Here is a 57,671-nt window from a genome sequence, read left to right on the forward strand (position 1 = left end):
AAATCATTTTCATTTACAACCCACTGTTTTTTTTATAATCTTTTTTTATGGACTTTTTATTTCTTGCCGTTGCGTTTCTGATTCCTGTGGTGCTTGGATTTTTGATTTTTCTCTTGATGGTTCGCTATGAAAAAAAAACACGGCGCGTGCAAACCAGCTTTTCAACCTCTTCAATTGTTTTGGGCGCGGGAATCCTCTCCTCTGTTACGGCATTTTTGATTCGTGTGGCGGCAATGCAGATTCCTTTTTATCCGTCGAACAAACTTGTTTCAATTTTCGTGATTTCGATTTTTGCAAAAAGCTTGCCCGCGATTCTCGTCAAACTGATTATTTTTATGCTTGTTCCTTCCAAAAATAGAAGTTTTGGCCAGTTTTTCAACTGGATAATTCTGATAAGCCTTCCCTTCGCATCTTTTGATTTTGCCTGGTGGATTTTGCACAAGGATTTTTTTCAGGCTTTTATGACTTGCTTTATGCAAGGATTCAGCACGATTCTGACAGGATATTTTATTTGGTCTTTAAAACGTTATTCAAAGCATTTTTTTCCGCTGATTTATGCATTTATCCTGCAGGGAATTTTTTATTTTTTTATAAGTTTTGCTTTTCCGTTCAAATATATTTCGATTGCGGCGGTCCTTTTCGCAATGGTTGAGTCAAGATTATGGTTCGTCATTTTAAATGAAGAATATGAAAAAAGAATCGATAAAATTCTTTTTAATTTTTCAAATTCTAATTGACAAAAAAAATATTTCGGGGTATATTACTATCACATCACGACGCTGGGTAGAGCAGTTGGCAGCTCGTCGGGCTCATAACCCGGAGGCCGTAGGTTCGAGTCCTACCCCAGCTATAGTTAGTCCACTCAAGGCGAGTGGATTTTTTATTTTTAAAGTAAAAACTTACTTTCTAACAGCCGTTGCGGGCACTTTTCCCTTATAACTAGAAACTTTCTTCCATAAATTGAAAAACTCCTGGTTGAAAATAATTTGCTTTTTTCAAGGCGCTAAATAGTTTATATTAAAGTTGAAAAAATATTGATTCAGTCTTAAAATAAATGTTATACGATTAATAACAAAAAAATGGGGAGACATTCTATGAAAAAGACTGGATTTTTTGACAAAACTTTAACGCGGCAACTTTCTTTTTGTATTGGTGGCACTTTGTTTTGTCTCCTTTTGATATTAGGACTGTTTCTTTCTCTTCGGGTGAATAAATCTTATAATTCAATCAGCAATGATTATCTTACGCAGACCGCACGTTTTTATACATCAAGCACTGAGCAGATTCTGAACGAGGAATTTACGATTTGTGCGACTCTCGCCGACGTTTGTGACAAAATTTCGGAGATTCCTGAAGAGAATCGGCGTTCGTATTTGAACGAGATTCTTAAAGAAACTTTGCGCACTAATCCGAATTTGGTTGATGCGTGGACGGTTTGGGAGCCGAATGCCCTGGACGGGCTTGATGCTGAATATGCGAATACGGAATTCCATGACGAGACGGGACGTTTTATTCCTTACTGGACGCAGGTTGACTCAAAAATTGACTGTGTAGCTCTTACGGACTACGAGAACGGCAGCTGGTATGTTGACCCACTAAAAAGTTCAAAAGGAATTCTTATTGACCCGAACCTTTACGAGGTTGGCGGAAATATGATTTGGGTTTGTGGCGTTGCTTTCCCTGTCCGGGATAACGACGGAAATCCTGTCGGTGTTGTTGGAATTGATATGTCGCTGGAAAAACTTTCAGCGCTCTTAAAAGATGTAAAAATTTATGATTCTGGATATCTTTCGCTTATTTCGAACACAGGACTCACCGCGGTGGATGCGGACGTTTCTATAGAAGGAAAAATTTATCCGCATTTTGAGTCAGCAGAGTTCGGAACATATTTTAAAAAGTCCAGGGAAGAACGTTCTATAAACGGTTATGTGACTTCTGACAAGACTCTTCACGTTATTGTTCCTTTAAAAGTTGGCAATGCCGATGAAGTTTGGTATTTGAGTTTGAACGTTCCGACTTCAGAGGTTCAGCGGGAATCAAAAATCATTTTGGGAGTTGTTATAGCTGGTTTTGCGGTCACGCTTATTTTGCTCTGTACACTTTCATATTTGTTCATCTCGTTTGTTTCGAAGGCTCTCAAAAAAGGCGTTTCGGCTTTGGAGAACATTGCCCACGGTGACGGCGATCTTACTGTGCGAATCGATGTGGGAAAGGACAACGAGCTTGGCAAAATGTACAATTTCTTTAACGAAACGATGGAAAAACTCCAGAGTTCAATTTCGAAGGTTAAGGATGAATCCGAGCAGATGCAGCGTTCTGGAGACGTTCTTGCCGACAACATGAACGACACTGCGGCGGCTGCGAACGAAATTACAGCAAATATTGAGAGCGTTAGCCGAGAGGTTAAGCAGCAGGCTGCTAACGTGCGGAGTGCAGACAAATCTGTTCAGCAGATTGATTCGAATGTAAAGAATCTTATCAGCAGCATTGAGGCTCAAAGTTCTTGTGTTGTTGAGTCTTCTTCTGCAATTGAGCAGATGGTTGCGAACATTCGTTCTGTAACGAATATCCTAAAATCAAATACGGCGACAATCGAGGAACTCGAAAAATCTTCTGAAGACGGAAAAACGAGCATTGCGACTTCTGTTGAGGCGACCGAAAAAATCCGTGAACAGTCAAAGACGCTTTTGGAGGCTTCAAAAATCATTCAGAACATTGCTAGCCAGACGAACCTTCTTGCCATGAATGCGGCAATTGAGGCTGCCCACGCGGGCGAGGCCGGCAAGGGATTCAGCGTTGTTGCGGACGAAATTCGAAAGCTTGCCGAGGATTCAAACAAACAGGGTAAAACGATTACGTCAAATCTTGTTGGCGTTCTTGAAAGCATTGAGTCTGTCGCAAGATATTCGCTCGGCTTGCAGACAAAATTCAACGAGATTTACGGTCTTACGCAAAAAGTCTCTCAGCAGGAGCTTACGATTATGCACGCCATGCAGGAACAGTCCGAGGGCGGCGGTCAGGTTCTTGAGGCAATCAAAGAAATCAACGATATTACTGTGAGTGTTAAGAACGGCGGAAAAGAAATGGAGAATGCCGCAAACTCTGTAACGGCCGAGATGGAAACTCTCATCCGCCTTACCGACGAAATCAGTTCGAGCATGGAGGAGATGGCTCTTGGAATTGAGAGCATCAACAACAGCATCAACGAGGTTAACGATTTGACTCACAAGAATACCGACAGCATTGACAGCCTCAATGCGATTGTAAGCACGTTCAAAGTTTGAGAAATCCGGTGGTTGAGCGTGGTCGAAACCACCTTCAGCAATGACAAAATATCAACTTTCAATCGTAAAAATCTGGTGCGTTCGCTTCGGTGTTATCAATTTGCAAATGTAAAAAATTGTCTGCACTACCGTAAAAAACGTTTTTGTTCACGCGGTGCAAGGTGCAAGGAAAATTATTGACGCCGCAAAGCGGCTCACCTTGCAAACGTTCACAAAAGCCGTTTTTTTACTCTCGTTCCGACAATTTTTTGTCAACTTTCCTGTACTGAGGAATCTCTGGGGGATTGCTAATGAGCCAATATGGAATGTCTCATCTGGTGAACCGAAATCTTTTTTAGCACGGTGTTGTATGATTGTCATACAGCATAATGTATGTGGGCGAGGCTGTCTGCTGTATTGCTCCAAATGTCAGGAATTTTAGGAAAAGTCATGCTGAAATCGACTGTTTTCGTTGTGGTGGTTGAGCATAGTCGAAACCACCTTCAGCAATGACAAAATATCAACTTTCAATCGTAAAAATCTGGTGCGTTCGCTTCGCTTTTAATCAGTTTTGCATGGCAAAACTGAATGTTGGGTTCAAGTTTTTAGAGGATTCATGATACATCAATTTTTTTTAGTGCTATAATGGATTTATGAAAAAAATATTATCTACTTTGGCATTATTGCTTGTAACCGCATCGGTTTTTGCACAGAAAATCGGTGTGCTGAATGGTCCTTCTGGAATTCCTTGCGCTTATCTCATGGAAAATTCCAAGAAATACGAATTTGAAACTTTTGCTTCCGCTCAGGCTGAGCTTCCAAAACTTATAAAAGGCGAGATTGATATTGGCTTTCTTCCGCCAAATGCGGCTGCTAAGGTTTTTAACTCCAGCAAAGGCGCACTTCTTGCACTGGGAATCGCGGGAAACGGAAATCTCTTTGTAATCTCTAAAGATGAGTCTGTAAAATCTCTTTCTGATTTGGCTGGAAAGACGGTTGCCTGTGCGGGGCAGGGTGCGACTCCCGAATACATGATGAACTTTCTTTTCGCAAAAAATGGTGTGACTGGCGTGACTCTTGATTTTTCGACACCAAATCCGAATATTGCGGCTGCCGTAATCGAGGGAAAATTTGATTATGCCGTTGTGCCGGAGCCTTTTGCCACGGTTGCCGAAAAAAAATCTGCTGACGTAAAGCGTGTCCTGAACATTCAGGAAGAATTTGCAAAAATCGAGGGCGGGGACTTTCCGATGACGCTTCTCGTGGTGAACGCAAATTATGCAAAAAAGCACAAGAAACATATTAAGAATTTTTTGAAGGATTTTGAAAAGGCGAGCGAGTGGACCGTAAAAAATCCGCTTGAGGCCGGAAAGTTGGTTGAGGCTCATAATCTTGGGCTAAAAGCCCCGATTGCTTCGGCAGCAATTCCGAATGCCGCTTACACATGGAAGAACGCAAAAAATGGCAAAGCCGACATTGAAAAGCTTTTAAAAATCTTTATGGACTTTGCTCCAGAATCTGTTGGCGGTAAGCTCCCTGCTGAAGAATTCTACTGGTAGCGCATTGTACCTGCTTTCGGTAATTTTACTATTTTTGATTTGGGGCGTCTCTGCAAAAATTGTGGACGCTCCGCTCGTTCTCCCCAAAATTGGCGACGTGCTAGAAAGCCTTGTGACTTTGTTTTTGACGCTTTCTTTTTGGCAGAATGTACTTGCGACTCTTGCCCGTGTTTTTGTTGCATTTGCCTTTGTTGTTTTGGCGGGGCTTTGTCTCGGTTTTTTGTGCGGGCGATTTAAGTTTGTAAAAAAAATTCTTGCCTTTCCGATTGCTTTTTTGCGTGCGACGCCTGTCGTGGCTCTGATTCTTGTTCTGATTTTTGCATTTTCATCGTCGGCGGTGCCGGTTAGCGTGGCGATTTTAATGGCTCTTCCGGTTATGATTTCTGCTGTTTCTGAATCCTTTAATTTTACTGACGGCGAGCAAAAACTTTTTGAGATGGCTCGAATCTTTAATTTTACGCGTGGACAAAAACTGAAATATATTTTTCTTCCGAAATTTTTGCCTTTTTTAAAAAGCGGCATTTTGTCTTCGTTCGGCATGATTTGGAAGGTTGTTGCGGCGGGCGAAGTATTGAGTTTGCCTAAAAACGCGCTCGGAACTTTGCTTTCAACGGCGCAAGTTCATCTTGAAAGCGCGCAGGTGAGCGCGATAGCGATTTTTATTGTGTTTTTGAGTTTTTTGTTCGAGCTTTTGCTCCGCAAGCTGAATTTTTTATGGCTGGCAGATTTTTTAAGCCCGATTTGCGTGCTGGTAAACCATATTTTTAAGGCGGGGGAACAAGAAAAATTTGAACAAGGTGCGCAGAAAAAAAAATCAGCTCAAAATGAAGCGGAGTCCGCAGGAATTTTTATAAAAAATCTTACGCTGAGGGCAGGGGATAAAGAAATCATCAAAAATCTTTCGCTTGAAATTCCGTGTGACAAAGTTACGGCTTTAATTGCGCCCAGCGGGTTTGGAAAAACGACTTTTTTTGAATTATCTTTCGGCGAATTTTAGTGGCGTTTCGTTTGGTTTTCAGGAGCCGAGGCTTTTGGAGAATCTTTCGGCGGAAAAAAACGTTTCTTTGCCACTCGAAAATCTTTTTGACGCTGAGGAGGCTCTTCGCCGGGCGGATTATTTTTTGGATTCTCTGGGACTTTTTGAAAAACGGGCGATGAACGTTGAAAAACTGAGCGGCGGTGAAAGACAGCGTGTTGCGATTGCGAGGGCGTTTGCCTTTCCGTCAAAAATCTTGCTTTTGGACGAAAGTTTTAACGCTGTTGATTACAAGCTCAAACTTAGGATTATGGATTTTTTGCGTGGCGAGCTTGAAAAAAATCCGCGCACCGTGGTTTTTGTGACTCACGACGAACGTGACGCAAAATATTTTTGCCAGAATATTATTGAGCTTGGCGAATAAATTTTGGCGAATAAATTTTTTGTAAAGCAGTTGAATTAAAAAATCGAATTTTGATATACTCGATAAATTAAATTTTTCAAATTTTATTGATTCATGGAGAAGAAAATGGCATTTTATTTTTCAGAGCCGTCTCACACTTTTGGTGAGTATCTGTTGGTTCCTGGCTATTCGAGCGAGAATTGTATTCCTGATAACGTAAGTCTTCGTACTCCAATCGTTCGTTACAACAAAAAGGCTGGGGAAGAGTCTCCGCTTTACATGAACATTCCGATGGTTTCGGCTGTAATGCAGGCGGTTTCTGATGATAAATTGGCTATTGCCCTTGCAAAAGAAGGCGGAATTTCATTCATTTACGGAAGCCAGTCGATTGAAGATCAGGCTGCAATGGTTGCCCGCGTAAAGTCTTACAAAGCGGGATACGTTACTTCTGATTCCAACGTTCGTCCAGACCAGACTTTGGAAGAAGTTATTGAACTTAGCGAGCGCACTGGACATTCAACTTGTGCTGTTACAGAAGACGGTTCTGCTCACGGAAAACTTGTGGGAATTATTACTTCGAAGGATTTTAGAATTTCACACTGCAAGCCTAACTCAAAGGTGTCTGAATACATGACTCCTTTAAGCGCACTTGCCCTTGGACACGAGGGAATTACTCTCAGCGAGGCGAACGAGATTATTTGGGACAAAAAAGTTAATCAGCTCCCGGTTGTTGATAAAAACGGAAATTTGGTTTCTTTGATTTTTAGAAAAGACTATTCTACCCACGAGTCGAACCCAAAAGAGCTTTTGGATTCTAAAAAGAGATTCGTTGTTGGAGCCGGAATCAACACCCGCGACTACATGGAACGTGTTCCGGCCCTTCTTGAGGCTGGTGCGGATATTTTTGTTCTCGATTCTTCGGAAGGTTATTCTTACTGGCAGGCAAAAGCTCTCAAAGACATTCACGAAAAATGGCCGAACGCAAAGGTTGGTGCCGGAAACGTTGTTGATGAGGAAGGATTCAACTTCCTTGCTGACGCTGGTGCGGACTTTGTAAAAATCGGAATCGGCGGCGGTTCAATCTGTATTACACGCGAGCAGAAAGGTATTGGCCGCGGACAGGCTACTGCGACAATCGAGGTTGGCAAAGCCCGCGATGAATACTACAAGAAAACTGGAATCTACGTTCCGATTTGTTCAGACGGCGGTATCGTTCACGACTATCACGTTACGCTCGCTCTCGCAATGGGCGCAGACTTTGTAATGCTCGGACGCTACTTTGCACGATTTGAGGAATCTCCTTCTAACAAGCTCGTTGTAAACGGAAATTACGTTAAGGAATACTGGGGCGAAGGCTCTAACCGCGCTCGAAACTGGCAGCGTTACGACCTTGGCGGAAAAAAATCTATGGCTTTTGAGGAAGGCGTTGATTCTTACGTTCCTTATGCTGGCCACTTGCACGACGGTGTTGGAATGACTCTTAAAAAGGTTGTTCACACAATGTGTAACTGTGGTGCGCTGACTATTCCAGAATTGCAGGAAAAAGCAAAAATCACTTTGGTTTCGGCAACAACAATCAGCGAGGGTTCTGCTCACGACGTTGTTGTAAAGAACACTTCAGTGCAGTCATAGAAACGCTGGCAAGTTGGCTTTGCAAAACTGAAGTCAGCTTGTGTGTTTCTCGACAATTTTATTGCCCGCGTCGCAGCGGGCAATTCTTGTTTTATGGCTAGTGCATTGAATATTAACTAACTGTCATTCAATTTATAAAATCTGTCATTCCGAATTTATTTCGGAATCTCCGCTTCGACTTCGCTCAGCAACCAAGATGCTGAAACGAGTTCCGCATGACACGGCTTTTCATGTCAATTCATTTTTATTCGTAATTTTAATTTTTGGTTATGACAGCGGCATAAGTATGAGTGCTAGTAAAGTCACTGCTGAATGCAACACAGGTTATTTGACAACTTTCGTTTTCCGGAAGTTCTTCATATAAGATAGTGAAAGTTGTGCCTGTGGCCGAGTTTCCGTTGTATGACCAAATGTATTGCACCATTTCGGTGTCAGAGGCGGTAAAGATTATTCCTGTCTCTGTGTACGAATATTCTACAGAAAGTGAGTTTGTCTTTACGTCTACACTAGCTCCTGTTGGTGTCCATTGTGCGTAAAGCGTTTTTTCGCTTGTTGTTGAGAATTCTGCTCCGTCCGAATAGGAAGTGCCTGAGCCGTCGGCGGCTGTGTTCCATCCTGCAAAGATATGGCCAGATTTTGTAAAGGCGCTGTTTTCGTTTGCAAGGTCGCTTATTAGAGGCAGGTTTTGTGCTTGTCCCCAGCGGAATTCGCGTTCAATACTTTCTGAGTTTGATTGAAAATGTACCGTGAGTGGAATCCAATCCCATTGCGCTGTAAGCGTTGCGTCTTCGTTCGGGTAATTGCCTTCATCTAATGTGGCTTCGTCACCGTACCAGCATTGGCGGTTTCCGTCGGAACTTGTCCATTGCCAGCTACTGAACTGCTTTCCTTCCTCAGAAATTGTGAACGTGCATTTTGGCAGCTGGTCGCCGACGGTTACGTTTTCGAGTGCGTCCATTGTGCCGGAACCTTCGCCTGGGTCAAAAGTGATTTTGATTTTGTCTTTTAGCCACAATGCATAAAGTCGAATCGTTTCTTCGTCGGTTGTCGTCAGATTGAAAATTTCTGCTCCGTTTCGCAAATCTGGAACTGTCGAATTCGTATTTTGGTTTCTGAGCCAGCCGTTAAAAATGTAGCCGTTGCGGGTGAATGGATTTGCTTCGAGAGTGCCTGCCGTGTCGTAGGTGAAAGGGTACGGTTCCGTCTCGGGGTAATTAATATCGTCTTTTGTGAAATAGCCGCCGTTTCCGTCGAGGATAATGTAATAGGTAATCGGATTCCATTCGTTAACGTAAAAAGTTGCCGGGGCCGAGGTTACGAGAATTTTTTGAATGACGTTTGATTCATTCTCTCCGTCATCTGTGGTGTAAGAGATATTTTCTGGTAAATCCGTGCTTAGTGTGAGCGGATTGTTGTAGAAAAGCCATCCGTTGATTTTGTAGCCCTCTTTTAGCTTCGCGAATTTAGAGTTTTTTGTGGAAGGCAAAGTGTCTTTTGTGAGCGTTTCGCCAATTTCGTAGCTTTGAGAAACGCTTGCAGTCTCGCTGTTTTCATCAGGATTTTCTGCGTAAAAAGTGTATATGGTCGAAAAAACGTCTTCCAAATCGTCTTTTAAGCCGTCTCCGCACGAGGTGAGCGTTAGGGCAAAACTCGCTGCAAGCAGGGCAAGGGAGATTTTTAAGACAGTCGAGAATGTGCGAAAAGTTTTTCTTTCATTTTTCATAAAAATCCTCCTTTTAAAATCTGAATCCTGCACAAATGAATGGTTGTACGAATCCCATTTGCGAACTTCCGCCAAAAACGTGGGTAAAGTTTACGCCTGCCTCAAAAACAAGAAATTTCCACGGCGTAAAAAATACTGAACTTTCGGCGGTGACTAGCGGATAGCAATAAGTCTTGTCGTCCGGGGAAGGTCTGTCCGAAACGGAGTGATATTTCATCTGCCGCTTCATAACGTCCAAGCCAAGACCGCCTTTTGCCGCGAAGAACATTTTGCTGTACAGTTTGCGATGCCACACGAATTTTAAGTCAAACGTCGAAAAAATGAATTTTGAGCTTAGTAAGTCTGTGTCATTGTTTAGTTCCGCTCCAAAATTGCAGGCAATCTCAAGACCGTACTTGTTCGAGTCGTTTTTTATCGGCAAAAAGGCAACCTTAAAATGCGGAGAGAAGGTCGAAGTTTTGTCGAAATAGTCTTTTAGTGTTGAATCATAAAGATTATTTTCAAAAATCAGTCCCGCCTCAAAAATAACGTCCTTCCATTTGTACGGGTGAGCTTTTTTCCATTCTTCGCGCTCGCGTTTTTTTGCAGCTTTTTCTTCGGCAATGCGACGTTTTTCTTCTTCGAGACGTGCCTTTTCCGCCGCTTTCTGCTCGGCTTTTAGTCGTTCTTCTTCCGCTATTCGGGCAAGCTCCGCGTCTCGGCGTTCCTGCTCCAGGCGGGCAGCTTCCTCTTCTTTTTGAATTCGCTCGCGTTCAGCCTGGGCGGCTTCATCGCGTTCCTTTTCGATTTTGTCTGCGAGCGCGATTTTTTCCTCGTTCGCTTTTATGTATTCATCATAGGTCGCTTTTGCCTCGTTTCGACCGTTTTCTTTTTCTTCTTCGCGGATTTTTAAAACTTCTTCTTGGGTGTAAAGTTTTTTGCCTTCAATTACGATTTCGTCCGAAATGGTTGAAAGCCCGCTGGCATTCGTTATTTTGAGTCGCCATTTTCCTGGCGGAACGTCCTTAAAATCAAGATGAGTAACTGCTTGTGTTTCTGAGTCGCTTAAAGGCATTTTTATTTTGTCTTCCGAAGAAATTTTTCCTGTAAGAGAATCGCTCACAAGTTCGAATTTTGAATTCTGATTAACGTCGGTTATGTCCACGTTCAGCGAAACGGTGTTGTCTTCCGCCTGAATCTGAACGTTTTTTTCGAGTGAGTTGATTTTTGGCGTGCTGGCTTTGTAAATTTCAAATTCTGTCCACGGGCTAAGGCTCGTTTGCTTGCCCAAAAAATCGTATGCGTAAACGCGGTAGCGATATTTTCCGTGGGTGAGCGAAAGATTTTCAGAAGTCTCTTCGGTTTTTATGAACTGAAGTTTGCCTGTCGTAAGGTTTTCGATTTCAACTTTGTATTCCAGCGCATTTGCATTGCTCTTCCACTCGATTTTTTGTTCGAAGGTTTGTTCTGCCGCCGTGAGCGCAGTTTTTGTGCAGAGTGCAAAAAAAGCAAAAATGAGAAAAAATTTTGTATGGCTGGAAGAAAAATTTTTGATTTTAATTTCCATACATTATCTCCGGTTGAACGCCTTCTACGTTTGTTGGGGAATCAAAGTCGATTTTAAATACGTGCGACGAAGCTGGGCCTGACTGTTCCAAATATCCGTCTTTTGCGTAAGAGAATGGCGTTACGGTCCATTCAAATGTGCCTAGCTCAAAAATCGACAGATCTTTTATGAGCACGGAAGTTCCTTTGGTGTTTTTTACAGTGTGAACGGCTTTTCCGCGTTTGCCGGCTGTTTTCTTGTAGAGCGTAAAGTTGTATGCCGTCGCGCCGGAAACTTCCTGCCAGTTGAATTCAATTACGCGGTGACTCTTTAAATACGCACCGTCCATTATAAAATCCTGAGCCGGGGCGTCGAGGACAGGGGCGTGCAAAGCCGGAATTTCTTCGATTACGAATTTCATTGGCTTTGAGTCGATTGGTATTCCCTTTACGGAGGCAAGGACTTTCCATGTGTAAGAGCCTTTTGTGAGGCGCGAAATTGATGCTGTGTTTTTTGAGGTTTTTATAGATTTTACCACGGTTTCACTTCCGTTTTTGTTCAGTTTTGAAAGCACGAGCGTGTATGTTGAGGCTTGCTCCCGTCCTGGTGCCCACGAGAATACTGTCGGAGAGCGGAGTGCCGAAAGTCCAGGAATAGCCGCGCCGTCTGACGGGGACTGCGGAATGATAATCGAAGGCGCACGCACTGTAAAGTTGACTTGCGTTGCCGCCGAAATTCTTGTTTCGCTTGCGACAGACTGCAAAAGTCCGACATAAGAGCCTTCTTCAAGAACGACGCTCGTGTTCGTTTCTGCAATTCCTGGGAGAGTTTTTACCACTTCGCCAGAATCCTTGCAAATTTTTAGTTTGTAAGATTTTGCTTCCGAAACGCCTGCCCACGAAATCATCAGCGGTTCGCTGTTGTAGCTGACGAGTTCCTGATTTGGGCGAGGCGAAATAAAGTCCGGCGGAGCGATTTCTGCAAGAACGGTGAACATTCTGCTCTGCGAAAAGTCTGATGCCGTTCCGCTTGAATTTCTTACGCCAACTCGCCACCAATAATTTCCTGAAGAAAGGCTAAGGTTGTCGATAACAGAGGCGGAAGAATTTTTTTCGACGACGATGTTCGAGAAATTTGAATTTGAAGAAATCTGCATTACCGAAGTGGTTGAGCTTTCATCGTAGTCGTCCGAGAGTTTCCACATGAACGCAGTTGCAGGCAGTTTTGAGCCATCAACCAAAAAATCTTCCGGCGGATAAACCAGTTTGTTGTCCTGCGGAATGTATCTTGTAACCCTAAATGAGCGGATTTCTGATTCTGGAGTCAAATCTTTTGAGTCTGATGATTTTCTGCGGACTTTCCAGTAATAAGTTCCGTCACGAAGCTCATGCGGGGCAAATTCGTGTGCGTAGCGAGTGTCCGCAATTTCCTTCGAGTAGACAATGTTTGTAAAATCCATGTCGCGGGCAATAAAAAAGTCGTATTTTGCGTTTTTGAGTTCTGATTTCCAGATGAAATTCGTGTTGATATTTTCTTTGTAAACGATTTTTGCGTTTTCTGCCGGAGAAGAAAGTTCTGGTCGGTTCATTTCTTGATTTTTGAGCACTTCAAATTCATAAACGTCACTTTTTCCGGCGTAGCCTAAATTTCCCAGAGAATAATACGGAGACACTTGCCACCAGTAAGTTCCTTCTTGGAGGTTGTCCAAGCTCAAAAAAGTTCCTTTGATTTCTGAATCGTAGACGATTTCGCGCATATTTTTTGCGGTGGAAACGACGAGTCTGTAGCGTTCGGCATGTTCGTTCCCGTTCCAGCGGAAAGTGATTCTTGGAAGATCTTTCCTGTATTTAAAGACGCTTTTTTGTGCAGGGGAGATTCCTTTGGCGTTTGAAATTCCTTCGATTGTCACTTTGCCTTCAATCGGTCTGTTTTTTGAGTTTTCGGTAAAGACTCTCCAAAAGCACGTCCCGTTCGGAAAGTCCACTTCCGCGCTGGAAAGATTTTTTATTTCCTGTACCGAGTTGATTGTAGAAAAATCTCTTGTTGATGAAGTTTGAATCGTAACCGTTTCACCAGCCTTCGAATTCCAGTCAAAACGTACAGGAGTTTTTTCTTTTGTTATATTGAGAAGTTTTAGCGTTTTTGGCGGATAGAGAATTGTGAGCGAATTTCGCTGAATCTCTTTTCCTTTTGCGATGTTTGCGGACTCTCCGTTTTTAAGTTCGGCAACTTCGCCGCTTTCGGTGGTGAGCGTTGCGTTGCCTGATTTTACTTCTACGTTGTGCGTGCCCGTTGTGGCATCGTTTGTGGCCGAAAGTGAACTTCCTGCATCCACGTTGATTAGCGAACCGTCATCAAATTTTACTTCAAGGCCGGAAGTTGCGCTCGTTGAGTCAATCTGAATGTCGCCGCCTGCGATTGCGATTTGAATTCCGCCGTCGGCATTAGTTCCCATCTGAATCATTGTGCTTTCGCTCAGTTCAAGATGAACGGTTCCGTTCAAAAGTTCGAGCGATGCATGTGCCAGTTCCGCGGTTTTGATTGTATCGCCATAATAAAGTTTTGTTTCGTTGGCAATACGTTCCCAAACAACACGGTCGTCAAATTTTCTTTGGACAATGTTTTCTTTGAACGAGATTTTGCCAATTTCATTTTTGTCGGTGCGAATCGTGTAGCGGTTTAAATCCTGCCAGAAAAGATACAAAAAAAATAATGCGACAGAAAGGCAGAACGTTACGACCACAAAATCACGGATTTGCGACTTGAATTTTGTTCTCTTCTGCATCCAAATTTACCTTTTCAAAATCAGGAGTTTCGATTCCGAGCAATTCACGAAGTTCTTTTAAAGTCTTCGGACCTGCCGGACCAACTGCTTTGTCACAGTCTGGGTCTATCGTAAATTCTTCGTCTTCTGACTTGAAGAATGCCTCCACGTCGAAATTCGGCATGTTTACAACACCGTAAAAATGCTGCTTTCCTTTTCCTTTAACTTCAAATTCAACAGGAATTTTTTCGACGATGATTTCATTCAAAACGTTTTGCGGGCGGATAATAAAATTATTTTCCTTGCACCGAATGTAGTCTTTTTTGAGAATGTCGTATGTGTCTTGCGTAATCAGAATGTCCGTTCCGCACGGCTTGTTAGAGGCTTCCGCACGGCTGGCAAAATTTACGGCATCGCCAATCGACGTGAATTCCATTTTGTCGAACGAACCCATAAAGCCAACGGTCGCACGTCCGGAATTTAAGCCGGCTCCAATCCGAATGTGAGGTTTGTATTTTGCCAGCGGGTCGTTTCTGTGCGCCGCTGTGAATGCTTCTGCATCTTTGTTGTATTTCATAAGCGAGTATCTCATTGCGATGCAACAAGTTATGGCACTAAGAGCATCTTCCTTAACGTATTGTGCGTGAGCTTCTTCTTTTAGAATCTTTGTGACGGAATTCTCTTTTAACTTTTCCCAGTCCAATGTTTCGTTTCTAAGAACGCCCCAGGCCGCCATAATCGCGTCGCCTTCAAATTTGTCTACGATTCCGCCGGTTTTGTTGATGCACGTGACCATTCGGCTCATGTAATCGTTCAAAAATCCGATGATTTCTGCCGCGCTGTGCTCTCCGAAGCGTTTTTTAAATCCGTCAGAAATCGCGGTGAATCCTCGAATGTCGCTGAAGAAAATCGTAATGTCTTTTAGGTGCGGATTAAAGTCGATTTTTTTTGTGATTACGGCTTTTGTAACGCCCTTGTTTGTAAGCCTTGAGACTAGATTCAAAATATCGCGTTCATTTTTTGTGCTTCGTTCAAGGATACCGATTTCGTCCCGGCGTTTGTCTTTTAGTCTGTCAAAAAGCTTTGTGTTGAAGTTTCCCTTGTTTACCTCGTTTACGACTTCGGTGAGTTGCCCAAGCGGGAGGCTCAGGGATTTTGCGAAGAAATAAATGATAAGGATTGCAAGCGCGATTACCGCGAACATTATGTAAATGTTTCGGATTGTGATTCGTTTTATACCTTCGAGGACGATTGCAGTTTTTACCACTGTAATGACTCCGCCGTTTCCGAGACCGAGCCGCCTGAACGCGCCAATGTATTCTTCGTCGGTTTCGTCCTTGTAGTTGATTTGCCCGTTGTTTGATTTGCTTGAAAGCATTTCTTTTACGATTTTTGATTCTGACAAATCTGTTGCGGCGTTCATTTTTTCTATGTCGCTGTGAATCAAAGTGATTCCGTCGTTGTTCACGAGGAACGATTGGTTTATGCTGCCAACCGCATAGTTTTCGCTGATTCCTGCAGTTGAGTACAGGAATGCAACGAACGAGTCGTCGTTTTGGGCTGCTGAGCTTGCCGAAGTAGAAACAGAACCTGCCGGGCAAAAAATTGCGATGAGCGGAACGTTAAAGAACGGGCTTGCGTTCAGCATTTCGAACGAGCCTTTTTTTGCTTTTTCGGCGGTTTCGCTTTCTTGCGACATGTAGGCTAGCACGTTTTCTTTAGGAATTTCGTTTGCCGCAATGAAGGTTTCGTTTGCGAACATAAAAGTTTTGTCGTCTTTGGAAAAAAATATTGCAGCAATTTCTCGGTTTCGCTTAAAGAACATAGATTCGATTTTTTGGATTCCGTTTTCGTTCGAAGATTCCGTTGAAATCAGGTCAAGGAACATGTTCACTGACGAAACGGCATTGTTTATGCGGCTTTCTGTGTCTGCGGTCGTGCGTGCGTTCATTGCGAGATTGTTTTCTTCCGCGTTCGAGCGCATGTCTGAAGTTACGAAGTAAGAGACAACGTAGGTTACGCTTCCAACCGCAAGGGCGAGGAGAAAAGAAATGATGATTACAAGTTTTTCGCCAATCGGGTGCCGGATTTTTGTTTCTAGTTCAATCTGCTTTTTTTCTTTCTTTTCGAACTTTTCGTAAAGGCGTATCGCGTCTTTTTCGATTTTTAGGTTTGCTTTTTCGTCCGAAAGGAATTTTGCTATTTCGTCAGACCTTCGTGGCGCGCTTTTAGGTTCTTCAAGAACAAAATCGTTTCCGCTTAAAAGATTCGTGGATTTGTCCAAGACCGGAGCTGAATCTGTAGCTATTTTTGCAGCTGCGTCCGGGATTTTTTGAGAATGTTCGTTATTTGTGTGTTGTGCATTTTGGATTGGCTTTGTAGGACTTGCAGAAATCTTTTGTGCAGCAGTTTTTTGTTCCGTTTGAACAGGTTTTGCACTGTTTTCAGTTTTATTTTTTTGTCCTTGGAGAGAAACGTAATTTCCGTAGCCTAAGTTTTTATTTTCGTTTTCCAAATTTTCTTCCTATTCATCAATTATCTTGGTGAATCTATATTCATAACCCCTAAGTATATTGTCAATTTTAATTATATTTTCAGTTTTATCAATAAAAATACGTTCGATAATTTCCTTTTTTTTGAGGAGCTGGCGTTCCGTTTTTTGTTCTCCGGCATCTAATTCGCAAAAATCAAATCCGTATTTTGCGTAATGATTTTTTAGATTTTCTGGACTGGCAAAAGCGTTCTGCAAATCCAGAATGATGTATTCGGGTTTTAATTTTTTGGGGAAAAGCGAGCTTTGCACTTCCGCGCTAGTTCCGTCGTAATTTATTGTGCCCATTTCGATTCCAAAATTGTTCAGCAAGACTGCACTTATTTCGTTTTGATTGAGCGTAAGATAAACCGTTGCGGTGAGAGTTTTTCCGCCGTAAGTTCCCTCAAAAAGAAAATAATCATCGATTTCTTCTAAAATTGAATCCGGCGGAAGCACGTCAACTCGGCTGGTGTTCGTAACAAACACTTTGCTCAAGCTGGATTTTTTTGCCTGATTTTTTGGCGTAGAAGCGCACCCAATCAGTTGAAGAGCAAACGTGCCGATGGTAAGCAAAAAGAAAATAAAATGTCGCATAAACTGTTTTCCTCTCAAATTTTAGATGCCGAAATAAATTCGGCATGACGCATTATGGGCAAACAGACTAAAAAAATTGTCGGAACGAGAGCGAAAAAATGGCTTTTGTGAACGTTTGCAAGGTGAGCCGCTTTGCGGCGTTAATAATTTTCTTTACACCTTGCACCGCGTGAACAAAAACATTTTTTTCGTGGTAGTGCAGACAATTTTTTACACCTGTAAGTTTATAATGTGGAATCCCTGATAGATTCGGCATGATGCATTACAGCATTGTGCAAATGTACGCTGCCAGAATTCCTGAGAAAATCGAAAGCCCAAGAACGTGGACAGGAACGAAAGAACTTAAAATTATCGCGCCGAACGAAATTGCGGTCGTGAGGAACGAGAGCGTTATTGCGAATCCTTCGATTTTGTTTCCCTTGTTCTGCCGTTTGTAAATAACGTAGTCCAATCCCAGGCCGAACACGAGAATTACGCCCGTAATGCAGAAGAATTCGATTGGAAGCTCGCAATACAAGAACGTTGTTATGATTACGAGAATGCTGATTAGCGGAATCGTAATGATTTTGAACGTGTCACGACCGTTGTAGTAGAATTTTACTACGATTGTGATTATTGCAAAAGCTATGGCGAACATTATTGCGACCATTTTTGTAAGTCTGTCGAGTCCGCTCGAAACTGCTTTCGGTTTGTTTTCGTAGTGCAAGTTTTCGTCGTCAGATGCAAGGTTTATGTAAACTTCTTCGTCCTGCACAGTTGTCGGTAGAATTATTGAATAATACTTTCCGTCAACCTGACCAATCCAGAGCATTTTTAAAATTGACTGCAACGCTTTTGGAAGTTCCCCGCTTTCTGGCGTAACGAATTTTTCCTGCATCGAGTCAAAGTCTCTCTTAAAATCCTCGCTGATTTTGGAGAGTTCTTCGTTTTCTTCTTTTGAAAGCTCTGCTTCTTCGCCGTCAATGTCTTCTGGATAGAGCATTGATTTTAATTGCGAGTCTGCGAGCGGAATGAGTTCTTTTGCAGCTGCGTAAGATTCTTTTTGGCTTTTGATTGACGGAATGAATCTTGCCGTGCTTATGAACGGGTCTGGCATACGAGGAATGATTTTTTCTTCTTTTTGGAGAACTTCTTCCGCGCTGTCGCCAGAAACGATTAGCCAGCTTCGCGGATTGTATTTTATTACCTCAAAAGCCGTGAGCGAGTCTTCTTTTAGGCGGCCGGTCGGCTTGTAAAGGTTTTGAATGTCGTTCTGGACTCTGAGTTCGTCCCTAAAAATAATCATTGAGCCGATTGTAAAGGTGAATGCCGCCACAATAACGACTTTCCCCCAGAATTTTCGCTTTCGGCGGTGTTCCGGATTTTCGGGAGTGTCCACGCCGTTCTTAAAAATCTTTTCAAGAATCGGAATTTGTCTTTTTTCGTCGCAAGGAACTTTAAAAAGCGGAAAGATTCCCACGGTCGTAAGAAAAGAACTTAAAATTCCTGTGAACGAGAATACCGAAATCTGTTTTAGCATTGTGAACGGTGCGAACGTCAAAAGCAAGTAGCAGATTTCTGTGGAAATGAGCGAGAGAAAAAGTCCGTTCGTAAGGTGCTTTCGGATTTGCTCTCCAGTTTTTAGCTCGGTTGAGCCTTTCCAGTTGATAAAAAAGTGAAGGCTGTAATCAATGCAGGAACCGATTAGCGATGTTCCAAAAATGATTGCGATTAAGTGAATATTTCCGAAAAAAGTGTGCGTTACCAAAAAAGCCGCTCCGCACGAAACCAAAAGTGCGATTAACGACGCAACGAGCGGCAGCATGCTTCTAAAAACGACTAAAAGCATTACGATGATGATTGTAATTGTGACCGCAGAAATTATAGACACTTCTTTTATTGCTTTGCTTGAGCCGCTGTAGCTGTGAAAAGGCGTTCCGTAGAATGCAAAGTGCGTTCCGTCTGTTTCGAGGGCGTAGCACACGTCGTAAATTTCTGGAATCACATTTATGTCGCTTGCGAGTTTTGCGCCTTCGGCGGTAAGCTCTGCGCGAATCATAACGTACCACTTGCCATTGTATTCGCCGGCCATAACATTGTCTTTTGCCGAGAGAGCTGTGCCGGAGTCAGAAAATGCGGAGAGATAATTTTTTAGATTTTCATCATCGAGCATGAACGGGTCTTTTTCCGGGTCGTTTTCTGCAATCGAAAGTCCGTAAGCCTTCATTTTCGCGTTTTGTGCAAATTCTTTAGGATTCGAGAGAATTTTTTCGCGGGAAGCCGGGCTTAAAAGATTCGTCCGCCATTTGCCAATAAAGTCCTGAACTTCGGAAATACTTTGCGCGTCCGTGTAGAGAGTTATGCTCTTGAATTTTGGGTTGTCTTTTAAGCTGTCGTATGCGTTTATGGCAGCCTTTTCGGCTTTTTCAAAATTTTCGTTTCCCGCGAGAATAAAAATACTGTTCCCCGTGACTTTTCCGATTGAGTCTTCGGCGATTTTTACGGCTTTGCTTGAGTGAGTTGACGGCATTAAAGTCGTGTAATCGCCGTCGAAGGTAAATCCGCCGTAAAACTTTAGAGTCACGAGAAATGCGATTAAAATTGCTGCATGAAAAATAACCCAAAGAATTGTAAAAAGATTATTTCGCGAAAAGATTTTTTTCATCGATTGAGAGTTCCTGTTTGTAAGTCTGATTTGAAAGTGTGTATGTTGTGCTGGTCGTCTCGTTTTGAATCACTTCCAAAAAATCAAGACTTGTTTCTTTTGAGCTCACTTTTCCCGAAAGCGTGATTTCTTTTAAAGATTGTGCGATTGTTTTGTCTTTCGGATTCAAAATCATTTTCCAGCTCGCTGCGTCTGACGAGAACGATTTGATTGTAAAAACTTTTTCAAGGTCAGATTTGCTTCCAGAGAAAAGAGAAGAAAGCGTTGCCGATGCCGATTTGAACGTTTCGTTTGAAGAGCCGTCAATGACAGTTTTTTTGCCGTCCGGGGCAATTTGAATCATGTATTCTTTCGTGATTATTGTTGAGCTTTTAAAAGGCTTCTGGTTTTGCCAAGCAATTCCGTTTTGTGAAAAAATATATGTTCCAGATGATTTTAGTGGCCGCTTTAAATTCTTTGCCTTCTTTACCTGCACAAAAGTTCCAGTCGTTACTTTATTTGCCGTGAGTGATTTGCAAACTTCGTCTGCCGTAGTCTGTGCAAAAATAAAAGAGAATGTTGAGAGAAAAATAAATAAAATTGTAAAAAGCTTTTTCATAGAATAAAACATTACCATATACTTTTGGATTTTTCTATGAAATGTTAAGATATTGGAAGTAAAATATTTTTAAAGTTACCTCAAAAAACTGAATCTTACTGAATCTTTTTGAGGTTTCCTTATCTTATGGGTCAAGGACGCTATATTTATGGAAGAAATTAAGAATTGTGAAGGAATCCCGTTGCCTGTTTTTACGACCGGAATCGTAACTTATTCTTACGAGGCTGATGGTGCCGTGCCTTATGGCAGCGTGTGGCATTTAAAGATTTCTGTGAGCAATATAAACGGAAAGATGGCTCAGCTGCCGCTTCCGGGGCAGTTTTATCTTTTGCGTTCAGTTAAATCTGGAACTTTGCTCGGTCGCCCTATAAGCGTTTATGCGTCCGTTGAAGGTTCCGTTACGGATCCTGTGCGCGTTGAATTCTTGATTTTGAGAAAAGGAAGCGGAACCGAGGAATTGGCTCACCTTAAAAACGGGGACGAAATTCAGCTTTTAGGTCCGCTCGGAAACTGTTTTGTTCCGCCGGACGAAAATGCAAAAGTTGCGATTGTTGGCGGCGGAATTGGCGTTGCGCCTGTGGCAGGATTCGCTTCGACCCTAAAAGAAAAATCCTATGATTTTTATGCGGCTTTTAAGAGCGGAAGTTACGGCTTAAAGCACGTAAAGCCGAACAAACTCGTTGTGACTACTGACGACGGTTCAGTGGGCATAAAAGGAATGATTACTGCCGCAATCGACGAGCATTCCGTAAAAAAATATGATGTGGTTTATGCTTGCGGACCTATGCCGATGCTAGCTTACATTCAAAAAATTTGTCTTGCCGCCGGAGTTAAATGCTGGCTCAGCATGGAAAAGCGCATGGCCTGCGGTCTTGGCGCATGTCTCGGCTGCACGATAAAAACTAGCGAAGGAAACAAACGCTGCTGCAAGGACGGTCCTGTATTCGACGGAAAAATTCTTGATTTTACGCCTCCGTCTGTAATGCCGATTCGAAATGCAGGATTGGCTGACGAACCAGATTTGAGTGTGGACATAAAAGGCGTGCATTTTGAGAATCCTGTTATTGCGGCGAGCGGAACTTTTGGCTACGGAAGTGAATATTCCACTGTCTTTAACGTTAACGAGCTTGGCGGAATCTGTTCGAAAGGTCTTACCCTCGAAGTTAAGCCTGGCAATGGCGGGGTGCGCCTTGTGGAAACACCGTCTGGACTCATCAATTCAATCGGGCTTGAAAATCCTGGAATCGAACATTTTATTCGGCACGAATTGCCTTCAATGATGGCTCTTTCGCCGGTTGCAATCGCAAATCTTTCTGGAAGTTCTCTGGACGGTTACGTTAAGGGCGCGGAACTGCTCGACAAGACTGAAGTGCCGTTAATCGAACTTAATATTTCTTGCCCGAACGTTAAGGCTGGCGGAATGGCGTTCGGAATGCAGGCAGAGGCGGCTTCGACCGTTGTTAGTGCGGTTCGCGAGGCTACAAAAAAGCCTCTCATGGTAAAGCTGAGCCCGAATGCTCCAGATTTAATCGGTGTTGCAATGGCCGTTCGCGAGGCCGGTGCCGATGCGTTGAGCCTTGTGAACACTTTTCAGGCAACTTCGATAGACATTGAAACTGGACGGCCGATTTTTGACAATATTCGTGCGGGATTCTCCGGTCCGGCCGTAAAGCCGATTGCGCTTCGCATGGTTTATGACGTTGTTCAGGCGATGAACAAACTTCCTCCGTGCGACAGAATTCCTGTAGTGGGGCTTGGCGGAATTTCTTGCTGGCAGGATGCTGTCGAGTTTATTATGGCTGGAGCCGCCGCAATTGAAGTTGGAACGGCCACGTTCAGTAATCCTTTTGCAATGACCGAGATTATCGACGGGCTTAGAAAATATATGATTCGAAAAGGCTTCAAATCCCTCAATGATTTTAGGGGCTGTGCTCAATAATCAAAAATGAAGCCAAAAATCATATTTTTTCTTCTATTGAATATCTTAGCGTGTTCTCTTTTTCCTTTTTTTTCGTTTGCTGACGAATATTCAAAACCAAAAAAAATTTGGGAATATGAGAATGCGCTAAAAAAAATCGAATGGTACTCGTGGAAGCAAAAAGTCGTGGAAAAGAAAGAAGAAAAAATTCTTTACTGCGACAGGTTTGATTTTTACGGCTACGAAAAATTCGGCTTTTTCCGCTGCGAAGGCTGCCTTATTTTGTATTCCGAAAAAAATCCCCTTTCCGACAAATCTGCGGACTCGTTAATCGGAAGTTATGTTTCTGAATGCATGACAATTGATGATGTGGCCTGGAACGAGCTTAAAGGCAAGGTGAGCGGAAGGGGCGATTTTTCTGGAACGTGGCTCTGCGACCACGGCGAAGCTGTGAACGGCTTGCGTTTGATTTCGAATCATCTTTTTTATCCGTCAAGAACTCCTCCAGAAACTTGAAAAATTTGCGTGTTGTTTTTCCTTTCGCTCTATTCTAAAATGACAAAAATCGATAAAATGTCATGGAAAAATTAGGGTGGCTTTGTGCTGATGAATTTTACGCTGCCCTTGAGGTGAAAGATGAACAGGCTCATAGCTCTTTGTGCGGTTGGTGCAGAAAAGATTCTTGGAAATGAACTTAAACTTTTGGGATACAAATTGGCTGGAAATGCACCGGGAAGAGTTTTTTTTGACGGTGATGACGATTCTCTTTTTCGTGCGAATCTTTGTTTGAGAACGGCAGACCGCGTTTATTTGGAAATGGCTCGCTATCATGCGGAAGATTTTGATCAGCTTTTTGATGGCGTTTATTCTGTAAATTGGCAAGATTTCTTAAAAAAGGATTCTAGGGTTGTCGTAGACAAGGTGCGCACTTACAAATCTGTTTTGAATTCGGAGCACGCGATTCAGGGAATCATCTTAAAGGCGATTTACAAAAAACTCGGTGATGTTTGGAACATGCTCACTTTGCCGGAAAGTGGCGAAGAAAGTGATGTGCGGGTGTTTATCAGCGAGGATGAAGTGCAGGTTTGTCTGGATTTGAGCGGACTTCCTCTCCACAAGCGCGGCTATCGCACCAACGGCGGAGTCGCACCTTTGCGCGAGACAACGGCTTCCGTAATGTTGCAGCTCATGCTCTGGCGACGAAAAACGCCGCTTCACGACCCGTTCTGCGGTTCGGGCACTTTGCCAATCGAAGCATGCCTTTACGCGCACAATGTTGCGCCGGGGTTTGGTCGTCGATTCGCTTTGGAAAATCTTCCGATTTTTAACGCGGACAGGGCCAGGGAAATCCGCTTTGCAGAGGCAGAGAAAATCAGGACGGACGTTGAATGCCGAATCACGGGCACGGACATTGACCCAGGCGCAATCGAGCGTGCAAGAATGAATGCGGAGCACGCCTGCGTAATGGCTGGTCGCGCTCTTCAAATGATTGGAAGCGATGCACGAATTCCTCGCCCAGAATTTGACGTTGCGGATTTTAAGGATTTGCACGCACCGTTTGAAAGAGGTCTTTTAATCTGCAATCCTCCGTATGGTGAGAGACTTGGCGAAGAGGCTGACGCTCAGGCTTTGTACCGGGACATGCAGTGTTTCTTTGAGGACTTTAAAGGCTGGGAACTTGGCGTAATCACGGCGAACAAAAAATTTCAGGAGTGCATAAAACACTACGCAACGACTTTAAAAGACTTAAAAGCTGGAAATTTGGACACGACGTTCTACATGTACAACGGAACCGAAAAAGAAAAGAATTTTTCTAACGCCAAAAAGCCTTACGAAAAGCGTTACTGGGGAAGCAAGAGCGAAAGAAGACGCAACGAGAGTCGTGAGAAAAATTCCCGCGGTGGTTATGGAAAATCGGAGAGATTCTAATGGCAATAATCGTTGAGCACGACAAGCGAAAGCAAGAAATCCTCGAAAAATCTCTGGATTTGTTTTGCCGCGAAGGATACGACGATGTTACGTTCCAGAAGATTGCCGATGCATGCGGCGTTACGCGCACCACGTTGTATATTTACTTTAAGAACAAGCGTGAAGTCTTCGTTTGGAGCATCAAGCTTTTGACGCAAAGAATCGAAAAAAAACTGATTGAAATAATCAAAGACACTTCGATAAATCCCGTTGACTGTCTAAAAACCGTTCTTTGCTGGATTGTTGATGCTTGTGGCGAACATCGTCAGCTTTTTAACGTTCTTTTGCCTTATCTTATTTCGCTTCAAAAAAGCGGAATTGATTCTGGAGTGCGCGTGCGAAGGCGAGTAATCAGAATAAAGCATCTTTTGAGCACGATGATTATTCAGGGGCAGGAGGCGAACCTCATAAAGAGGATTCCTGTAAAAGACATTAATGACCTTTTGTACGGTCTTATTGAGACTGCGATTTTTAGGATTGCGGTTTTGAATCAGTCCGACGTTTCCGACGTAAAAAAATTAATGTGCATGACAGTGGATAGTCTTCTGATTCAGAAGTAGGAAAGTTCACAGGCGGCGTTTGCCGCCGTTGTGGGCTAGTCCTGCACAACCTCGGTAACTTCCGGGCAAGCGTCTTTTAAGTATCGTTCAACACCCATCTTTAAAGTCATAAGCGCCATCGGGCAACTTCCGCAAGCTCCAACAAGTCGCAAGTGAACGCGGTTCTGCTCGTCAATCGAAATGAATTCCATATCCCCGCCATCAGCCTGCAACTGCGGTCGGAACATATCCAAAGCTGCCTTTACCTTAGTTTCAAAAGTTTCATCTGCCATAATTTAACTCCTTTTTTTAACCTTACTCTACTTTTATATAATAGCAGGTAAACAAAGAAAATTTAAGATTAAGTAAAAAGCTGCTCATGCGGTTTGCTCATACGATTTTTGTCTCTGCAAGTCTCCTGAAGTGACTTTTCAGTTTTGCTTGCAAAACTGATAGGAACGACAAAAACGGATTGTGGTACTACGCAAGCAAAATTCTGTCGTTCCATATTCTATACTACATTCCGCAATCTGTTGTAGAATAATTTTATGGCTAATGACTTTGTACCTGTCTGCAAACAGGATTTAATTGACCGCGGAATTGATGAAGTTGATTTTGTTTTTGTGAGCGGTGATGCTTATGTTGACCACGCTTCGTTTGGAGCTGCTCTTTTGTGCCGCCTTTTGGAGGCAAACGGATATACAGTTGCACTTCTTCCGCAACCAGATTGGAAGAATATAGAAGTTTTTAAAACCTTCGGTCGGCCAAAACTTGGCTTTTTGGTGAGCGGCGGGGCGATGGACTCGATGGTTAGTAACTACACTGCCAACAACAAGCCGCGTTCTGAGGACGTTTATGCCCACGGCGGAGTTGCTGGGCACCGGCCAGACCGGGCCGTAATGACCTACTGCGCTGCGATTCGGCAGGCTTATAAGGGCGTTAACATTATGATTGGCGGAATCGAGGCGAGCCTTAGACGCACTTCCCACTACGATTATTGGTCGAACACCGTGCGACGCTCGATTCTTTTGGACTCAAAAGCTGACATTTTGATGTACGGAATGGGCGAACATTCGATTCTTGAGATTGCAAAGCAATTAAAACTCGGAATTCCTGCAAAGCAGATTCGTGGTGTGCGCGGAACCGTTTGGTACACGAGCCATGAAGATGAATTGCCAGAAAATTCAATTAGACTTCCGTCTTTTGCCGAAATCTCAAAAAACACTCCGGAAAGCAAAGCTCTTTTTGCAAAATCATATTTGATTCAGGAGCAGAATACCGACGCCCTTAACGGAAAAATCCTTGTGGAACCAGTGGACTCAAGATTCATCGTTCAGGAGCCTGCGGCTTTGCCTTTAACGACTGCGGAATTTGATGCGGTTTACGAGCTTGGTTTTAAACGAAGATGGCACCCGATGTACGACAAGCCTGCCGAGAACGGAAAAACTGGCGTTCCTGCAATCAGCGAGGTTCAGTTCAGTCTTACTAGCTGCCGTGGATGTTTTGGAGCTTGCTCATTCTGCGCCATAACTTTTCACGAAGGAAGGCGAATTCAGGCGCGAAGCCACGAGAGCCTTATCCGCGAGGCAGAGCAGATTATAAAAGACCCGAATTTTAAGGGCTACATCCACGACGTTGGCGGACCGAGCGCGAATTTTAGGCACGATGCCTGCATCTATCAGGAAAAACGCGGGGCCTGCCAGAACAAGGATTGCATGGGAACGAATCCGTGCAAGAACGTGCGGGTTGACCATTCGGAATACGTGGAACTTTTACGAAAACTACGGAGTCTTCCGGGCGTAAAAAAAGTTTTTATCCGTTCTGGAATCCGTTTTGATTATTTGATGATGGACAAGGATAAGACTTTCTTTAAGGAATTGATTGAGCATCACATTTCGGGGCAGTTAAAAGTGGCTCCTGAGCACGTGAACAACAATGTTCTTCGCCTTATGCGAAAATCAACGCACGAAGTTTACGAAAAATTTGCCGCTGAATACGCTCGGCTCAACAAGGAAGCCGGAAAGAAACAGTATCTTGTGCCGTATTACATTTGCGCTCATCCGGGGGCTGGCTTAAAAGAGGCGATTGAAGTTGCGCTGTATCTCAAAAAAACAGGATTTGTGCCGGATCAGGTTCAGGATTTTTATCCGACTCCGGGAAGTCTTTCTACCTGCATGTATTACACAGGCTTAAATCCGCACAAAACGAACGAAGACGGTTCTTACGAGGAAGTGTACGTTGCCCGCGGTGCGCATGAGCGACGTTTGCAGCGCGCGTTGTTGCAGTTTAACCGACGCGAGAACCGTGCCCTGGTAAAAGAAGCCCTTCAAAAAGCTGGCAGAGCAGACTTGATAAAAGTGCTGTGCTAGTTCAGAATCTGTGGACTTGGCAGGGCTGACTAAAAACTGTTGCTATGCTGAATTTATTTCAGCATTTGGATTCGAGATTCCGAAAACTGTTCGGAATGATACTTTTGAAACAGATTCGAAAATCTGCGAGGTATAATGTCTTTAAATTTTAACGAAATTGATTGCGTACTTAATGAGCTGAATCTTCCCGGAATGTTTGTGCAGGAAATTGTGCAGCCGGGCTACGATTCTATTGCGATTTACACATACAGACCGGGCGAGCCAAAAACGGTTTACATTTCGCTTGCCGCCGGTGCGTGCCGAATTAACGAGACTCGGCGTAAAGTTACCAAAAACGAAAAACCGCTCCGCTTTAACGAGCTTCTCCGTTCAAAAATCAAAGGCGCGAGAATCCTTTCCTGCGAGCAGATTCGAAACGAGCGAATCATAAAAATCACTCTGGAAAAGGCCGGTGCGATTTACGTTATGCCGAAGGCCCAGGAGCATTTTGCAAAAAAATCAAAGCAAGATGATGAATCTGCGGAAGACGAAATTTTTAATCTTTATATCCGCCTGTGGTCGAACGCTGGAAATATCTTCCTTTGCGACAAAGACGACGTGATTCTTGATTCATTCTACCGACGACCCGCCAAAAACGAGATGAAAGGCGAAAAATTCGTTTTGCCGGAGCCAAAAGAATCTTCCCAGACCCGCGAGTTTCCTGTGCGTGAATTTTTGGAAGTTCAGGAATCTCATCCCGACAAAAAACTTAGCTTTAACGAAAAAGTCGATTTGTTCTATTCAGAAAATGCGGAATCTTCCTCGCTTGAATCTCTTTTGGAGCAGGCCGAAAAATGGTACAACTCGCACCGAAGCCGTCAGGCTCTCGCTTTGGAAAAACTCAAAGAAAAAAAGACAGCTTTTTTGAATGCAGGAAGCTTAAAGCATCTTGGAGATTTGATTTTGGCTTACGGTTACGCAATTACGAGCGAGGCGAATTTTATTGAGGCCGAGGATTGGGAAAACAACAACGAGATTGTAAAAATCAAAGTTGACCCAAAAAAATCAGCCCAGGAAAATGCTTCAGATTATTACGAGAAATACAAAAAGTCAGTGAGCGGGCTTGAAAATCTTGACCACGACATTGAGATGGCCGAAGAGTCAATAAAAAAACTTGATGATGAATATGCGAAAATGATTTCGGAGAAAAATCCGATAAAATTGGAACAGGTTCTCCGAAAGACTCAAAAGCCTAAGCAGCAGGAAAAAAAGTCTCATCCGGGGCTTGATTATTTGGTTTCTGGCTGGCAGATTATCGTTGGCCGTGACGCGGACGAGAACGACGACCTTTTGCGCCATTACGTTAAGGGGGCGGACATGTGGCTCCACGTGCGCGACTTTCACGGCGGTTACGTGTTCATAAAAAATCGTCCGGGAAAGACTGTTCCGCTTGAAATCCTTTTGTACGCCGGAAATCTTGCCGTTTATTATTCAAAGGCACGCAAAAACGGCAAAGCGGATTTGTATTACACGCAGGTAAAACACCTTCGCCGCGCCAAAAACGGTCCGAAAGGTTTGGTTCTCCCGACGAACGAAAAGAACCTTTTTATAAAACTCGACGAACAGAAACTCAGGGAACTGGAAAGGTTTCAGAATAATTCTTAGCGAGGAGTTGAAAATACGCTTCGGCTCCGCTCACCAACCACGGCTGCTGAGCGTTTGTTACTTTATTTTTCGCAGGTCTCATTTTATACTAAACTGCTGGGGACTTTTACGAGGAGGTGATTTATGTATGAAGTTGCTGAACGAACGCAGGTTATGGAACTTATTCAGACATTGCCAGATGAGCAAATCCATTATGTGCTGAACATAATACAGGCATTGCCAAAAAACGAAGTGGAAAAGCCTCGTTGCACATTGCGTGGACGTTTTTCCAAATATGCAAATCCTGCACTTCGCGAAAAAGAAAATGAAGCATGGGGGCTTGCAGTTGAGGAAAAATATGGTTTATGCTGACGCAAATATCATTGTGCGCTATGTGATTGGTGATGATGCAGTTATGGCAGAAAAAGCTGAAAAGGCTGTTAATTCATACAATCTTTTTGTTTTGCCTGAAGTTTTTGCGGAAGTTGTTTATGTGCTTACAAAAGTTTACGCCATCGATCGTGGTGATGTTGCTGTAGCCATGCAGGAACTGCTTCAATTTGTTTCTACAACAGTGCCAGCCGTTATGAAAAAAGCTTTCGAATATTATGTTGAAACTAAACTCGATTTTGTGGATTGTATTCTTGCCTCGTATCGCTTTGTAGAAGATAAAGAGATATTTTCATTTGATAAAAAATTGAATAATTTTATCGCCCGCAAAAAAATCGGTGATTGAGCTTGCGCTTCGGCTCCGCTTACCGACCACGGCTGCTGAGCGAAGTCGAAGTGACAATCACACTATGTGCAGTACTTTCGGCTCCGCTCAACCACCGCGCTTTTTTGCGCTGAAAGTTGATACACTGTATTCTAAAACAAAAATTTATCTTTTCATCTTGTTATTTGTTCTCTTTAGACTTTAAGGGTGGTTTTAGATTTTTTTTAAATCGGGTAAGATACGAAATGGAGAACAAAAATGAAAATAGCAGAAAAATTGAAGAACAAAAAGGTTACGCTTTCGTTGGAAATCTTTCCGCCGAAAAAACAGGATGCTTTTGAGTCGGTAAAAAATACGGCGATTGAGCTTACTTCCCTAAAGCCTGATTTTATTTCGATAACTTACGGTGCGGGCGGTTCAACTCAGTCGAACACTTCTGACCTCGCGCAAATAATCGAAAATTCTGGCACTACAGCTCTGGCTCATTTAACGTGCGTTCGGGCGAATTTGGAGCAGCTAAAGTCTGCAATAAAATCTTTCAAAGACAAAGGCATCCAGAATATCCTTGCATTGCGGGGCGATTTTCCTAAAGACGCTAAAGAGGGCGAAAATATTTTTCCGAGCGGCATGAACCACGCAGATGCCCTTGTGCGAATTTTGAAGGACGAAGGATTTTGCGTTGGCGGAGCCTGCTACCCAGAAAGTCACCCGGAAAGCGTTAACCGCGACAACGACATTGAGCTTTTAAAACGAAAAGTTGACGCTGGCGTTGATTTTTTGACGACGCAGATGTTCTTCGACAACGACATGCTTTATTCATTTTTGTATCGCTGCCAGTCGGCCGGAATCCACGTGCCAGTGCTTGCGGGAATCATGCCTATTACCAACGCGAATCAGGTTGCCCGCATGGTCGATTTGTCGAATGCCTACATTCCGCGAAAGTTGCTCGCAATCTGCGACAGATTCAAAACGTCTCCAGAAGCCATGTATCAGGCTGGAATAGCTTATGCGACCGACCAGATTATCGATTTGATTTCGAACGGTATCCGCGGAATCCACATTTACACGATGAACAAGCCAGAAATCGCAAAGGCAATAATTCGGAATGTTGATTCAATTATCGCTGCGACGAACGGCGAGTAGGCTTGCGGTTCGACTCCGCTCCCTGAATGCGGTTACAGAGCGAAGTCGAAGCAAAAAAAAGGATTCATTATGCAAAAAAAATTATTTAAAGATTTTCTAAAAGAGCGTGTTCAGGACGAAAAACCGATTTTTTTTGACGGCGGAATGGGCACGATGATTCAGGCGACTGGAATCGAGGATTATGACATTCCGGAAGACTTGTCCATCACTCACCCTGAGATAATAAAATCTATCCACCGGCAGTATCTCGATGCCGGCGCGAATGTTATTACTGCGAACACTTTCGGAATAAATCCGCTAAAACTCGAAAATGCCAAATATTCTATGGAAGAATATATCAAGGCAGAAATGAAGATTCTCCTTGAATCAATCGAAGAGTGCGAGGCGGACGGAAACACTGAGCCTCATTATGCGGCGTGGGATTCTGGTCAAATCGGGCGGCTTTTGGAACCGATGGGCGACCTTTCGTTTGACGAGGCTTACGACGCTTACAAACTTGCGGCGACTACGGCTGAAAAATACGGAGCGGAGCTTGCAATCCTGGAAACGATGAGCGACCTGCACGAAATGAAGGCGGCGATTCTTGCGGTAAAAGAAAATACTTCGCTTGCGATTGTTGCCACACCGACTTTTCAGGAAAACCTTCGAACGCTCACCGGTGCGGATGTTCTTACCTGCGTAACGTATCTTGAGGCGTTGCGCGTTGACGTTCTTGGATTCAATTGCGGCGGTAGCCTTAAAGATGACGCGGAGCTTGCCCGCCAGTTCTGTGCTTATTCTCACACGCCAGTTCTCGTGCAGCCGAATGCAGGAATTCCGACGGTTATTAATGGCAAGGCGGTGTTTTTGGTTGGTGCGGAAAAATTCGCCGAAGCGCAAAAACAAAACTGGCTTGAAGGCGTAAGTCTTCTTGGCGGCTGCTGCGGAACGACTCCTGAGCACATCGGAGCGATGAAGAATCTCGTTCTTGCTTCTTCCAGAGATGAATCGGTTGGGAATGCAGAATTTGATTCGGCATCCGTTAAAAATATCAAAAAGCAATTTTTTAATTCAACTTTTGTCTGCTCTTACAACTCCACCGTGCAGATTGGCGGCAAGGCTGGCCCGCAGATTGTTGGCGAGAGAATCAACCCGACCGGCAAAAAAAAGGTCAAGGCGGCTTTGCAGGCACACGACATGAATTTTGTGCTCGAAGAGGCCGAAAGCCAGATTAATGCGGGCGCGCAGATTCTTGACGTGAATGTGGGACTTCCTGGAATTGACGAGGCTCAGACGATGGTTGACGCGCTCACTACGATTCAGTCGGCCTTCAACGTGCCGTTGCAGCTTGATTCGAGCGAGGCTCCCGTACTTGAAAAAGGGCTTCGCTATTACAACGGAAAGGCTCTCATCAACTCGGTGAACGGACGACAGGATGTTATGGACAAAGTTCTTCCGCTCGTAAAGCATTATGGCGGTTCTGTGGTGGCTCTCTGCATTGATGAGAATGGTATTGCCCCGACTGCCGAGGGACGATGCGAGGTTGCGAGAAAGATTATTCGCGAAGCTGCAAAATACGATATTCCTGTGCGCGATATTGTAATCGACACGCTCACGCTCACGGTTTCTTCTCAGCAAAAAGAAGCTCTTGAAACTTGCCGTGCGATTTCTATTCTTAAAGATGAATACGGAAAGGACGGCCTTCAGTTCATACTTGGCGTTTCAAACATAAGTTTTGGCCTTCCCCGACGAGATATTGTGAACTCGCGCTTTTTTGCGATGGCTTTGTATTCTGGCTTGTCTGCCTGCATCATAAATCCGCTCAGCGAGCCGATGATGGAAACTTACTACGGCTATCGCGCGCTTGCCGGCTACGACGAAAACTGCCTTTCGTATATCGAAAAATACAACGGAACGTCTGCCCCGGTTTACGGAGTGTCTGCCGAGGCGGCAAAGTCGGCTTTGCAGTCGGCTCCAAAAAAAGAAGCTGTAACTCTGTCGAACACGGTAAAAACTCTTCCAGAAGATTTGACCGATGAAGAACACAATTTGATAGAAACAATTTGCAAAGGATTCAAAGATTCTTCGCCTGCCGATACAAAAAAACTTTTGGACGCAGGAAAGCAGCCCGTGGATATTATTGACCGATGCATTGTTCCTGCTTTGGATTTGGTGGGCAAGGATTTTGAGGTCGGAAAAAAATTCTTGCCGCAGCTTTTGCTCAGTGCGGACACGGTTTCGGCTTCTTTTGCGGTAATCAAGGCGCACATGGAAGTGACTGGCGTTAAGCAGGAAGAGAAGGGCAAAATCGTAATTGCCACCGTTTTTGGAGATATTCACGACATTGGAAAGAACATTGTAAAGGCAATGCTTGAAAATTACGGTTACACTGTCCTTGACCTTGGAAAGAACGTTCCTTACGAAACCGTGGTGAACACCGTTCTTGAAAACGACATTCAGCTTGTCGGGCTTTCGGCTCTTATGACGACTACCGTTGGCAACATGGAAACGACTATAAAAATGCTTCGGGAAGCTCTTTCTAAAGCCGGAAAGTCCACAAAAATCATGGCGGGTGGTGCCGTGCTCACTGCGGATTACGCCACACAAATTGGCGCGGACTACTACGCAAAAGATGCCATGAGCAGCGTTGCAATCGCCAAAGAAGTTTTTGGAAACTAGATTTTTCTGACACAGATGCACACGGATTCACACAGATAGGACACAGATTTTTTGTTTTATCTGTGTCTCATCGCTGTGTCGTCTGTGCCTACTTTGCGTCTTCAACGTAAGAGGTGCTTTCGTCTTGGTTTGCATTTTTCTCTCGAAGTTCTTTTTGGTAGTCAACTTTTTCGGCGTAGCGGATTTCTGATTTTATTTGGTCGAGCGAATAGAATGCCCGTGAGTCACCGGTTTTGTTCACGAGTTGCTGCATCAATGCCTGTGCATCGTATAATTTGTTCTGCACAAAAAGCATCTGAGCTTCGTTGTACCCCGCTTCGAATAATCCTGTAGTGTCGTAAATTTCTTTATAAATGGCGTATGCGTCATCAAACTCACCGACTTTTGCAAATTGGTTTGCCATTTCCATTTGGTCGTTGTTTTTTGCTTTTAAGAGTTTGAATTGTTTTGTTACGGTGTAAGGCTTTAATTCCCGCATGATTTGTAAAATCAGACTGTCCAAATCTGACTTGATTAATTCAAACTCGTTCGGAAGGTCTTTTCGCCTGCTTTTTGAGCTGGAAATCCTATGGATTTGTTTTGAGCGCGTTGCGATTATGCTGTTATCGCTTGCGGAAATGACTGAGTAAGAAATCGTGGCATCGACTTTTTTGGTGTAGCTCCATTTTATTTCCGTAGTGATTTTTCCAGCGGAGTCTTTTTTCTGAATTTTTGTTTTTTCTTCATCAATTTTGACTTTTAAGCTTTCGATTCTTCCTGAAAGATACACGTCCGTTGGAATTTTGTTACCGTTGTTGATTGCCGCCAAAATCGCATCTGCATGGATTAGCGTAAAATAATTTGATTCCGAGAGTTTGCTTGTGAGTTGCCTCGTAAGATATGAAGAGATTTCGTTCTGAACTTCTTCGATTGGCGACGGTCTGAACAAGTCGGTTATAAAAACAGCGATTGTTTCAATCCTGCCACCGTGGCTTATGTGATAGTCTCTGTAAGAAACTTTGTCCGAAGTCTGGAACTGAAGTACGGCGATTTTGTTAGCTCCACGTAAGTCTAGCTCCGCAGGTCTCTCGAACGTTGCGGTGATTTTTGTTGCGCAGCCTGCCAAAATGAAAAGTGAAAAAATGATTGAAAAAATGACTTTTTTGTTTGACTTATTTTTATGCTTCATAGAAATAATTATAAATGCACATTGCGAAAATTCAATGTGACAAATCATATTCCTGTACTTAGTTATGGAATTCGCAAATGTATTGTCGTGCTGAAGTTTTCAGCATCTAGATTCGGAGATTCCGAAACAAGTTCGGAATGACACTGTGCAATGAACTTTTTGGAGTGCACCGGAAACTAACCTCGCATATCGTGGCCCTGCTTGCCGCCACGATATGCGAAGCACTTATATAACGGGGACCGCAAAACCCAAACTTCTATCTCAAATCTAAACTGTGTGCGGTCCCTTTCATTGTTCGTAGCAACGTATGCACGGAGACTGGCTTCATTACGTAATCGTTTATGATGTGACTTTGCCTTGCTTCGGCAAGTTCGCGGTCAATCATGTCGGCCATGATGATTTTTATGGTTGGTTCATGCTGATGAATCGACATACAGAAATCAATGGCACTGTCTCCGTTTATGTAGGCTTCAAGGGCTATAACGTCAAATCTTTTTGTTGAAAGTTCCTTTCGTGCAGCTTCAAAATTTGTTGCGCATGTTAAGGCGACTGGTAATTTTTTAAAATTCTTTTCGAGCTGATTCAAAACTTTTCTGTTGTCATCAACAATAAGAAGAGAAATCTTTTTTTCCTGCTCTTTTAGCGAAGTCGAAAAATCATTTGAAATGTTCTGATGATTTTCGTCACTTACAATCGGAAAATACAAATGGAAGACAGTTCCGCTTCCCAAGACACTGTGCGCGTAGATGTATCCGCGGTGTGCCGTTACAATCTGCTCGGTTACGGAAAGGCCAAGCCCGGTTCCTTGACCGCTTTTTTTGGTCGTAAAAAACGGTTCGAACATCTGCTTCATAACGGCTTTGCTCATTCCGCAACCGTCATCGATTATGTCGATTCGAAGATAATAGTTCCAGCTTTCTTCGTTCCGCTCCATGTCCGAAATTTCAAGAAGCTCCGTTTTTCCGACCTTTGCGGCAACGACTTGCAAGTGTCCGTTTGCATGCCCGATTGCGTGGACGGCATTCATGCAGATGTTAAGGATTGCCTGATTGAGCTGCGTCGTGTTTCCGAGAATGCACTCGTCATCAAGATTTACCGAGTCTATGAGCTGAATGTTTTCCGGGCAGATTGTCTTTACCATTTTGAGCGCTTTTAAAATCAAATCCTTTGCATTGAGTGTTTTGAACGCGCTTTCGATGTTCTTTCGGCTCATGCCCGCGAGCTGCTGGATTATGTCTTTTGCCTTCAGGGATGCGTCGTAAATCTCGTTCGCGCTGGAATATGCGTCGCTGTCTTCAGAAAGTTCGAGCATCAAAAGCTCGGCGTAGCCCATAATCGGCGTTAAAAGATTGTTGAATTCGTGGGCGATTCCTCCGGTCATCGTTCCGATAATCTGGAGCCTTTGCTGGTGCGCTATGTTCTCTTCGCTTCGGTGCATTTGTTCCAGAACGTCGTTCATCTTCGCAAAATATGCGGCGGTTTCGCTGTGCTTGCGGTTTTGCGCATAGAGATACATCATGTAGCTAATCATGCTGATTACGCCAAAAGTGAACGTTCCAAAAAGCAGGAACATATTCGAAAGACTTTTCGTGATTGTTTCGTCAATCTCGTCTGCCTTGATTACCGCACTTACAACAAGAAAGTCTTCTCCGAGTGGCACTGGGGCATACGCGCTGATTTTTTTTGAGCGGGGAGAGCCTTCTTGCGTCCACCAATAAGATGTGTAAGTTTCAATGCCGGTTTTGCCTTCAAGCTGATTGTCAATCATTTTTTTTAGGCTCCGCATGTCTTTTCCGGGGTAAAGCTCGTTGCGTCCTTCAATTACCTGAATTCCCCACTGTCGTTCTTCCGGGTGCAGCAGGATTATTCCTTTTGAATCCTTGATTACAAAATATCCTTCGTCGCCAAAGTGGAATTTTGCGAGTCGGCCTTCGTAAAAATGTTTTAAATTGATGATTATTGAGGCCGAAAGTCCGTTTTCACGCTGATGGCTCAGCAAAAGCCCCATCCAGTTGCTTTCGAAACGCACGAGATGCAGGACGGTTTTTCCGTCCATTTTGCTGCTTGAGTAAATTCTTGAAATCTTTCCGTTCCAGTTTTCGTTTTCGCCGTAAATAATCGGCTCGCCGTGGGTTTCAATGTAAATTCCCGCCACGAGCGGCTTGTGGGAATCAACGTAGGATTCGCAGATTTCGCGGGTAATTTCGTTTCCTGAGTCGATGATTTGGCAATAGGCTTTTAAATCCGAATTATATTCGAGAAATAGCGCTTCAAGGCTGTCTGCCATGCTTTGCACGGTTTGGAGCATGGCCCCGCTCTGATTGTCAGTTAGCGCGCTTCTGTATCTTTTTGCGATTACAAGTCCAAAATAAACGACCGCGACCATAAAAATTATCATTGCGGTGATTGCGGCAACGAGCGCTCGGTTGAACGGTTTTGCCAGCGGCAGAAATATTTGTTTTAATTTCATATTCAGTTTCATAAACACTTTTGGCTCACTTTCTAAGAAAAAATTTCGGGGCGCGGCAAAGTTTACTCAAAAGTTTTAAGTTTGCTCAGTGCCCAAGTGAAGCGCGAGATTTTCGAAAGAAAACTCGCGGGGCGCGGCGAGCTTCACTCAAAACTTTTAAGTTTGCGTAATGTCCAAGTGAAGCGCGAGATTTTCGAAAGAAAACTCGCGGGGCGCGGCGAACTTCAGTCAAAAGTTTTAAGTTTGCTCAGTGCCCAAGTGAAGCACGAGATTTTCGAAAGAAAAACTCGCGGGGCGCGGCGAACTTCACTCAAAACTTTTAAGTTTGCGCAGTACCCAAGTGAAGCGCGAGATTTTCGAAAGAAAAACTCGCGGGGCGCGGCAAAATTCACCCAAAATTTTTAAGTTGACTCTTGCCGCGCCCTTACATTGACGATTGATTTTAGTGCAATTATAATTGTAGCGATTCCTTTTTACAATGAATATGAGGTTCTGAATGGCTGATAAAGTTCTGATTGTTGATGACGATGATTCAATACGAAAATTATTGCAGAAAGTGATGGACATCAACGGATTGGAATCTGAATGTGTTTCAAGCGGCTCTCAGGCTCTCGAAAAACTAAAAAACAACGCTTACGACATAATTTTGATGGATGTTATGCTCGGCGACATGGAAGGTTTTGAGGTTATAAAGCAGATTCGGGAAGATGGAATCAAAACGCCTGTGATGATTATAAGTGGGCGCAACGAGGATTACGATTCGCTTTACGGACTTTCGATTGGTGCGGATGATTATGTTACAAAGCCTTTCAGACCTGTCGTTCTCGGCGCCAAAGTAAAAGCCCTCTTGCGACGCTGCCATGATTCAGTTGCGGAGCCGCAGACAGATGGCATTCAGCTCGGTCCATTTTCTTATAATCCTGATTCAATGAAATTTTTTAAGAACGGGCAGGAACTCCTTCTTTCGGCGAAGGAATCTGCCTTGTTGCTTCTTTTCTTGCATTGCCCGAACAAAGTCATTTCAAAGGAAGAAATTCACGCTCATGTTTGGGGTGAGTCTTTCGTAATTGACGACAATGCGATTATGGTCTACATAAATCGTTTGCGTGGCAAAATCGAAGAAGACCCAAAAAATCCAGTCTACATCGTTACAGTAAAAGGCTCTGGTTACCGATTCGTGGTGTAAAAAGCCAAACTGCCGTGTTTTGTGAACCTATGCAAGTGTCCCCACCGAAGTGCGAGTTTTTTCCGTAAGGAAAAAATCGCAGGAGACGCACAAAGCGAACTTAAACTCTAAAAGTCAATTTGCAGCGTCTCGCTTTCCTCTTCCCTTGCCAGCATCCTTTCTCCCAAAATTGCTCGCGGCGCGCGAGTAATACAACTGCCCTCACAAAACACGGCCCTCCTTGCCGCTGTGTTTTGTGAACCCGTGCAAGAAATCTCACCAAAGCGCGAGGTTTTTCCGTAAGGAAAAAATCGCGGGAAACGCACGAGTGAATCTAAGTTCTAAAAGTTAACTTATAGCGTTTCCGTAAACGCACGAGTGAATTTTAAGTCTAAAAGTCAACTTATAGCGTTTCCCTTAACAAATTGTAAGGTCGCTCTTACAAAAGAGTAATTTGCCGTTAATTTCCTTTTGAATTGTTCGCTCTTAGAATTAAACACTGTAAGAGAGATTGGCTGGCGCGGGTGTTTTCTGTGAATTTTGTCCGTGCTAGTTGAATAAACAAAAGGAGTTTTTATGACACCAACTTTGCTCGCCTTGCTTGGTTTTGCTACCATTGTAGGCATTATCGTTGTTCTTTTGAAGAACTGGACAGGTCCAATGATTGCATTTATTGCAGTGCCATGTATTACCGCAATCATTTTGCTTTTGACAGGAACAGCCTCTTTGGCTGATATTGGCGCATTCGTTAAGAAAGGTGTTTCGAGCGTACACGGTACAGCAGTTCTGTTTATCTTCTCGGTCACGTTCTTTGGTATTATGACTGACGTTGGAATGTTCGATGTTATCATTAACGCACTTGTTAAACGAGTTGGAAATAATGTTGTAGGCGTTACATTGATGACTTGTATCATCGCTATGATTGGTCACTTGGATGGTGGCGGAGCTTCTACATTCCTCATCACAATCCCGGCTATGTACCCAATCTACAAACGCTTGAGAATCAGACCGCAGACTTTGATGCTTATCTGTGTAACAGCGATGGGTGTTATGAATCTCCTTCCTTGGGGCGGACCTACAATGCGTACTGCTTCAATCCTCAAAATCGATTCAAATGAATTGTGGAAGCAGATTCTTCCTATGCAGTTTGTTGGTATTATCATCGCTTTGTTCACAGCAGTATTCTGGGGAATCGTTGAGAAAAAACGTGGTGCCGGAGAAGGCTCTACACTTCCTTGGGAAGTAGATGATGAAGAAGAAGAGAATGAGACAGCAGCTCAGAAGAACGAACTTGCTCGTCCAAAGCTCTTCTGGTTCAACGTAATTCTTACACTCGCAATCATCCTTGGTTTGGTATTCTTGCCATTGCAGTCATACCACACATTCATGATTGGTTGTGTAATCGCACTTCTCGTAAACTACCCTGGAACAAAAATGCAGAAAAAAATCATCAAATTGCACTGCGACAGCGCATTGATGATGGCTACAACAATCCTTTCTGCAGGTGTATTCTTGGGAATCCTTGAGGGAACTGTAAAAGCTGAGGACAGCGTTCTTCACACAAGTATTATGACACACATGGCTAACCTTGTTACAGCCGGAATTCCAGAATCAATGGGAAGATTCCTTCCACTTATCATTGGTATTCTTTCTGTACCGTTGGCTCTGTTCTTCTCAACAGACTCATACTTCTACGGATTGCTCCCAGTTCTTATTCCAATCGGACAGGCATTCGGCGTAAATCCACTTCACATCGGTATTGCAATGGTTGTTTGCCGAAACTGTGCTACGTTCATCAGCCCTTGTGTTCCTGCAACGTTCCTCGGAACTGGTCTTGCGCACATAGACATCAAGACACACATCAAGCACAGCTTCCTTTGGGTTTGGGGCGTAAGTTTCGTATGTCTCGTAACAGGAATTATTTTGGGAATCGTTAAGTTCTAATTGGGCGAAACGCTAAAAGGGGGCTCGTACCCCTTTTTCTGCTTTATGTCTTTTAGGTACGAAATATATTGAAAATAGATATTGGACCAAGCGTGTTTGCGCGCCTGGTTCATTGAGCGTATTCAGCACACGCTGAGAATAAGGAGTTAGCATGGAGATTAAGAAACCGGCTGTTGCAGGCACACTGGAATCCAGCGACTGTATGGTTACATTGGAACCGGGCGACGGAAAAATTGATTTTTCTTTGGACAGCGTTGTAATCCGCCAGTTCGGAAACAAAATTCGTGAGGTTACCTTTGAGACGCTAAAACGCCTTCATATCGATAACGTAAAAATTGCAGTTGTGGACAAAGGTGCGCTTGACTGCACTATTAAAGCCCGCATTGAGGCAGCCGCATTCCGTTCTGTCGGACAGCTTGATAACCTGCCATGGGGAGGAGAAATCAGATGAGCACACAGAAGAAACCGATTGATAACCCAAATAAAAAACGTCTTCGCCGAACAATGATGTTCTTGAACGCGCAGAAGCCAGGCCTCGTAAAAGACCCGTTCATCTACAAGCCGGACTCAATCATGCTCGACTTGGAAGACGCAGTTGCAGAAAATCAGAAGGACGCTGCAAGATTCTCGCTTTATCACGCTTTAAAGACAATCGACTATCATGGATGCGAGACTGTAGTTCGAATCAACGGGCTCGACAGCCCTTACTGGAAGGAAGATATTCGCTGTGCCGTTGCAGGTGGATGTGATTCAATCCGAATCCCAAAAACTGAAAGCGCGGAGGACGTAAAACTCGTTGAGGCAGAAATCATTCGTGCTGAGCGCGAATTCAACCGCAAAGAGGGAAGCGTTCTTATTATGGCTGCCCTTGAGTCTGCTCTCGGAATCATGCGTGCCCTTGACATTTGCCAGGCATCTGACCGCCTTTTTGGAATCGCTCTTTCTGGCGGAGACTACACGAAGGACTTGCAGACACACATTACAGGTACCGGAATTGAGCTTATGGGTGCCCGCCAGCAGATGATTATCGCTGCCCGCGCTGCCGGAGTTCAGTGTTTCGACACCGTTTACACAGACCTTAACGACATGGAAGGTTTCAAGAAAGACGTTGAGACAATCCATCTCATGGGATTCGACGGAAAATCAATCATCAATCCTCGTCAGATTAACGTGGTTCACGAAATCTTCACACCGACCGAAAAAGACATTATCTTCGCCGAGAAAGTTGTAAAAGAAATCGACGACAAAAAGGCAAAGGGAATCGGTGTATTCACTGTTGACGGAAAGATGATTGACATTGCGTTCTACGACGGAGCAAAGCGCACAATCGCTTTGGCAAAAGCATCTGGCGTTTATAAGGGGGATCTGTAATGGTTAATGCAGTTGGAAGAGATATTCCAGAAGATATTCTTAAAGCTACTGGCAAAGAAGTTTTTCAGGGAACCCACCATTTTGATGGATTTGAATACAAGAAAGACGGTCCAAAGACTCGTTGTGTAATCAACTCAAACGGAAGCAAGCTCGTTCCGACAATCAGGGAAGTGCTTGAGAAGTGCGGAATCAAAGACGGAATGACAATCAGCTTCCATCACCATTTCCGCGAGGGTGATTACGTTGTTAACATGGTAATGGAAGAAATCCACAAGATGGGAATTAAAGACATTACCATTTGCGCAAGTTCTCTCGGAAAGGCTCATGACCCAATCGTTCCTTTCATTGAAGACGGCACGATTACAAACATCAAGTCTTCTGGTGTTCGCGGAAAAATCGGTCAGGCAATCTCGAACGGTAAGCTCAAAGGTCTTGCCGTAATGTACTCTCACGGTGGACGCGTTCGCTCAATCGAGACGGGCGAAACTCACATTGACATTGCTTTTGTTGGCTCACCGAGCTGCGACGAATACGGAAACTGCCGCGGTATTGGCGGAAAGTCAAACTGCGGTGTATTGTCTTACGCGATGGTAGACGGAGACTATGCGGACAAAGTTGTAGCGATTACTGATACTCTCGTTCCGTTCCCGAACTTCCCGGCTCACATTTCAATGACGAAAGTTGACTACGTTGTTGTTGTTGACGAAATCGGAGACCCTGCAAAAATTGCGACTGGTGCTGCAAAGCCTACAAAAGATATGCGAAAGCTTATGATGGCTGACTACTGTACTCAGTTTGTAGTGAACACACCGTACTTCAAGGACGGATTCTCTTATCAGACAGGTGTTGGCGGTGCTTCTATCGCTTCAACAATTTCTCTTGCAAAAGTTATGAAAGAGCGCGGAATCCGCATGAGATTCGGTGTCGGCGGTCTTACAAAACCAATGTGCGACCTTTTGAACAACGATCAGGTTGACTGCCTTCTCGACACTCAGGACTTTGACCTTGACGCTATTGAGAACGTAAAGCAGACTCGCCACTTCCGCATTTCTGCCGGTGAGTACGCTGACCCGTTCAACAAAGGTGCGGTCGTAAACAAACTCGACTTTGTAATTCTTGCGGCTCTCGAAGTTGACGTTCATTTTAACTGTAACGTAGTTGTTGGTTCTGACGGTGTTATTACTGGCGCTCAGGGTGGTCACCCGGACACAGCCGCTGGTGCTAAGTGTACAATCGTAATCACTCCGCTCCTTCAGGGACGAATTCCTGCAATCTGCACGGACGTTACGACAGTTACCACACCGGGCGACACAGTTGACGTTGTAATCACTGATTACGGTATTGCAATCAACCCGCTCCGAAAAGACTTGATTGACGCAATGAAAGACGTTGACCTTCCGTTCAAATCTATCGAAGAACTTCGCGACATTGCTTACTCAATCACGGGCGAGCCTGAAAAAGTTGAGTTCGGCGACCGCGTTGTCGGAATCATTGAGGCACGCGACGGTACGATTATGGACGTTGTTCGCCAGACAAAAGACTTTGAATTTAAGGATTAACGAGTTAAAATATTAACTGGTTCAATTTCGAGTTTTTATAAAGCCTGTCATTCCGAACTCGTTTCGGAATCTTTTTCATAGCATGACGGCAGATGCTGAATCAAGGCGACCGCGAAAACGAAAGCGGTCGAGTTCAGCATGACAGCATTGTGCTCGACCATCATGGCAGAAAACTCGAAATTCGGCCTAACTAATTTGTTCTGTTGCGTTCGGTAATCGACGTTAACCATGACGGATAGTTATTTTTGCAGTGCACGGATGTTCGCCTTTTGCGGGCATCCGTGTTCTTTATTTTGGGAGTGCGTTCAAAATGAGTCAAACCGCAGGTAAACAAATCCTTAAACGGGAATTAACAAGATTTTTTGCTATGATTTTAGCTTCGCTTTTAATGGCGCTGAACATAAAAACATTTGTTCGAACTGGCGGGCTTTACCCTGGAGGAGCGACTGGTCTTACAATCCTTATTTTGCGTGCGGCAAAACTTCTTTTGGATGTTGATATTCCTTACACAATCATCAACGTGATTCTTAACGCGATTCCGGTGTACATTGGCTTTCGTTTTATCGGCAAAAAATTCACGCTGTATTCTTGTCTTATGATTGTGGTTACTGGTCTTTTTACGGACTTTATTCCAGGCTACGTAATAACTTACGACACTCTTTTAATAAGCATCTTCGGAGGAATCGTAAACGGTCTTGCCATTAGTCTGTGCCTTATTAACGACGCGACTTCGGGCGGCACTGATTTTATTGCCATTTATCTTTCTGAAAAGAAAAATATGGAGTCATGGAATTTGATTCTCGGCATGAATATCGTTATCTTGTGTACAGCAGGATTGATGTTTGGTTGGGACAAGGCTCTGTATTCAATCATCTTCCAGTATGTTTCTACCCAGATTTTGCACTTTGCTTACCGAAAGTATCAGCACGAGACGCTTTTAATCGTAACTAACAAACCTGACGAAGTTTGTGCCGAAATTTACAAGATTAGCCATCACGGGGCTACGATTCTGGACGGCGAAGGTTCATACGAGCATACTTCAAGACCGACAGTCTACTCGATTGTCTCAAAGGCTGAATATCACAAGGTTATCAACCGTATTCGTGAGGTTGACCCAGATTCATTCATAAATTCTCTACAGACAGAACACATGTACGGAAGATTCTATCACAAACGGGAGGATTAGGAACGGCGGGAGCTGATTTTTCGATTTTGGTTTTAGTCTTGCCGTTCCTATCAGTTTTGCAGGGCAAAACTGAGTGTTGGCCATGGGCAGTGTTCAACGGCGGAAGCAGATTTTTCGATTTTGGGTTTACTCTTGCCGTTCCTAACAGAGCTGTCCAATAACTTTGTTATCTAGAGTCATTCCGAACTTGTTTCGGAATCTCTGTAATATATATAGAACAGATGCTGAAGCAAGTTCAGCATGACAGTTATGAATGCACTTTGCCGTTATTATAAAAAATACTGGAGGTTTTGATGAGTGACTATGAGGTTCGCACCGGAAGCCCTTTTACGGGACATTCCCTTGAGCAGCTCAGGTCTTTTTTAAAGAAAGAAGAACTGGATTATGATGAGCGCATAACCTACACGGTTGAGCTTGTCGATGAGGAAGGCGAGATTATCGCCTGCGGTTCGTGCGAAGGAAACGTCTTAAAGTGCATAGCCGTTTCTCCGGAACATCAGGGGCAGAATCTTCTTGCACCGGTAATGTCAAATCTTTTCCAGCATCTGGCGGACCAGGGAATCTTTCATTATTTTGGGTTCACCAAGCCAAAAAACAAAACAGTCTTTACCCACATGGGGTTGTATCCAGTTGCCGAGACCGACCACGTTCTTTTGCTGGAAAACAAGCGGGACGGCTTTAAGAAATATGTGGAATCCCTTCACGCCGAAACGGAAGAACGCATGGCCCAGGGAAAGGAAAATCCCGCGGGCGAGGGAATCGGCGCAATCGTTGCGAACTGCAATCCGTTCACGCTGGGCCATCGATATCTTGTGGAAGAAGCCTCAAAAAAATGCAAGTGGGTTCACGTTTTTGTGCTTTCTGCCGAGCAGGGCTGGATAACCGCTCAGGACAGATTCAACATGGTTCAGGCTGGAACTGCAGACCTCGACAACGTGATTCTTCATGTGACTTCTGATTATTTGATTTCGCCTGTAGTTTTTCCGACCTATTTTATAAAAGACAAAGTTAACGCCTTCTCAATAAATTGTATGCTCGACATCCAGATTTTCAGGGAGCACATCGCAAAAGAACTCGGAATCACCCGCCGATTCGTGGGAACGGAGCCTAGCAGCGAAGTTACAAAGGCATACAACGAGCTTTTAAAAGAAAATCTTCCTGCCTACGGAATTGAAGTGACGGAACTTGAACGGCTTCAGAACGACGGGCTTACGATAAGCGCGTCTTCGGTCAGAAAATTCATTCAGGAAAAAGATTTTGAAGCTGCGGCCAAAATGCTTCCAAAAACGACTTACGATTATCTTGCGGCAAAAAAAGGATTCAATTGATGAACGAAGTTTCGGTAATTGATATGGCAAATGCCCGCGAGCGACGAGCTGCAAAACAGCACGAATATATAGAAGAATTCGGTTCGCCGCTCGTTAGTTTTATGCTGAACATTCCGGGGCCTGTAAAATCTTCGCCGCTGTTCGACAAAGCTTTTGACGAAGGATGCAGGCGGATTTTAGAAGCCCTTAAAAACGCGCGAACTGAGATTTTAAAAACTGAGACCTTCCGTCTTTTTACGGGGAACGAATTTTACGCGGCGATAAAAGGCGACGGTTTTGAAATAAAAAAGGCGCTCTTGCCGGCAGAGGAATCTGATTCTTTGGGGCGACTTTTTGACATTGACGTGATTCTTCCCGGCGGAAAAAAAGTTTCGCGAAGCGATGTTGGTTCGCCAGAAAGAAAATGCCTGCTTTGCGGAAATGACGCCCACGCGTGCTCACGGAACAGGACTCACACCGTGGGCGAGCTGGTTTTAAAAATCAATTCAATAATCGAACAGTGGCAGGAGACTTGAAAGTCCAAATGATTTATCCTGAATCGCAAATTTGTGAATTTATCGAAAAAGCCCTGCTTTCGGAAGTTTACACAACGCCAAAGCCGGGGCTTGTTGACAAGCACGACACAGGCGCGCACCGCGACATGGACGTTTCTACGTTCGAAAAAAGCACTGCCGCGATTTCGCCGTTTCTTGCAAAAATGTACGGGGCCGGTGTTGAGTTTTCCGAAAATCCTGAGAATCTTTGCGATGAAAAACTTTTTGCGGTGATTCGTAAAATCGGCGTTGATGCGGAAAAGGCAATGTTCGCCGCGACGAACGGAGTCAACACCCACAAAGGAATCATCTTTACGCTTGGAATAATTTGTGCGTCCCTGGGCTTTACTCTAAAAAGGCACAAAAATCTGCAAAATGATTTTTTTGATGATTCAGATGAATTGATTGATGATTTTTTGGATGAAGTTTTTTTGAACGCCAAAAAAATGACTTTTGAAACGCTCGAAAAGGATTTTGCCTTAATGGCGAGCCGTGAGCCAAAAACTCACGGAGAAAAGCTCTTCGCCAAATACGGCGAGAAGGGAATCCGCGGCGAGGCTCAGAAAGGCTTTCCGATAATTTACAAAGTGGCTCTTCCGTTCTACAAAAAACTTTTAAAAGTGAATCCTGACGAAAACAACCGGAATATAATCGCACTTTTGCACATTGTAAAAAATCTTTCTGACACGAATGTGCTTAGCCGAAGTTCTCCGGAAACGCTTCGGTGGCTGCAAAGTGAATGTGATTCGATTCTGGGCGAAAAAACGGTTTTTGCGCCGGAAGATATTGAGCGGGTTTGCAAACTGAACGAAGAATGCGTCCAAAAAAACATAAGCCCCGGCGGAGCTGCCGACATTCTTGCGGTAACAGTGTTCCTTGCTGCGGTAAGCGGGCTATAGCGAGGCGTAAGAAAATCCCTTGTCAGAGTCCGCAAGAACTCCTGTAGTTGCACAGTTTCAAAGAGAAACCAATTTGATTATCGGAAGGAAAAGAGGCTGAATCAGCTTCGGCAGGGCGGCTTTTTTTGCTTGCTGAGCGAAGTTGGAGCAAAAAATCTATGGATTTATTCGGGGTTATCCGATATACTGCAAAAGAAGTGCAACTAAGGTTTAGTTGGCCTTCATACTATGCTTAAAAAACCGCCTTAGGTATGGAAGACTCAGGCGGTTTTATTTTGCTCTCTCAAAAGTGTATTGAAGAGAGGTGGATTAAAATGCAGGAAAACCGAGCAAAAGAAGCACGATAATCCAAAGTATCAAAAAGATAACTTTCGCACGCACCGCATGCCCTCCCAGCCTAAAAATATAGCTTTGCCATAAGGCATAGCCACTTGAGCCAGAAAGACCAACCGCCAACCGTGTCAGAGTCCGCAAGAACTCCTATAGTTGCACAGTTTCAAAGAGAAACCAGTTTGATTATCGGAAGAAAAATATGCTGAATCAACTTCAGCAAGACAACAGGTTTTCGTCAGCCTGGCGAACGGCAGCGCGGATTTTTGTATTTGCAAGTTTACAATGTGGATTTCCTTGAGATTTTGGAGTTTTCCAATTCTCATTTTTTGTAGTAAACTGAATCATGTTTGACACTCTATCTTTTTCTATGAATGCGGTTTTGCCGCTTGTTCTTCTTGTCGTTATTGGCTACGTTCTTCGACAGAAAAATTTTTTTACGGATGATTTTCTGTCCACTGCGAATAAATTCTGTTTTCGATTCTGTTTTTTTAGCACGATGTTCGTAAGCATCTACAATATTCAGTCTTTCGACCCAAAATATGCCGATTTGGTGATTTTTACGATAATCGCTTTGTTCTCGCTCATAGCGATTGGCGTGATTTATGCGATGATTTTTGTAAAAGACCCAAAGCAGAAAGGCGTTATGGCTCAGGCATTCTACCGTTCGAATTACGCGATTCTCGGTGTTCCGCTCGTAATGAACTTGTTCGGCGAAAATGGAGTTCCTTGCGCGGCCTTTGTTCTTGCCTGTACGATTCCGATTTTTAATATTTCGGCGGTGATTCTTTTGAGCGTGTTCATAAAAAACGAAAACAACAAGATTTCATTGGTGAGCATAATAAAAAAAATCGCCCAAAATCCGTTGATTGAAGGAATCGCACTCGGCTTTGTGTGCCAGCTTCTTCGTCCGTATCTTGGCGGATGGACTTTAAAAGAAAGCAACTTGCGTTTTGTTTACCGCACGATTGAGAATCTTTCAAAAATCACAACTCCGTTCGCGCTCATTATTCTTGGCGGTCAGTTCAAATTTTCTGCCGCGCGTCATCTTCTTCCAAAAATCACTGTGGCGGTTTTCTTTAGGCTAATTTTTGCGCCATGTGCGGGGCTTTTTGCGGCTCACATGTTTTTTCCGCATTTTGGTGGCCCTGAATTTGCGGCGCTTCTCCCGCTTTTTGGCAGTCCTGCCGCAGTCGCAAGCGCGATTATGGCAAACCAAATGCACAACGACGGCGAACTTGCCACGCAGATTGTCGTTTGGACAACGCTTTTGTCTGGAATCACGATTTTTATACTGATTGCGGTCCTTCGGGCAATCGGAATTTTTTAATAATTTAATAAAGTCAAATGGAGCAAAAGTCTGTTCTGCCGGTAGCGAAGACGAATAAAAAAATGATTCTGAGCGTCGTGAGCGAATGAAGCGACAGTTTTTCTAAAACTCAGTCATCTTTTTTAGGCGGCATAGCGGACGCAAAGCAGATTTTTGCACCTGTAACTTTATAATATGGAGAGTTTATGAAAAAAGAGAAGTTGTTTTTTGACAGCACGAACGGGGCAGACCGAATTTGTTATTTTAAGTATTCGCCAGAAGGCGCGGCGAAGGCTGTTTTTCAAATCGTTCACGGAATGGCGGAGTATGCTGAACGGTATGAAGGGCTTTCGGAGACTCTTACCCAAAAAGGCTTCGTGGTTTATGTTCACGAGCATGTCGGTCACGGTTCGAGCGCAAAGGATGTTGAGCATCTGGGACTTTTCCTTGATGACAAGCAGGCTCTTACGCTTGTTGAAGACGCCCACAAAATGACGGAAATTGCACAAAAAGAAAATCCTTCGCTAAAAATCAATCTCTTCGGTCACAGCATGGGAAGTTTTGTGGTTCGGCTCGTGGCTTCAAAATACGGCACGGAATACAATTCGCTCATCGTTTGCGGAACTGGGGCAACCAATCCTTCTGTTTCGCTCGGTCTTAAAGTTTTAAAAGTCCTTCGCCTGATTTTTGGAAAAAATCATAAGAGCAAATTCATTGATAAATGTTCGTTTGGCTCGTACAACGACCGCTGGAAGCCAGCCCGCACGCCTTACGACTGGGTTTCGGTGAGCCGAACAAATGTTGACAATTACATTAAAAGCCCGTACTGCGGATTTTTGTTCAGCGTTGACGGCTACAAGATGCTCATGGAAGTGAACCGGGACGCGAACCTTCCAGAAACCTTTGAGAAGACTCCAAGTGATTTGCCGATTTTCCTGATTGCCGGCGGGGACGACCCTGTTGGAAATTACGGCGCGGATGTTCCTAAAGTTTGCGAGAATTACAAACTTGCCGGCATAAAAGATTGCACTGTAAAACTTTATGATGGCTATCGCCATGAAATTCTTTTGGACGATTGTGCGGAAGAAGTGCGGACAGACATTGCTGCATTCCTTGAGCGCACGAATGGAGGTTTTTGATGAATAATTTTACTTTTTATGCGCCAACGAAAGTTGTTTTTGGAAAAAACAGCGAGTGCAATGTGGGAATGTTGTGCAAAGATTTTGGTGCTTCAAAAATCCTGATTCATTTTGGTGGCGGTAGCGTCGAAAAAAGTGGATTGCTCAATCGCATCAAAAAGTCGCTTGACGGAGTGTGCATTCCTTACGTTCAGCTCGGCGGTGTCGTTCCGAATCCGCGTCTTTCGCTCGTTCGGGAAGGAATGGCGCTTTGCAAAAAAGAGAACGTTGATTTTATTCTTGCCGTGGGCGGCGGTTCTGTCATTGACAGCGCAAAGGCGATTGGTTACGGCGTGACGAACGATTTTGACGTTTGGGACATTTTTGAAAAGAAAAATTCTCCTAAAAATTGTCTTCCAATCGGAGTCGTTCTGACTCTTGCGGCTTCTGGAAGCGAGATGAGCAACAGTGCCGTAATTACGAACGAAGATGGCTGGAAAAAACGCGGTTCGAATTCAGATTTTTGCAGACCGAAATTTGCAATCATGAATCCTGAGCTTACGATGACTTTGCCGAAATTCCAGACGATGTGCGGTTCCACGGATATTTTGATGCACACAATGGAACGATATTTTACGAGCAACGGAAACATGCAGCTTACCGACGGAATTGCGGAAAGTTTGATGCGGACTGTAATTTCGAACACAAGAATCCTGCTCAAGAATCCGAATGACTACGATGCCCGTGCAGAAATCATGTGGGCCGGAAGTTTGAGCCACAACGATTTGACAGGTCTTGGAAACGGCGGAAATGATTTTGCGACTCACAGGCTTGAGCATGAGCTTAGTGGAATGTTCGACGTGGCGCACGGGGCCGGTCTTTCGGCTCTTTGGGGTACTTGGGCGCGTTACGTTTACAAAGATTGTCTTGCGAGATTCAAAAAATTTGCAATCGAAGTGTGGGGCGTTAAAAACTCTGGCACTGATGAAGAGATCGCCCTAAAAGGAATTGAGGCCACGGAAGATTTTTACAGAGAAATCAACATGCCTACGAATCTTCGGGAACTTGGCGTAAAGCCTACCGACGAGCAAATTACGGAACTTGCAAAAAAATGTGCGATTGCCACCGGCGGAAAAGTCGGCAACGCAAAAGTTTTGTACGAAGAAGACATGCGCAATATTTATGAGGCAGCCCGATAATTTTTTACAGACGAATTTAATTTATATAGAATGAGGTTATAATTTAGATAGCGTTGATTTTCAGCTATCGTATGGAGTAATTTATGGCATTTATTGATATGGTCGAGTGGAAGCCTCAGACGAATGACATATTCGCCTGGAGATTTCCGGAGGACAATTTGAGCACTGCGACACAACTGGTCGTGCGTGAAAGCCAGGAGGCGGTGCTTTTTTCTAAAGGTCAGATTCTTGGAAAATTCGGACCTGGAAAGCACACTCTTAACACCGAGAACCTTCCGCTTTTAAGGAATCTTTTTGGAATCCCGTTTGGCGGAAAAAATCCGTTCACCTCGGAAGTGTGGTTCGTGAACAAAGTTTCTTCGCTCACGAGTGAATGGAAGACCAGCTCAATGCGTTTTATGGATCCGGACTACGGCCAGATGATTCCGATTTTGGCAAAAGGAAATTACGGACTAAAAGTTAAGGATGCAGAAAAATTCCTTGTAAAATTGGTAGGAACGCTCAATTCTTTTACGGCACAGGATTTGACTGAGCATTTTAACGGCCCGCTTATCTCAAAGACGAACAGTTCAATCCTTCAGTTTATGACTGCAAACGGCGTTGGAATCAACATGATTGCAGGCTATCTCGATAATCTTTCGAATTTTATGCGGGAACCGTTGGCACAGTTCTGGGACGAATACGGCTTTGAGCTTGTGGGATTTTACATAACTTCCGTTGATTTGGACACAAGCACGCCTGACGGCAAAAAAATCTCCGATGCATTGAGCGACCGTTCGGCACAGAATATCGCTGGCTACACTTGGCAGCAGAAACAGAGCTTTGGTGCTGTAAACAATGCCGTAAATCACAGTAACGGCGGAATCGGGCTTTTTGGTGCCGCAATGATGATGGGCGGCGGCTACGGCGGAAACGGCGGACTTGGCCAGCAGGTAATGACTCCTCCGCAGGGGGCGAATGCATTCGGGCGGATGGGCGGTCAGCCGAATAATTTTGGCGGTGCGCCGGCTGGTGGCATGGGCGCCGGAAACGGAATGGGAAACGTTCGCGAAGTGTTCTGCTCTCGCTGTTCTAAAAAATTCCCTTCAACATCAAGATTCTGCCCGTTCTGCGGTGACCCGTACAATCCTTGTCCGGTTTGCGGGGCAGACAACGACAGTACTGCAAAACGTTGCTCAACATGCGGAGCTTCCCTTGCAACTGCGAACAATATTGCAGGAATGGTTCAGAACACGGCTTGCCCGCGTTGCGGAACGGCGTACACTCCGGGGACGAAGTTCTGTCAGAATTGCGGAAACAGGCTTTCGTAAAATAGTTCAACATAAAAAATGAGGAGTTTATGACAAAATCACAATCAACTTTCTTTAAAGTGATTCTTATGGTCTTGGGCCTTGGAATCATTTTTGCTGCATTCAAACTTTTTAACACGGCGGAGACTTTAACCGACTCTCAAAAATTCTTCTGGATAAATCTTGCCGTCATTTACGTTGTTTTTTTCTTTCCGCTGTTTTTTAACACGATAACGCTCAATAATTTTGACAAGAAAATCCCAAGCCTTGTCGGTTTGTGGTTCTGCTTGTCGCTTTTTGAATTCGTAACGCTTGTTCTTTCGATTGTCGTGCTTATGGAAAAACTTCAGGTTCGCATTGCCTTCATAATCGAAGCGGCGTTGTTTTTCTTCTGCGCGATTTTTATTTATTTTGCTTACGTTGGAAACACTCACATTGCCAATGTTCAGCAGGAAGAAGAGCGCGCCCTGAGCTTGATTTCAAAAATCCATTCCTCGTTCGACATGCTAAAGCTAAAATCCGAAACGCTTGGCGACTCATCGTTTGAGGCTAAGAAAAAAATCAACTCGCTCGCGGATGAAGTTCGCTACATTTCGCCGGTGGATACGGCAGAGTCCGCAGAAATAGAGAGCAAGATAATTGCGAAGATTTCGGAAGTCGAGTCCCAGATTGACGAAGTGACTTCTGGCGGTAATAGCGCAAATTTAACAGCTGCCTTAACCACGCTGGAACTTCTCATAAAACAACGAAAACTTTTGCGCAGATAGAAAACGTATTAGATTAACTTGCAATGAAAAATCACTTGGTCGTTCGTTGCGGCGTTTCAAAAAAAAATGATGGCTGAGCGGAATTGGTATCTAACTCGCTTCGCTCGCACCGCTCAGAATCATTTTTTTGCATTAGCGAAGCGTTGCCTCCCCTACCGACCAAATGATTTTTGGTTAACTTGTTTAATGCGTTCTCTTCCGCTTGCTATGGAAGGAAAAGGTATTTCATAAAGGAGGAAATATAGATGACGGGAAAAGTGTTTTCTGAGTCAGCGAACATTTATGACGACGAGGCAAAAATTCTTTTCGATTACTACAAGAAGGCTGCTGAAAAAATTGTAGGCGAAGAGATTGAGCTTGAAAACAAAATTGAAGCTGCGCAAAACAGAATCGATAACAACGAAAAGACCAAAAAAAACAGCATGATTGGCCTTATTGCGTGCGGAGTGATTGTGCTTGCCGGCGTAATTTTGGCGCTTGCTTCTTCTCAGGGATTCTTTGTGCTTGCCGCGCTCGGATTTATTGGCGCGGTAATCGAACTTGTTATCCGCTTGCGGGCGAACGGCGAGGTTAAGCGTTCTACCGACAACATTGCGGCTTACACTCAGGCAAAAAACGATATTCGTCGCGATTTTAAAGTCACAAAAATGGGCGTTGCCTACGTTCCGATTGCGACCCGCGTTCCGTTCGAGGGAAAGAGTTTTGTGGTTGACCATACTGGCGGAATGCCGAACACAGACTTTTCGCTTGCCGTTCTTCGTCAGCCAAAAGCCTTGCAGGAGTCATTGAGTCTGCTCGAAGACGGAATTCACAACGTGCCGGTAGTTGAAGGCAACGAGGATGCCGAGTCAATCGACACGAGCGATTACAGCCGAAGCGTTCAGAACGTAACTCTCCACAACTACATGGGAAACATTGACCGTCAGGTTCGTAACATAAGCTACCTTTTGCACGACAGCGACACAAAATCCGTTTCGCTTCCTGTCGTTCCGCCTTCAAGTGGCGAAGACAAATTCATTGATGAATACGCGACCACCGACACCGGCGACAAACCGATTGTGAACGTATTCAGCACGGAAGGTTTCTCCGACAAGCTCGAAAGTTTCTCTCAGATTAACGAGATGAAAAAAAAACTTGAAAAGAATTCAAATCAGGGAAACACCGAATACTTTAAGAATCTTATCCGCGAGCTGGGCGACGTAGTTCAGCTTGTTTCTGCATTAAAAACAAATTCCACGAGCAAGTTGCTTGATTACACCAATTCAATTTTGTCTGCCGTAATGAAAGCTGGCTACAATCATTATTCGCCAAAACTCGAACAGGAAGAAATCGACAGACTTTGCAACACAGAGTTCAACTACGAAGATTGCGTTGAGACTTACAAGCCGTTCGAGCTAAAAGAAAGTTCCCGCGTCCGCTACGAAATTTTCAGCAATTCCTGGGTTTCGGAAGACAACAGCAGAACCAACAATCCGTTCTTTGTGAATCAGGTTGAGGAAGAAGTCCTCATGCCGCTCATCAACAATCTTATGAACGAGACCCGCGTTGAGCGACTCAAAATGTACAACGACATTCAGAACCAAAAACTGAGCTATCTGAACAAATGGCATCAGGACGTTGAGGCTGCGTTCCGCGACAACCGCAAGGCAGGCCAGGACTTAATCACCCAGATTACGAACGCTTACGCAGAATACACCACGGCCCACAACACGTATCTTTCTTACAAGAACACTCAGGATTCAATGAAGATGACCCGAAATCTTGAAGCTTCCGAAGTTGACGAGACCGTGAGCGTTGAAGATTCCGAGATGGCAGCCCTCGAAAGCAGCGTTGAGTCTTGCCACAAGGCGAGCGAGGAATTCCAGGAAAAAATGGACGCTTTGCAGGCCGACATTCAGATGAGTTCTGAGCAGTTCGGGCACGTTGAGTATTACGAAGGCTCTCTCAGAGACCTTGAAAGCCGCGATATTGCCCGCTCAATCCAGCCGCAGAATTTGCAGGCCCTTGAGCCGCGCCGCCAGCGAATCATTCCGTTCAACCCATATTTTGCGACCTATGCGCAGGTGCCACCGGCTCCGAATGTAGAAGAAAAACTCCTGGACGACTTTACGATGAACATGCAGCAAGTGGCTTCTCAGGAACTTTACAGAATCGAAACCGAGACCGAGGAAGCCACTTCAAGAAATTCAGAAAATATGAATGATGAAGTGCAGTCTTCCACAGCGCACCCCGAACAAGGCCAGTCTTCAGACGAAACTGAAAACTTCCCGCAAGAGGATTTAAATGCTGACGCAACAATTATAGATGAAGACAGGACGATTATTGACGACGATTCTACCATCGTAGATGAAGACGATTCCACAATCGTGGACGAAGATGACTCTACAATCGTTGACGAGGACGAAGAGTCCGGCGACGACGAAGACGAATCTGACGACGATGACGAGAATAAAAATCCTGACGGAGAGTAGCCATGGCAGACTTTAATATTACAGTTGACACACACCCAATGGCAGACTCCATTGATTCGGTAAACGGTCACGTAAAAGGTGTAACCACCGCCGTCGTTGCAATGGAAACTGCCGTCGTTGCAGCACAGGAACATGCTGCAAAAAAAATCTCCGCGAACGTGGACAACGGATTCTTCATGCTGATGAAGTCTCAGCTGAGCCAAAAAATTGCAGCCTGCAAAAGCGAAATGTACAGCAAATATCAGCTCATGCAAACCTTTAAGAAAGAGATTTCCCGCATCGAAGGAATAATGGACCACGACTATCTTAGAATCAAGGCCCGTTACGCAAAGCATTTTGCAAGTTTGAATCACGCCCTGGAAATGCGTGTTCACGAACTTGACAAATCGGCGTATGAGCTTAGAAAAGTTAGGAATCAGTCCAAGATTTCCGCAGAGAACGATGTCGTAAAAAATATTACTTATGACAGCGAATCCCAGATTGTAAACACGCAGTCGATTGCGGCGAACACAAAAAACAAATCGGCAAAATCAATCGCAGTAATGGGTGAGAACGTTCTTGAAACAATCAACTACAACAAGACTTTGGAACATATCCTCAAAGACAGGAACGTTCAGGCTCCGAGCGATGAATATATCCCCGTGATTTTTGTTGAGAGCGACAGCATGTTCGCGGAGGAAACTTCCGTAAAAAATATTTACGTTCCTCAGACCGAGAATCTTGACGGAGCGACTCTCGTTAACAACGTTTCGGGCAAATTCCAAGAATTCCCGTGGAAAAGCGTTGATGCACAGACGCAGAGCCAGATTAAAAATATTTTCCTCGAAAAATGCGGTTCGGAAGGTGTTGACGAACGGGTCGCAAAAGAGATGATTCGTCTTTTTGATGCTTCCGTGTGGGGCGTTACTTCTAAAGAGGAATAGCCATGAGTTACAGTAGACGTATAAACGAAAGTATTCATGTTCATTACTCAAAAACGGTTCACTGGGGAAAAACTGAGACCGGCGGCTCCGAGACGGTCGTTTTTGACGACTACATTCCGGTCAACATCAACCTGCACGTGGACACTTCGCCGTTCGATTCTAGCGTGAACCGATGCAAAAGTTCGGTTGACGTTCTTACAGGTGCTGTAGTTGCCGCAAATTCTGCAGAAGTCGCTTCGATTCGCTCTGGCGCGGACAAAGTTGCCGACCACGTGATTGGCGGATTCTTCAACATGATAAAAAGCGAGCTTTCGCAGAATATGGCTGCTTTGTACAGCAAATTCAACGCGATTCGCGACCTTATGGCGGACAGGCACAAGACGCTCTCCGAAGTTCAGACCCGCATGGATTCAGACTACACGCGGACTGTTCAAAAATACTACAAGATATTTTTGACGCTCGACGAGGAACTTAAACGCCGTGTTGTTGTGCTGGACAAAAATGCGTATGAATTCGGACAGAACGTAAAGAGCCAGATGCTCACAAAAGAAGCGGGCGAAAAAATCGTCAACGCGATTACAAAAATGCATGATGACGAAATCGTGAATCAGCAGCTTTCGGTGGCAAAAAATCATTCGAGGGTAAAAAATCTCATAAACGATTTGGGCGACCACGTTTTGCAGGAAGAAATTTATTCCCGAAAAATGAATAACGTTATCCGCGAGTTTGTCTCCGACCAAATTCGGCAGGAATGCATTCCGGTTGTTTTTTTGGAGAAAGACAGTATTTCGAACGATGGCTTAAAGGATTCGATTTGCTATGCAAGCGACGTTCCTGGCGCTGCTTCGGAAAAAGTCAAAAATTCCGTTTCGAATTTCTTTGCCTCAAATCCAAGTGGCTGGCGGGAGCTGAATTCAATAGAAAAAACTTCTCTTGATACTGCGTTCAACGCCATTGCCGAAAAATCACTCGGCGACTCGTTGAGTTCTGGAGATGACAGGGCAAAAAGAATCTACGAGACAATTATGCAACTAAAAAATCAGAGCGACACTCAGACATTTTAGGGAGAAATAAAAAAATGACAGATATAAATGATGTGAACATGGGGCAGAATGTTATTACCTTGAAGGATAACCGAGTTGCCACGAGTATTATTCCGCGAACCAATGCGGAGCTTGGCCGAAAAGTCGTTGTTGACGGCGACGTAATCGTTGAAGGCGCGATTTACGCAAAACATTTTGATATTTCCAACGGTCCTGCTGAATTTAGGGGCGCGATTTTTGCTGACACTGAGCTTCACGTTCAGACTTCTGCAAAGGGCGAAATTTACTTTGTAAAATCAGTTGCCAGTTCTTCTACTGTTCAGGCACTTGTAAGCGATGCAAGAATTATTTTTGGCGGCGAGATTAACGCTCCTGTGGTAAAACTCCGCAACGCGATGGTTTGCGGTTCGATTTACAGCAAGGAAGTTTATCTTGAAAACTGTGTCGTTTTG

The 57,671-nt window shown here is 44.1% G+C and carries 44 protein-coding genes and 1 tRNA gene (1 of these 45 running past the window's edge); 35 read left to right on the forward strand and 10 right to left on the reverse strand.

Features of this window, described 5'->3' with window-relative positions; all coding sequences use genetic code 11:
• Nucleotides 1-47: 47 nt before the first annotated feature.
• The 7 genes from JI65_RS05740 (at nucleotide 48) to JI65_RS05770 (ending at nucleotide 7,833) form a co-directional block, all read left to right on the forward strand.
• Nucleotides 48-737 carry a hypothetical protein gene (locus JI65_RS05740; protein WP_191014430.1) on the forward strand — a complete coding sequence of 230 codons (690 nt, stop codon included), beginning with the start codon at nucleotides 48-50 and terminating at the stop codon, nucleotides 735-737.
• Nucleotides 738-777: 40 nt separating this feature from the next.
• Nucleotides 778-850, forward strand: a tRNA-Met gene (locus JI65_RS05745).
• Between the two features lie 244 nt (nucleotides 851-1,094).
• Nucleotides 1,095-3,284 carry a methyl-accepting chemotaxis protein gene (locus JI65_RS05750; protein WP_242457173.1) on the forward strand — a complete coding sequence of 730 codons (2,190 nt, stop codon included), beginning with the start codon at nucleotides 1,095-1,097 and terminating at the stop codon, nucleotides 3,282-3,284.
• A gap of 632 nt (nucleotides 3,285-3,916) precedes the next feature.
• Nucleotides 3,917-4,822 (forward strand): ABC transporter substrate-binding protein, encoded by a 906-nt coding sequence (locus JI65_RS05755; RefSeq protein WP_191014432.1) that lies wholly within the window; start codon nucleotides 3,917-3,919, stop codon nucleotides 4,820-4,822.
• Entirely contained in the window at nucleotides 4,785-5,819 is a 1,035-nt protein-coding gene (locus tag JI65_RS05760) for an ABC transporter permease (RefSeq protein WP_191014433.1), read from the forward strand. Before JI65_RS05755 ends, JI65_RS05760 begins: the two co-directional genes overlap by 38 nt.
• On the forward strand, nucleotides 5,776-6,222 hold the full coding sequence (locus JI65_RS17525) for an ATP-binding cassette domain-containing protein (protein ID WP_191014434.1): 447 nt from the start codon (nucleotides 5,776-5,778) through the stop codon (nucleotides 6,220-6,222). Before JI65_RS05760 ends, JI65_RS17525 begins: the two co-directional genes overlap by 44 nt.
• Before the next feature lie 105 nt (nucleotides 6,223-6,327).
• The gene (locus tag JI65_RS05770) at nucleotides 6,328-7,833 is read left to right on the forward strand and encodes an IMP dehydrogenase (protein WP_191014435.1); all 1,506 of its coding nucleotides are present in this window, start codon (nucleotides 6,328-6,330) and stop codon (nucleotides 7,831-7,833) included.
• 256 nt (nucleotides 7,834-8,089) lie between these two features.
• Here JI65_RS05770 and JI65_RS05775 read toward each other — a convergent pair whose 3' ends face one another.
• From JI65_RS05775 to JI65_RS05805, 7 genes are all read right to left on the reverse strand, one after another.
• Nucleotides 8,090-9,556 (reverse strand): InlB B-repeat-containing protein, encoded by a 1,467-nt coding sequence (locus JI65_RS05775; RefSeq protein ID WP_191014436.1) that lies wholly within the window; start codon nucleotides 9,554-9,556, stop codon nucleotides 8,090-8,092.
• 13 nt (nucleotides 9,557-9,569) lie between these two features.
• Nucleotides 9,570-11,102, reverse strand: coding sequence for a hypothetical protein (locus JI65_RS05780; protein ID WP_191014437.1), 1,533 nt, complete (start codon nucleotides 11,100-11,102; stop codon nucleotides 9,570-9,572).
• Nucleotides 11,092-13,866, reverse strand: a complete 2,775-nt coding sequence (locus JI65_RS05785; RefSeq protein ID WP_191014438.1) for a FecR family protein — start codon at nucleotides 13,864-13,866, stop codon at nucleotides 11,092-11,094. Before JI65_RS05785 ends, JI65_RS05780 begins: the two co-directional genes overlap by 11 nt.
• Entirely contained in the window at nucleotides 13,829-16,360 is a 2,532-nt protein-coding gene (locus JI65_RS05790) for an adenylate/guanylate cyclase domain-containing protein (protein WP_191014439.1), read from the reverse strand. Before JI65_RS05790 ends, JI65_RS05785 begins: the two co-directional genes overlap by 38 nt.
• 9 nt (nucleotides 16,361-16,369) lie before the next feature.
• Nucleotides 16,370-16,972, reverse strand: a complete 603-nt coding sequence (locus JI65_RS05795) for a DUF3261 domain-containing protein (RefSeq protein WP_191014440.1) — start codon at nucleotides 16,970-16,972, stop codon at nucleotides 16,370-16,372.
• A 262-nt stretch (nucleotides 16,973-17,234) separates the two neighbouring features.
• A complete protein-coding gene (locus JI65_RS05800; protein ID WP_191014441.1) occupies nucleotides 17,235-19,616 on the reverse strand; it encodes an MMPL family transporter in 2,382 nt (793 codons plus the stop codon).
• Nucleotides 19,591-20,214, reverse strand: a complete 624-nt coding sequence (locus JI65_RS05805) for a LolA family protein (protein ID WP_191014442.1) — start codon at nucleotides 20,212-20,214, stop codon at nucleotides 19,591-19,593. The genes JI65_RS05800 and JI65_RS05805 overlap by 26 nt, the downstream gene beginning before the upstream one ends.
• Before the next feature lie 148 nt (nucleotides 20,215-20,362).
• Between JI65_RS05805 and JI65_RS05810 the strand changes: the two genes are divergently transcribed.
• From JI65_RS05810 to JI65_RS05825, 4 genes are all read left to right on the forward strand, one after another.
• Nucleotides 20,363-22,153: a dihydroorotate dehydrogenase gene (locus JI65_RS05810; RefSeq protein ID WP_191014443.1), complete on the forward strand. Its 1,791-nt coding sequence runs from the start codon at nucleotides 20,363-20,365 to the stop codon at nucleotides 22,151-22,153.
• A 165-nt stretch (nucleotides 22,154-22,318) separates the two neighbouring features.
• Complete coding sequence (locus JI65_RS05815) at nucleotides 22,319-22,648, forward strand: hypothetical protein (protein WP_191014444.1); 330 nt, start codon at nucleotides 22,319-22,321, stop codon at nucleotides 22,646-22,648.
• Between the two features lie 120 nt (nucleotides 22,649-22,768).
• A complete protein-coding gene (locus tag JI65_RS05820; protein WP_191014445.1) occupies nucleotides 22,769-24,061 on the forward strand; it encodes a THUMP domain-containing class I SAM-dependent RNA methyltransferase in 1,293 nt (430 codons plus the stop codon).
• A complete protein-coding gene (locus tag JI65_RS05825) occupies nucleotides 24,061-24,660 on the forward strand; it encodes a TetR/AcrR family transcriptional regulator (protein WP_191014446.1) in 600 nt (199 codons plus the stop codon). The genes JI65_RS05820 and JI65_RS05825 overlap by 1 nt, the downstream gene beginning before the upstream one ends.
• A 35-nt stretch (nucleotides 24,661-24,695) precedes the next feature.
• Here JI65_RS05825 and JI65_RS05830 read toward each other — a convergent pair whose 3' ends face one another.
• Nucleotides 24,696-24,932 (reverse strand): NifU family protein, encoded by a 237-nt coding sequence (locus JI65_RS05830; protein WP_191014447.1) that lies wholly within the window; start codon nucleotides 24,930-24,932, stop codon nucleotides 24,696-24,698.
• 255 nt (nucleotides 24,933-25,187) lie between these two features.
• Between JI65_RS05830 and JI65_RS05835 the strand changes: the two genes are divergently transcribed.
• The 6 genes from JI65_RS05835 (at nucleotide 25,188) to JI65_RS05860 (ending at nucleotide 33,147) form a co-directional block, all read left to right on the forward strand.
• Nucleotides 25,188-27,008: a YgiQ family radical SAM protein gene (locus JI65_RS05835; protein ID WP_191014448.1), complete on the forward strand. Its 1,821-nt coding sequence runs from the start codon at nucleotides 25,188-25,190 to the stop codon at nucleotides 27,006-27,008.
• Nucleotides 27,009-27,143: 135 nt separating this feature from the next.
• The gene (locus tag JI65_RS05840) at nucleotides 27,144-28,652 is read left to right on the forward strand and encodes an NFACT RNA binding domain-containing protein (RefSeq protein WP_191014449.1); all 1,509 of its coding nucleotides are present in this window, start codon (nucleotides 27,144-27,146) and stop codon (nucleotides 28,650-28,652) included.
• Between the two features lie 123 nt (nucleotides 28,653-28,775).
• Entirely contained in the window at nucleotides 28,776-29,003 is a 228-nt protein-coding gene (locus JI65_RS05845) for a hypothetical protein (protein ID WP_191014450.1), read from the forward strand.
• Nucleotides 28,990-29,367: a PIN domain-containing protein gene (locus JI65_RS05850; RefSeq protein WP_191014451.1), complete on the forward strand. Its 378-nt coding sequence runs from the start codon at nucleotides 28,990-28,992 to the stop codon at nucleotides 29,365-29,367. The genes JI65_RS05845 and JI65_RS05850 overlap by 14 nt, the downstream gene beginning before the upstream one ends.
• A gap of 237 nt (nucleotides 29,368-29,604) precedes the next feature.
• Nucleotides 29,605-30,489 (forward strand): methylenetetrahydrofolate reductase [NAD(P)H], encoded by an 885-nt coding sequence (gene metF, locus JI65_RS05855; RefSeq protein ID WP_191014452.1) that lies wholly within the window; start codon nucleotides 29,605-29,607, stop codon nucleotides 30,487-30,489.
• 69 nt (nucleotides 30,490-30,558) lie between these two features.
• Nucleotides 30,559-33,147, forward strand: a complete 2,589-nt coding sequence (locus JI65_RS05860; protein WP_191014453.1) for a homocysteine S-methyltransferase family protein — start codon at nucleotides 30,559-30,561, stop codon at nucleotides 33,145-33,147.
• Nucleotides 33,148-33,235: 88 nt separating this feature from the next.
• Here the strand turns inward: JI65_RS05860 and JI65_RS05865 are convergent, their stop codons facing one another.
• Together JI65_RS05865 and JI65_RS05870 are read right to left on the reverse strand one after the other, a co-directional pair.
• Nucleotides 33,236-34,315: a hypothetical protein gene (locus JI65_RS05865; RefSeq protein WP_191014454.1), complete on the reverse strand. Its 1,080-nt coding sequence runs from the start codon at nucleotides 34,313-34,315 to the stop codon at nucleotides 33,236-33,238.
• 256 nt (nucleotides 34,316-34,571) lie between these two features.
• Nucleotides 34,572-36,785, reverse strand: coding sequence for an ATP-binding protein (locus tag JI65_RS05870; RefSeq protein ID WP_191014455.1), 2,214 nt, complete (start codon nucleotides 36,783-36,785; stop codon nucleotides 34,572-34,574).
• A 496-nt stretch (nucleotides 36,786-37,281) separates the two neighbouring features.
• Between JI65_RS05870 and JI65_RS05875 the strand changes: the two genes are divergently transcribed.
• From JI65_RS05875 to JI65_RS05960, 18 genes are all read left to right on the forward strand, one after another.
• Nucleotides 37,282-37,971: a response regulator transcription factor gene (locus JI65_RS05875; RefSeq protein WP_191014456.1), complete on the forward strand. Its 690-nt coding sequence runs from the start codon at nucleotides 37,282-37,284 to the stop codon at nucleotides 37,969-37,971.
• A gap of 555 nt (nucleotides 37,972-38,526) precedes the next feature.
• Nucleotides 38,527-39,894, forward strand: a complete 1,368-nt coding sequence (locus JI65_RS05880; protein ID WP_191014457.1) for a CitMHS family transporter — start codon at nucleotides 38,527-38,529, stop codon at nucleotides 39,892-39,894.
• Nucleotides 39,895-40,045: 151 nt separating this feature from the next.
• Nucleotides 40,046-40,345 carry a citrate lyase acyl carrier protein gene (gene citD / locus JI65_RS05885; RefSeq protein ID WP_191014458.1) on the forward strand — a complete coding sequence of 100 codons (300 nt, stop codon included), beginning with the start codon at nucleotides 40,046-40,048 and terminating at the stop codon, nucleotides 40,343-40,345.
• A complete protein-coding gene (locus JI65_RS05890) occupies nucleotides 40,342-41,265 on the forward strand; it encodes an aldolase/citrate lyase family protein (protein WP_197971906.1) in 924 nt (307 codons plus the stop codon). Before citD ends, JI65_RS05890 begins: the two co-directional genes overlap by 4 nt.
• Nucleotides 41,265-42,824 (forward strand): citrate lyase subunit alpha, encoded by a 1,560-nt coding sequence (gene citF / locus JI65_RS05895; RefSeq protein ID WP_191014459.1) that lies wholly within the window; start codon nucleotides 41,265-41,267, stop codon nucleotides 42,822-42,824. Before JI65_RS05890 ends, citF begins: the two co-directional genes overlap by 1 nt.
• 310 nt (nucleotides 42,825-43,134) lie before the next feature.
• Nucleotides 43,135-44,010 (forward strand): YitT family protein, encoded by an 876-nt coding sequence (locus tag JI65_RS05900; protein WP_191014460.1) that lies wholly within the window; start codon nucleotides 43,135-43,137, stop codon nucleotides 44,008-44,010.
• A gap of 293 nt (nucleotides 44,011-44,303) precedes the next feature.
• Nucleotides 44,304-45,338 (forward strand): [citrate (pro-3S)-lyase] ligase, encoded by a 1,035-nt coding sequence (gene citC / locus JI65_RS05905; protein ID WP_191014461.1) that lies wholly within the window; start codon nucleotides 44,304-44,306, stop codon nucleotides 45,336-45,338.
• The gene (citX, locus tag JI65_RS05910; protein ID WP_191014462.1) at nucleotides 45,338-45,853 is read left to right on the forward strand and encodes a citrate lyase holo-[acyl-carrier protein] synthase; all 516 of its coding nucleotides are present in this window, start codon (nucleotides 45,338-45,340) and stop codon (nucleotides 45,851-45,853) included. Before citC ends, citX begins: the two co-directional genes overlap by 1 nt.
• Nucleotides 45,854-45,861: 8 nt before the next feature.
• On the forward strand, nucleotides 45,862-46,770 hold the full coding sequence (gene citG, locus JI65_RS05915) for a triphosphoribosyl-dephospho-CoA synthase CitG (protein ID WP_191014463.1): 909 nt from the start codon (nucleotides 45,862-45,864) through the stop codon (nucleotides 46,768-46,770).
• Nucleotides 46,771-47,446: 676 nt separating this feature from the next.
• On the forward strand, nucleotides 47,447-48,430 hold the full coding sequence (locus tag JI65_RS05920; RefSeq protein ID WP_191014464.1) for an AEC family transporter: 984 nt from the start codon (nucleotides 47,447-47,449) through the stop codon (nucleotides 48,428-48,430).
• 185 nt (nucleotides 48,431-48,615) lie between these two features.
• Nucleotides 48,616-49,548, forward strand: a complete 933-nt coding sequence (locus JI65_RS05925) for an alpha/beta fold hydrolase (RefSeq protein ID WP_191014465.1) — start codon at nucleotides 48,616-48,618, stop codon at nucleotides 49,546-49,548.
• A complete protein-coding gene (locus tag JI65_RS05930; protein ID WP_191014466.1) occupies nucleotides 49,548-50,726 on the forward strand; it encodes an iron-containing alcohol dehydrogenase in 1,179 nt (392 codons plus the stop codon). Before JI65_RS05925 ends, JI65_RS05930 begins: the two co-directional genes overlap by 1 nt.
• 83 nt (nucleotides 50,727-50,809) lie before the next feature.
• Nucleotides 50,810-52,036: an SPFH domain-containing protein gene (locus JI65_RS05935; protein ID WP_191014467.1), complete on the forward strand. Its 1,227-nt coding sequence runs from the start codon at nucleotides 50,810-50,812 to the stop codon at nucleotides 52,034-52,036.
• A 29-nt stretch (nucleotides 52,037-52,065) separates the two neighbouring features.
• Complete coding sequence (locus JI65_RS05940) at nucleotides 52,066-52,782, forward strand: hypothetical protein (RefSeq protein WP_191014468.1); 717 nt, start codon at nucleotides 52,066-52,068, stop codon at nucleotides 52,780-52,782.
• Between the two features lie 245 nt (nucleotides 52,783-53,027).
• Entirely contained in the window at nucleotides 53,028-55,253 is a 2,226-nt protein-coding gene (locus tag JI65_RS05945) for a hypothetical protein (RefSeq protein WP_191014469.1), read from the forward strand.
• 2 nt (nucleotides 55,254-55,255) lie between these two features.
• Nucleotides 55,256-56,176 carry a hypothetical protein gene (locus tag JI65_RS05950; RefSeq protein WP_191014470.1) on the forward strand — a complete coding sequence of 307 codons (921 nt, stop codon included), beginning with the start codon at nucleotides 55,256-55,258 and terminating at the stop codon, nucleotides 56,174-56,176.
• A gap of 2 nt (nucleotides 56,177-56,178) precedes the next feature.
• Nucleotides 56,179-57,240 (forward strand): hypothetical protein, encoded by a 1,062-nt coding sequence (locus JI65_RS05955; RefSeq protein ID WP_191014471.1) that lies wholly within the window; start codon nucleotides 56,179-56,181, stop codon nucleotides 57,238-57,240.
• Between the two features lie 14 nt (nucleotides 57,241-57,254).
• Nucleotides 57,255-57,671 carry the beginning of a hypothetical protein gene (locus JI65_RS05960; protein WP_191014472.1) on the forward strand. 567 nt of this gene lie beyond the right edge of the window, so 417 of the gene's 984 nt are visible here — the first part of the coding sequence; it begins with the start codon at nucleotides 57,255-57,257; the stop codon falls past the right edge of the window.

The sequence above is a fragment of the Treponema zioleckii genome (genome assembly GCF_014737315.1).
Lineage (GTDB): Bacteria > Spirochaetota > Spirochaetia > Treponematales > Treponemataceae > Treponema_D > Treponema_D zioleckii.

Excerpts from the sequence above, each read along its gene's own strand:
- JI65_RS05865 (WP_191014454.1), bottom strand. The coding sequence starts at position 34,315 with ATGAAGCATAAAAATAAGTCAAACAAAAAAGTCATTTTTTCAATCATT.
- citG (WP_191014463.1), top strand. The coding sequence starts at position 45,862 with ATGATTTATCCTGAATCGCAAATTTGTGAATTTATCGAAAAAGCCCTG.
- JI65_RS05820 (WP_191014445.1), top strand. The coding sequence starts at position 22,769 with ATGAACAGGCTCATAGCTCTTTGTGCGGTTGGTGCAGAAAAGATTCTT.
- citX (WP_191014462.1), top strand. The coding sequence starts at position 45,338 with ATGAACGAAGTTTCGGTAATTGATATGGCAAATGCCCGCGAGCGACGA.
- JI65_RS05780 (WP_191014437.1), bottom strand. The coding sequence starts at position 11,102 with ATGGAAATTAAAATCAAAAATTTTTCTTCCAGCCATACAAAATTTTTT.
- JI65_RS05845 (WP_191014450.1), top strand. The coding sequence starts at position 28,776 with ATGTATGAAGTTGCTGAACGAACGCAGGTTATGGAACTTATTCAGACA.
- JI65_RS05740 (WP_191014430.1), top strand. The coding sequence starts at position 48 with ATGGACTTTTTATTTCTTGCCGTTGCGTTTCTGATTCCTGTGGTGCTT.
- JI65_RS05825 (WP_191014446.1), top strand. The coding sequence starts at position 24,061 with ATGGCAATAATCGTTGAGCACGACAAGCGAAAGCAAGAAATCCTCGAA.
- JI65_RS05945 (WP_191014469.1), top strand. The coding sequence starts at position 53,028 with ATGACGGGAAAAGTGTTTTCTGAGTCAGCGAACATTTATGACGACGAG.
- JI65_RS05830 (WP_191014447.1), bottom strand. The coding sequence starts at position 24,932 with ATGGCAGATGAAACTTTTGAAACTAAGGTAAAGGCAGCTTTGGATATG.
- JI65_RS05810 (WP_191014443.1), top strand. The coding sequence starts at position 20,363 with ATGGAAGAAATTAAGAATTGTGAAGGAATCCCGTTGCCTGTTTTTACG.
- JI65_RS05840 (WP_191014449.1), top strand. The coding sequence starts at position 27,144 with ATGTCTTTAAATTTTAACGAAATTGATTGCGTACTTAATGAGCTGAAT.
- JI65_RS05935 (WP_191014467.1), top strand. The coding sequence starts at position 50,810 with ATGGCATTTATTGATATGGTCGAGTGGAAGCCTCAGACGAATGACATA.
- JI65_RS05870 (WP_191014455.1), bottom strand. The coding sequence starts at position 36,785 with ATGAAATTAAAACAAATATTTCTGCCGCTGGCAAAACCGTTCAACCGA.
- JI65_RS05880 (WP_191014457.1), top strand. The coding sequence starts at position 38,527 with ATGACACCAACTTTGCTCGCCTTGCTTGGTTTTGCTACCATTGTAGGC.
- metF (WP_191014452.1), top strand. The coding sequence starts at position 29,605 with ATGAAAATAGCAGAAAAATTGAAGAACAAAAAGGTTACGCTTTCGTTG.
- JI65_RS05890 (WP_197971906.1), top strand. The coding sequence starts at position 40,342 with ATGAGCACACAGAAGAAACCGATTGATAACCCAAATAAAAAACGTCTT.
- JI65_RS05930 (WP_191014466.1), top strand. The coding sequence starts at position 49,548 with ATGAATAATTTTACTTTTTATGCGCCAACGAAAGTTGTTTTTGGAAAA.
- JI65_RS05860 (WP_191014453.1), top strand. The coding sequence starts at position 30,559 with ATGCAAAAAAAATTATTTAAAGATTTTCTAAAAGAGCGTGTTCAGGAC.
- JI65_RS05835 (WP_191014448.1), top strand. The coding sequence starts at position 25,188 with ATGGCTAATGACTTTGTACCTGTCTGCAAACAGGATTTAATTGACCGC.
- JI65_RS05805 (WP_191014442.1), bottom strand. The coding sequence starts at position 20,214 with ATGAAAAAGCTTTTTACAATTTTATTTATTTTTCTCTCAACATTCTCT.
- JI65_RS05750 (WP_242457173.1), top strand. The coding sequence starts at position 1,095 with ATGAAAAAGACTGGATTTTTTGACAAAACTTTAACGCGGCAACTTTCT.
- JI65_RS05900 (WP_191014460.1), top strand. The coding sequence starts at position 43,135 with ATGAGTCAAACCGCAGGTAAACAAATCCTTAAACGGGAATTAACAAGA.
- JI65_RS05795 (WP_191014440.1), bottom strand. The coding sequence starts at position 16,972 with ATGCGACATTTTATTTTCTTTTTGCTTACCATCGGCACGTTTGCTCTT.
- JI65_RS05775 (WP_191014436.1), bottom strand. The coding sequence starts at position 9,556 with ATGAAAAATGAAAGAAAAACTTTTCGCACATTCTCGACTGTCTTAAAA.
- citF (WP_191014459.1), top strand. The coding sequence starts at position 41,265 with ATGGTTAATGCAGTTGGAAGAGATATTCCAGAAGATATTCTTAAAGCT.
- JI65_RS05875 (WP_191014456.1), top strand. The coding sequence starts at position 37,282 with ATGGCTGATAAAGTTCTGATTGTTGATGACGATGATTCAATACGAAAA.
- JI65_RS05920 (WP_191014464.1), top strand. The coding sequence starts at position 47,447 with ATGTTTGACACTCTATCTTTTTCTATGAATGCGGTTTTGCCGCTTGTT.
- JI65_RS05925 (WP_191014465.1), top strand. The coding sequence starts at position 48,616 with ATGAAAAAAGAGAAGTTGTTTTTTGACAGCACGAACGGGGCAGACCGA.
- JI65_RS05940 (WP_191014468.1), top strand. The coding sequence starts at position 52,066 with ATGACAAAATCACAATCAACTTTCTTTAAAGTGATTCTTATGGTCTTG.
- JI65_RS05800 (WP_191014441.1), bottom strand. The coding sequence starts at position 19,616 with ATGAAAAAAATCTTTTCGCGAAATAATCTTTTTACAATTCTTTGGGTT.
- JI65_RS05950 (WP_191014470.1), top strand. The coding sequence starts at position 55,256 with ATGGCAGACTTTAATATTACAGTTGACACACACCCAATGGCAGACTCC.
- JI65_RS05770 (WP_191014435.1), top strand. The coding sequence starts at position 6,328 with ATGGCATTTTATTTTTCAGAGCCGTCTCACACTTTTGGTGAGTATCTG.
- JI65_RS05785 (WP_191014438.1), bottom strand. The coding sequence starts at position 13,866 with ATGCAGAAGAGAACAAAATTCAAGTCGCAAATCCGTGATTTTGTGGTC.
- citD (WP_191014458.1), top strand. The coding sequence starts at position 40,046 with ATGGAGATTAAGAAACCGGCTGTTGCAGGCACACTGGAATCCAGCGAC.
- JI65_RS05755 (WP_191014432.1), top strand. The coding sequence starts at position 3,917 with ATGAAAAAAATATTATCTACTTTGGCATTATTGCTTGTAACCGCATCG.
- JI65_RS05955 (WP_191014471.1), top strand. The coding sequence starts at position 56,179 with ATGAGTTACAGTAGACGTATAAACGAAAGTATTCATGTTCATTACTCA.
- JI65_RS05850 (WP_191014451.1), top strand. The coding sequence starts at position 28,990 with ATGGTTTATGCTGACGCAAATATCATTGTGCGCTATGTGATTGGTGAT.
- citC (WP_191014461.1), top strand. The coding sequence starts at position 44,304 with ATGAGTGACTATGAGGTTCGCACCGGAAGCCCTTTTACGGGACATTCC.